Origin of the sequence: Delftia sp. K82 (assembly GCF_002193035.1) — a bacterium.
Classification (GTDB): domain Bacteria; phylum Pseudomonadota; class Gammaproteobacteria; order Burkholderiales; family Burkholderiaceae_C; genus Comamonas; species Comamonas acidovorans.
In genome coordinates, this window is record NZ_MYFL01000005.1 from 266,450 (window position 1) to 323,503 (window position 57,054).

Consider the following 57,054-nt stretch of genomic DNA (forward strand, 5'->3'; position numbering starts at 1 on the left):
CCTGTCCTTCGGCAGGCTTGCAACCCCGCAAGCGCCACGACGCAGGCGCGGGCATACGGGAAGGGGCGGGGGAGCGGGGGCGGGGAGAGAACTATCGGCGATTGTTCTGGTTTTCTGGATGATCCATCCCGGCTGCGCCGGTTTATCGCGGAGGGCTGGCTGCCTAAGCTGGGTGCTTCATCCAAGCACAAGGAGCGTTTCCATGGCAGACCATTCCATTCGCGGCAAGGTGGCGCTGATTGCAGGCGGCGGCAAGAATCTGGGCGGGCTGATTGCCCGTGATTTGGCGGGGCACGGCGCGCGGGCCGTGGTGGTGCACTACAACAGCGAGTCTTCACGGGCCGAGGCGCAGACCACGGTGGCCGCAGTGCGTGCGCTGGGCGCAGAGGCCGTGGCGCTGCAGGGCGATCTGACGCGTGCTGGCGCTGTGGAGCGGCTTTTTGCAGAGGCCGTGGACGCCGTGGGCCGGCCGGACATTGCCATCAACACGGTGGGCAAGGTGCTCAAGAAGCCGCTGATGGAGATCAGCGAGGCGGAGTACGACGAGATGGCCGCCGTCAACGGCAAGTCGGCGTTTTTCTTCCTCAAGGAGGCGGGGCGCCATGTCAACGACCACGGCAAGATCGTGACCCTGGTGACCTCGCTGCTGGGCGCGTTCACGCCGTTTTATTCCTCCTACGCGGGCACCAAGGCGCCGGTGGAGCATTTCACGCGGGCGGCGGCCAAGGAGTTCGGGGCGCGGGGCATTTCGGTCACGGCCGTGGGGCCGGGGCCCATGGACACGCCGTTCTTCTACGGCCAGGAAGGCGCGGACGCCGTGGCCTATCACAAGAGCGCGGCGGCGCTGTCGCCGTTCTCGCCTTCGGGGCTGACGCATATCGAAGACGTGGTGCCCTTCATCCGCCACCTGGTCAGCGACGGCTGGTGGATCACCGGGCAGACCATCCTGATCAACGGCGGCTACACCACCAAGTAGGCCAAGTGGAAGGACTGCTGCACGGACTATGCTGCGTCCCATGGACCGACTCGACCGATACCGGATCTTCATGCAGGTGGCCGAGATGGGCAGCTTCATCAAGGCCGCCCATGCGCTGGACCTGCCGCGCGCAACGGTCTCCGCCGCCGTGCAGCAGTTGGAGGAGCAGGTGGGCGCAAGGCTCCTGCACCGCACCACGCGCCAGGTGAGCCTGACGGCCGATGGCGCCCAGTTGCTGGAGCGCGTGCGCCCGCTGCTGTCAGAGGCCGAGGATGTGGAGCAGATGTTCCAGGCCCGCACCCGCCAGGCCACGGGCCGGCTGCATGTGGACGTGCCCAGCCGCATCGCGCGCCGCCTGCTGGCGCCTGCGCTGCCGGGGCTCATGCGCCGCCACCCGGGGCTGCAACTGGTGCTGGGTTCGTCAGACCGCGCCATCGACCTGGTGCAGGAAGGCGTGGACTGCGCCGTGCGCGTGGGCACGCTGCATGACAGCAGCCTGGTCGTGCGCCCGCAGGGCTGCATTGCCCTCATCAACTGCGCCAGCCCCGCCTACCTGCGCGAGCACGGCCTGCCCGAGCAGCCGCAGGACCTGCTGCACGGACACTGGAGCGTGGGCTATGCCTCGCCGCGCACGGGGCGGGAACTGCCCTGGGAATGGAGTGGGGCGAGCGATGTGGATGGGGTAGATGGGGTGGACGGGCCGCAGACCCTGGCCGTGCCCAGCCGCGTAGTGACCAACAATGCAGAAAGCTACATCGCCTGCTGCCGCGCCGGCCTGGGGCTGATCCAGATCCCGCGTTATGACGTGCAGCACCTGCTGGACACGGGCGAGCTGTTGGAAGTGCTGCCCGCCCACCGCGCAGCGCCCATGCCCGTGGCGCTGCTGTACCCGCACCGCCGCCAGCGCTCGCGCCGGCTGGCGGTTTTCATCGAGTGGTTCGAGGCGCTGATGCGGCCGAACCTGGAGCCGTAGGCGCAACCCCGGCCGCCCCAGTCACCGCAGCCGCTCCGGCCGCAGGGTGGGTCTGGGCCCCATCGTCGTCATGAATGGGCCGGTAGCCGGGCCCGAAGGACACATCGCCCAGCCGCCAGCCCTCTCGCCGGCGAAACGCTCCCCAGAACCGCTTGAGCGTATGCCACTGCATGGCCACCAGCCCGCGCTCGTTGTCGGCATCCACCTCGGGGTCGCTCACGCCCGTGGGGCGCACGGGCTCGTTGGTATAGAGCGCCGTGCCAAACAGCATGTCCCACCAGGGCAGCACCTGCCCAAAATTGCAGTTGTGGCGCGTGGGCCGCTCGGGGTCGCGCAGCATGTGGTGGTGGCGGTGGAACAGCGGGCCCACCAGCACTCGCTCACCCACGCGGCCCAGCCAGCCCAGGCGCAGCCGCACATTGGCGTGCGAGAAGTTCTGCACCAGCTCGCTCAGCAGCCCCAGCAGCGCAAACTCCGAAGGCTCCACCCCCATCGCCAGCCCCACCGTGGCCAGGATGAAGGACTGCAGCATGCCGTCCAGGTAATGGCTGCGGTCATTGCTCCAGCAGCTCATCTGCCGCTGGCTGTGGTGCATGCTGTGCATGGCCCACCACCAGGGAATCACGTGCTGGGCGCGGTGCATCCAGTAATACACTAGGTCGTAGACCACGTAATACACCAGGAACAGCGCCACCGGATGGTCCGCAAACCACGGCACCCAGTGCTTGAGCCCCGTGGCCTCCTCGGCCGCAGGCCCGCCGCCCAGCATGCTGGCAAACGGCATCAGCACCAGAAAACTGAACAGCGGAAACAGCCCCAGCAGCATCAGCAGCGTGTAGTTGCGGTCCACCGTGGTCAGCCGCCGGTCGCTCCAGCGCTCGGCCGGAAACAGACTCTCCAGCGGCCGCATCACCCCCGCGATCAGGAACAGCTGCAGCGCCGCAATCAGCACCGCCTCGGCAATCTCACGCGGATCGCCGGCCGCCTGGGCGATGTCCAGCCAGTGAACGGTGGGGATTACGGCGTGGGTGGCGAGCCAGGTGATGGCTGCCTGCCACAGCTCGGTCAGTGAAGTCATGTCTTGTGCCTGCAAGAAGGGCCGGGGGAGGGCTGGGGGTTGCGGGCGGGATTATGGGGTGGGGGTGTGGAGGGAGTGTGTGGGGGCGCAGAGGAGGCTGCAATCGACCTGTTGGTGCTGCTGATCTGCGACATGCGGCCAGCGGCTTTGCAGCGAAACAGTCCTTTGGTGTTTCCGATGCAACGGCCGCTGGCGCAAAGAAAGCAGAATCGAGGTATCGCGCTTCTCCGAGTACTGCTCGGCGCTGCCGATTGCCCCGGCAAGTAGCGGGAAGGTGGGCGATAGACCTTTGCTCAATTGAGGGTCGTGTCCTTGAGTCGACAGAACATGGGCTTCAAACGAAAATCTGTAGTTAGGCACTTGGCAGATAAGTGCGTCGAAGTTCGCCAAGAGAAGGGCGTCGTGCTACAAGACTAATTCAGGAATAAACTGAGTTGCGCGAAAATAATGTATGAAATCCAGAGTCGGACCAAACGGGATGCATCTCTTCGATCGAATGTCAGGTCTGAATGTCCTGTTAGACGAATTGCTAGCGGAAGAGGCGGTTTGGTCAATAGCGCCACGCCAAGTATCCATCGCACTTACAAATGTCTGCGACCTTCATTGCGTGTACTGCTACGCACCAAAACACAAGGCGTCGCTACGTACAGAGCAAGTGCTCGGCTGGTTGAAGGAACTCGACACTGAAGGATGCCTCGGCGTCGGTTTCGGCGGTGGCGAACCGACGCTGCATCCCAACTTCGTCGATATATGCAGGCGAGTTGCGCAAGAGACTCAGCTGGCAGTTACCTTCACGACGCATGGTCATCGCCTGACACCGCAAATGGTCGGGCGGCTCAGAGGCTCAGTCCATTTCGTACGTATCAGCGTCGACGGCGTTGAACGCACCTATGAAGAGAAGCGCGGGAAGCCGTTTGCGAGCCTGCTCAGAGCCACAGAATCGATCGCGACGCTCGCGCCCTTTGGGATCAACGTGGTAGTCAATGAGCAGACGGTCGTAGAACTTGATGCGGTGGCCGAGCTCGCGCAGACAGTCGGGGCCAGCGAATTGCTGCTGCTACCTCAGCAACAAACTAGTGTGGTCGCAGGTATGGACGGGGCAACCAATTTAGCTCTCCAAGACTGGGTCTCAAAATACAGAGGCGGCGTTCGTTTGGCGGTCAGTGAAGCGGGGGCATCGGGGCTTCCGACATGTGAACCGCTCCCCGACGAGCGAGGTCTTCAGGCCTACGCACACATCGACGCGTCCGGCTTGCTGCGCACAAGTTCTTACGCAACAGTCGGCGCGAAGATTGAAGCCGCGGGCGTCATCTCGGCGCTGAAGCGACTTAGAACTACCTTCGATATCAAACGGGAGATGCAACCATGAAGATCTGGAGCGGATACGGGTCCGAGCACTCGATGAACTTGGTTCTCATCGGGAAGTTCAAGAAGGCGCAGGACGCAGAGAAAGTTGAGAAGGACATTGAGAAGCTAAGCGAGCAGGCTTTAAAAGATGAGACTCATTCCTTTGTCTTCGACCCCGATCCGAAAGATCTGAGATTTTCGGAGGGCATGCTCTCGTTGTTGCGAGGTCTGAGACTGAACACCTTGGGTCCCGATGAGATCGGCCAGCTGGTATCTGACTATCGACTTGAGCGTGAAGATGATCGAATCATCGTCAAGACAGACGAAGCTGACGTATCCGCGTTCGTAAAGCTGTTCATCGAAACTGGGGCGAAGGTCGAAGTCTTCTCGGCGCACGATTACCCCGCCGATTCCGCCAACGCGAGCTGACGGAGAACACGCCGATGCCTGAAGTCAATTGGGACGTATTCCGCAGTTTGCCTGGCGCTGCGACTGAAAACTTCGAGAAGCTCTGCCGCGCTCTGGTGCGCCGTCACTACAGTCGCTTCGGTCGCTTCAAACAACGCGCGAACCAGCCTGGGGTGGAGTTCCACCTCGAACTGACCGAGTGTTGCGATCTTGGTGCGCCGCCACGCTGGGTTGGTTGGCAATGCAAGTGGTACGACGTGGAAAACGGAGAAGGCCTGGGAGCCGCGCGTCGCAAAACGATCATCGAAGGTATAGAAAAAACGCAAAAACATGTCAAAGGTGTGACCGACTGGAAGCTCTGGACACGCCACACGTTGACGGCGGACGACCAACGGTGGTTCTTCGCTCTGGAACAGGACTACTTCCCCGAATTCAAGTTGGACCTGCTGACCGCAGCCGACATCGAGGATCTTCTGGTTGGTCCGGCAGCGCTACTTCGGGAAACGTACTTCGGCGAGCTTGTTCTGACGCCTGAGCAATTCGCTGAACAGTACAAGCTCGCTGCGGCTCCGTTCAAGCGTCGATACCAGCCAGACGTCCATGTTCCCGTTGGTGCCGAGACGAGGGTGTTTGAGCATCTGGGCCGCCTCAGCGCGTGGGAATCACTGAAGAAGCTCTCAGGTGCCGTCAGGAAAACTTGCAAGGAAATTTCGTCGCTGACTGAGCACGTCAAAATAGAGATTAAGGTCGAAGTCGAAGCGCTCTTGGCGAAGGCCACCGGATTGGCGGACTTACTCGATGGCTTACATGCGGCGCTGGAAAAGGGGGACTTCGACGCCGTAGCGCAGTCGCTGGCTTTAAATCCGCCGCAGCCTGTTCGCTATAACAGGCTGCTCTCTAAGCTGCGTGGAGCGCGTTCCGAGGGGGCTCCGTTGGCGGCGAATCTGGTCGCCGACCTCCATACAGTTTCCTACACGTTGCTCGGACTGGAGAGGTCGACCAGCGTGCGGGCCGTCGCCGTGCTTGCGGCTGCCGGCGAAGGAAAGTCCGAGCTGGCCGTAAAGGTGACGCAGGCTGATGGAGACTTCCCCGGTGGTGTCTTACTGCTGGGGAAGAATCTTCATGCAGGGCAGACGCTTGACGATCTCGTGTCTACCTTCAAGATCGCCGGCAGGCCTGCGGAGAGCTTCGACCGGCTGGTTGAAGCCGTCGATGCTGCGGGCCAGCGAGCAGGCAAGCGCATCCCCATCGTCATTGACGGCCTGAATGAGTCGGAAGACCCGAGAAACTGGGCAGATGAGCTGGCTCGGGCGGATGAGCTGCTGAAGGATTTTCCCTATATCTTGCTGATTGTGACACTGCGCAATGAGTTCGCGCCTATATGCCTCCCCGAGGATTTTCCGAGGATTGAGCACAATGGATTCCAGGAAGATTTGCAAGCGGCCATCGACAAATACTTCCACTACTACAAGATCGACGCCACCGACGCGGACCTGCCCGTCGAGCTCCTACAGCATCCCTTGACGTTGAGGATCTTTTGCGAGGTGGCGAACGCTAGTCGCCGCCATATTGTTGGAGTAGAGGCACTGCCTACCTCGCTGGCAAGCCTGTTCGAAGAGCACTTCAAGAAAGTTGCCGCGCGAATTGCCGAACTGTCTCCGACGGTGCATCGCTTATATCAGCAGGAAGTGCAAGAGGCGCTGCTGACGATCGCGCGTCTGCTCTGGGAGGGCAATGCGAGAAGCGTGGAGTTTCGAGCTGTGCGTACCGCTATTGGAGATGTGGGCAACTGGTATGCCAGCGTTGTGCGTGCGCTGGAGTCCGAAGGCGTCCTAGTTCGGACGACTTTTGGAGAAGGACGCCAAGGTATCGCATTCGCCTACGACTTGATGGCCGGTCACATGATGGCGCGCCACCTTCTCTCACGACCGTCATTGGCGCAATGGCTACAAGGCGATGAGGGAAGTGCTCAGCTCAGATTCAGTCAAGCTGGATCGCACACCTTTGCTTATGACGTGTTCCAGGCTTTGGTAGATCTGTATCCACATCGCACGGGCAAGCGCCAGCTCTGGCAAGATCTGTCAGACGAGTTCCTTGTCCTGAATGCCCTTCTATTGACGGTGCAATCCGATCCAGGGCAGATCGGCCGTGAAACTGTGGAGAGGTTTGCGTGCGCAATGCAGAATTCGCAGTGGTTCGCACAGCGCGCGTTCAAGAAACTTCGGAGCACGAGGGCCGCGCGAGCGCATCCGTTTGATATGGATTTCCTTCACGGCGTGCTACTGGCGATGTCTAACACGCAACGCGACCTGTTCTGGACAGAGTGGATTCGCGAGAACTCAGAAAAGGCAGAAGACGATTTCAAGTTCCTGTCGGCCAGATGGACATCCGGAGCATTAGACGAGCGGGAGATTCAGAGGGCTCGCTGGGTCATGTGGATGCTCACGTCCACCTCTAGAAGCCTACGTGACTTGGCCACGAAGACCTTGTACGACTTCGCCGTCAAGAGACCTGCAGAATTTTTCGACCTGGCAATCGATGCAGTCGCCATTTCAGACCCCTATGTACCCGAGCGGATGTTTGCTACGGTCTATGGAGCGGCGCTGACGACCTGGTCCGATGTCAATGCCGTGGAGATGCGCGAGGCCCTGCTTAGAGTTGCGCGTGACATCTATGAAGCGATGTTCGCACCTGGCGCACCCCATCCCACTTGGCACGCTCTGTATCGACAGTACTGTTTAGGGACCATTGCCATTGCGCAGATGATTGATCCTAGATGCTTGTCAGGGGACGAGGCGGCCTATCTCCTCCCTCCATTCAGTCATGTTCCCGACCCGTTTTCGAACATGCCTAATTTCGGCACGGATACGATCGAACGGACGAGGCACGGGGCGATTCGAATGGACTTCGGAAACTACACGATAGGAAGGTTGATCCCCGGTCGATCGAACTACGACGACAGCAACATGGAGTATCAACACGTGCTGCCGGCAATCGTTTCGCGAATGCTGGTGCTTGGCTATGACTCCCAACAGTTCGAAGCCGTGGACCGGCAGATGGACTCTGGCCCTCGCATGGGCGGTGATAAGCACAAAGTGGATCGCTACGGTAAGAAGTATGGCTGGATCGCCTACTTCGAAATGTGGGGCGTCCGGCACGCGCGCGGCCTACTTGACGAGTGGCGCGGCGCACGACCCTCAGATGCAGACATTGACCCGACGTTTCCACTCCAGGCCTCAGCAGTTGAGCTGGCTCTTCCTGACTTGTTCAGCGGTCAGCCTACAGAGATTGGTGACTGGATCGTGGAAGGGCCTCAGCCAGACTACCGGGACATCCTCGCGATTGCTGAGGTTGATGGCTTGAGCGGGCCGTGGATTGTACTTGATGGATTTCTCGAACAGGTAGCGGTTGATGGCCGCCAAGTCTTTACTTTTCTCCGAGGTTTGCTTGTTGAGAGCGGAGAAGTTGATCTCCTGCGCATGCTGTTCTCCGACCTAGAGTACCCGGGTAATGACTTCATCCCTGACTCGCCAGAGGAGTACTACACCTACGCAGGTGAAATGCCTCTCTCCTTCGTGCCCGGTCTCCCTGTCGTTGGGGAACAAGAGGATGGCGGCTACGTGAAGAAGGTGTCTACCGATCGTAGGTCAGATGGCGGCGTCCCAGTCGATATCCCTGTGCAGAAGTACAGCTGGGAGAGCTACCACAGCATGGAGAACCAAAACAGTGGTGCTGTCCTGCCCTCGAAGCAGATCTGTGAAGCGCTGAATCTCCGGTACTGCGCGAACAAATGGGACTTGCATGATGCTTCAGGCGTGGCGTCTCTGTATCGCGAGGTTGGCGAGGATGACTCACAGATCAATGGCTGGTTCAGCTACTTGCGTCGTGACCTTCTCGACAACTACCTGACCCAGTCTGGCAAGACGCTTGTGTGGCTCATGTGGGGCGAGCGTGGCATTCACTATCGCTCGCCCGCAGCAAAAAACGGTCAATTGCACGATTGCTACGTGGGCCATCAGAATATTCACAAGCGTTTTCATGTCTATCAGACTGCTTTGGACATTAAATCATAGACCGAATAAGATGAAGCGCCGATGCGTCATAAGCAATTTGCTCAAAAACACTTGCATGCGGCAAGAAGCTGTTCAATCCGATAAAAATTGCCAGGCAGCATACGGCAGGGCTCCGTTAAAAGGCTGAGAAAAAAGTCTTCCTCTTCGTACGAGTAGCTATGTATCTATTGCTGATTTTTTAAATCAGAGGTGCTAATGAAATATAATTGATCGAATCTAGTGGCCAGCCGCCTTCGCTTGCGGTCGCTGAGTAGCCATGCCGCTGCATGCTGCAAAGCTGCCACGCGATATAGGGGCTCGCTCAACTAACATGTCTAACGCAAGTTTGGAAATCTTCGTTGCCGATTTTCCTAATTTCAAAATAATGGTCAACCAGTCTGCGCGAAGAGCTGCACTAGCTAATTAAATTCACATCAGCAAGTTCGATAAGAGATGGCGGCCACTACAACACCCAAGGAAGTGACGAAGTATATACGGGAACTCTGCACCCGCATCGGTGCAACCTCAGAACCCATGTTTCTTCCAGTCCACACCCGCAAAGACTCCATTCTCGGAGACTGCTTTAACGATGTGAATCGTCAGATTGCAGAGTTCGGAGGAGATGCTGTCCACGGCTGGCAGTTATGGGAATGGCCTGGAATAATGGTCGAGGCCGAGTTTCATGGTATATGGCGATCACCAAACGGTGAGCTTTTAGACATAAGTCTAAAGGGTGAAGGAGAAGAAACGGTCCTTTTCGTGCCGGATCCGTCTCGAAAGTTCAATGGGTCTCGTGTTGATAACGTGCGCCACGCAATAGGCAAGAACCCGAAGATTCGTACCTTCATACAGAATCAAAACCGATTTTTTAAGCTGTACAAGGCTATGCATGGGGACGTTGTGGGAGAAGTGATTCTGCGTAATGAACTGGCCGAGTTATGGGAACAGCAGCAGTTACTTGGGCGAGAACTGGCCATGAGTGCCGAAGCACGTGCAGCTTGGACCCGCTTTGTGGCAAGGCATCCATATCTACCGCGACCCGGATCTGTCTAAGCTCCATCGCTAAAGTAACGACGGACTACTATAGACGCAGTGACTGCGAACGCTGAATGCCAGCGTTGGCCGTTCGCCGCATCGAGTAGGACGACCGCAACTAGCCTAGAGTAGCCAGCCCAGCGGGTGTTGCAACTGGCGGCTTCCGGCAACTGTCGACTTTGAGCGCATGGCAGGGCGTTGGCGAAAATTCGACACTTTCAAGGCTGCTTACCCAAGAGCACTCTTTCAACCCAACCCGATCGATATGCCCGAGCAAAGTCAACCGCCGTTTCACCCCTGTCAGTCTTCGCGGATACGTCGGCCCCATGCGCGAGCAGCCAGCGGATGGCATCAAGCGGCTCATCCCCAGGAGCCCCTCCGCGCTGAATAGTCGAGTCGATTGAAAAATCGACGGCCATGTGAAGCGCAGTCCAACCGTCCGCATAGGCCCGCCTCACATCCGCCCCGTACTGCAGCAGCAAGTCCAGGGCCTTCAAGTCGTTTGCACAAGCCGCTGCCATCAGAGGTGACTGGCCTTCCTCATCCATTGCGTTGGCATCGACGCCAGCCTCAAGCAGCCGTCTCACTTCGGTGATTTGCCCATCGTCGATGGCTTTCATGAGCGCACTGATGTCATCCATGCCCAACCTCCGGTCTCGGCCGTTTTTTTGGAAGTCTCGAAGCTCAGCGAGTCTCGGCTGCTAGTCCGCAGTCCCACGCAGCAACTCTTCCTCAGCCCTCCCCATCACCTCAGCCGCACCACACCCCAGCCCCCGCGCAATCTTGAACACGATAGCCAGGGTGGGCATGTGCTCCCCACGCTCCACCTTGCCCATGTGAGAGCGCTCGATATCGGCGAGGTTGGCCAGTGATTCCTGGGAGATGTCGCGTTCGGTGCGAAGGGCGCGTACCGCCGCGCCGAAAGCCCGGGCAATGTCTGCATCGAACGAAGTTGCGCCGACTGGACGGCCGCGTTTGACAGGACGCTTTTGCATGGGCAAGAGCGTCAGTTTTGGCTGCAATTTAAACCACGTTATATTTAACTCTTTTGTTGATCTTGGGCTGCTGCTGCCTTGCATCCGGCACAGCTCGGTACGAGGCCGAGACGCAGGCTTCAATCATCAGAGGAGGCTTCGATGGATCAAGACATCCGCACCGTTTCTCAACCCAACCTCGACGACCTGGCCATCGACGCCGTCCTGCACCTGGGCACTGCCCTCGAAGTGCTGGAGCTGCACGCTCGCCACAAGGTCACGGCCATCAACTGCGTGTGCCGCGACCTGCTGCGCATCTACTACGCCAAGGCCGACCAAACGCAGTCGCTGGAGCCGCAGGACAAGGAACTGCTGGGCCTGCTGCACGACACGGCGGTGGACCTGGGCTATGCCATCGAGGTGGTGGACCATCTGAATGGCGATGAGGCCGACGACCCCATCCTCTATGCCGTGAGCTATCTGCTCAAGGCGGCCAAGCGGTTTGCGGATGAGGGCGTTGCTGTGGCGCTTGCCGTGAAGGGGTAGGGCGCAGGGCTGCCGCCTGCGTTGCAGGGGCCGGGCGTCAAGGGCAGGGTTTGAGGTGTACGGCCGTGGCCTGCTCGGTGAGCGGGTCTTTGGCCAGGGCCTGCAGCAGCGCGTCCAGCAGGCCGGGAAAGCGCGCATCCAGGTCTTCGCGGCGCAGGGAGAGCAGGTTTTCGCGGCCATCGGGGCGCTGCCAGATCACGCCGCTGTCGCGCAGCACGCGCCAGTGGTGGGTCATGGTGGATTTGGACTGTCCCTGCAAGAGCGAGCCGCAAGCGCGCTCATGGCCTGCGGCCAGCGCGCGCACCACGGCCAGGCGCAGGGGGTTGCCCAGGGCATTGAGCAGGTTTTCCAGGCGTATCTGTTCGCGGTCGGGGTGGTTGGCAAGCATGAATCGTCCTCAGGACTTGTGCAAACAGGTTGCAGCAACGCGCTGCGCCCTGTGGCAAAACGCTGGTTGCGTTCCTTCTTGCGCAAGTCGTAATCCTCTCGATGGGGCGCCACTGTGCCATGGAAGCAAAGCCGCACGTCGCTGATGCGGCGTGGCGCGGGCAGTTATCTGGCAGACACGCCCCTTGCGTGGTGAAAACATGAATCGTTCTGCAAGAAGTTGCGGAAGATAGTACGATTGTCTTCGTACATTCCAATTGTCATCAACCCTCATTCAACCCCCGCGAGAATCCGACCCTTCGAACCGGCAGATCACGCACTTACGCTTTCGTAGCACCCAGGAGTCCTTTCATGGCCCGCCATACCCCCATAGAACGCTATCGCAACATTGGTATCTCCGCGCACATCGATGCCGGCAAGACCACCACGACCGAGCGCATCCTGTTCTACACCGGGGTGAGCCACAAGCTGGGCGAGGTGCACGAAGGCGCCGCCATCATGGACTGGATGGAGCAGGAGCAGGAGCGCGGCATCACCATCACCTCGGCGGCCACGACCTGCTTCTGGAAGGGCATGGACGGCCGCTTTGACCAGCACCGCATCAACATCATCGACACCCCGGGCCACGTGGATTTCACCATCGAGGTGGAGCGTTCCATGCGTGTGCTCGACGGCGCCGTGATGGTCTATGACGCCGTGGGCGGCGTGCAGCCGCAGTCCGAGACGGTCTGGCGCCAGGCCAACAAGTACAAGGTGCCGCGCCTGGCCTTCGTCAACAAGATGGACCGCACGGGCGCGGATTTTCTGCGCGTGCGGCAGATGATGATCGACCGCCTCAAAGCCAACCCCGTGCCCATCGTGCTGCCCATTGGCGCGGAGCAGCAGTTCACCGGCGTGGTGGACCTGCTCAAGATGAAGGCCATCATCTGGGACGAGGCCACGCAGGGCATGAAGTTCGAGTACCAGGACATTCCCGCAGCCATGGTGGCAGACGCCAAAAAGTGGCGCGAGTCCATGGTGGAGGCGGCTGCCGAGGCCAGTGAAGACCTGATGAACCGCTACCTGGAAGAGGGCGACCTGCCCGAGTCCGACATCCTGCGCGGCCTGCGCCTGCGCACCATTGCGGGCGAGATCCAGCCCATGCTGTGCGGCTCGGCCTTCAAGAACAAGGGTGTGCAGCGCCTGCTGGACGCCGTGGTCGAGCTCATGCCTTCCCCGCTGGAAGTGCCGCCCGTGGAAGGCCATGCCGAAGACGGCTCCATCATCGTGCGCCATGCCGATGACAGCGAGAAATTCTCTGCCCTGGCCTTCAAGCTGATGACCGACCCCTTCGTGGGCCAGCTCACCTTTGTGCGCGTGTACTCGGGCGTGCTCAACAAGGGCGACAGCGTGCTCAACTCCGTCAAGGACAAGAAGGAGCGCATTGGCCGCATCGTGCAGATGCATGCCAACGAACGCCTGGAGGTCGATGAAATCCACGCCGGCGACATTGCCGCCTGCGTGGGCCTGAAGGACGTGACCACGGGCGAGACCCTGTGCGACCCGTCCGCGCCCATCGTGCTGGAGAAGATGGTCTTCCCCGAGCCCGTGATCGCCCAGGCGGTGGAGCCCAAGTCCAAGGCCGACCAGGAAAAGATGGGCATCGCCCTGTCGCGCCTGGCCGCCGAAGACCCGTCGTTTCGCGTGCGTACCGATGAGGAATCGGGCCAGACCATCATTGCCGGCATGGGCGAGCTGCACCTTGAAATCATCGTGGACCGCATGAAGCGCGAGTTCAACGTGGAAGCCAACGTGGGCAAGCCCCAGGTGGCCTACCGCGAGACCATCCGCAAGAAAGTCACCGATGTGGATGGCAAGTTCGTGCGCCAGTCCGGCGGCAAGGGCCAGTACGGCCATGTGGTCTTCACGGTGGAGCCGCAAGAACCCGGCAAGGGCTTCGAGTTCGTAGACGCCATCAAGGGCGGCGTGGTGCCGCGCGAGTACATCCCTGCGGTGGAAAAGGGCGTGGTAGAGGCCCTGACCAGCGGCGTGCTGGCCGGCTACCCCGTGGTGGACGTCAAGGTCACGCTGACCTTCGGTTCGTACCACGACGTGGACTCCAACGAAATGGCGTTCAAGATGGCGGCCATCTTCGGCTTCAAGGAAGCGGCGAGAAAGGCCAGCCCCGTCATCCTCGAACCCATGATGGCCGTGGAAGTCGAGACGCCTGAGGACTACGCCGGCACCGTCATGGGCGACCTGTCCTCGCGGCGCGGCATGGTGCAGGGCATGGACGACATGGCCGGCGGCGGCAAGTCCATCAAGGCCGAAGTGCCCCTGTCCGAAATGTTCGGCTACGCCACCTCCCTGCGCTCGCAAACGCAAGGCCGTGCCACCTACTCCATGGAGTTCAAGCACTACGCCGAAGCACCGCGCAACGTGGCCGAGGCCGTGATCAACGCACGCGCGAGGTAAAAGAGGCGGCAAACGTGCAGTGGGCAGCATGCTGCCCCTGACCGTGGCCCGCTCTCACCCCTCCCGTATGTCCACGCCTGCGTCGGGCCGCCTGCGGGGTTGCAGTCCTGCCGAAGGACAGGACTGCCTCGTCATCTGACTCGCCGTGATTGTCTGAACGTAGCGCGCAGCGCGAAGTGAGTTTCACGGCGAACCCCGCAGGCGGCCCGGCGCAGGTTGCCCGCAGCGAAGCGAAGGGACGTGGACATTCGGGTCGCCTTCTTTGATCTGACCTTTCTTGGCAAATCAAGAAAGGGCAGTCGGCCGCCGGGCCGAGACCCGGCCTCGAAAAACAACCCCCCGGCAGGGACAAAAACAAGCGCCCCGTCCCAAATCCAAAGGCCCAATGAAAAACAGCCCCTTGAAGGAGCTGTTTTAAAGAGAGACAGGAGAAGCCGAAATCAGGCCTCAGGCTGCTGCTCAGATTCAGCAGCCTCAGCCTCAGCAGCCGGAGCCGCCTCACCAGAATCCGCCAAAGCCTGCCGCACACCAGCCTTCTCACCAGCCGAAGCAAACTTGCTGTACTTGCCAACGATGCCGACCAGGGCGCCATAGATGCGCGGATTGCCCGCCAGACATTCCTTCTGCTCCAGGAAATCCGCCTCACCCGTGAAGTTGCCGACCAGGCCACCAGCCTCGGTCACCAGCAGGCTGCCGGCGGCCACGTCCCAGATCTGCAGGCCGCTTTCGAAGAAGCCATCGGCAAAGCCGGCTGCCACGTAGGCCAGGTCCAGCGCGGCGGCGCCGGGGCGGCGCACGCCTGCGGTTTCCTGCATCACGTCGCCCAGCATGTTCATGTACTGCTTGAAGTTGTCGCCACGGCGGAAGGGGAAGCCGGTGGAGATCAGGCTGTCCTTGAGCTGGATGCGCTTGGACACGCGGATGCGGCGGTCATTCAGGTAGGCGCCGCGGCCGCGCGTGGCGGTGAACAGGTCGTTGCGCGAGGGGTCGTACACCACGGCGTGCTCCACCTTGCCCTTGAAGGACAGGGCGATGCTCACGCAGTACACGGGGAAGCCGTGGATGAAGTTGGTGGTGCCGTCCAGCGGATCGATGATCCAGACGTAGTCGGAGTTCTTGGCGCCGAACTCGTTGCCCGATTCCTCGGCCAGGATGCCGTGGCCCGGGTAGGCGCCCAGCAAGGTTTCGATGATGGCCTGCTCGGCCGCCTTGTCCACCTCGGTCACAAAGTCGTTGACCTGCTTTTGTGCGACACGCACGGATTCCACGTCAAGAGCCGCGCGGTTGATGATGGCGCCGGCGGCGCGTGCGGCCTTGATGGCCACGTTGAGCATGGGATGCAGGTTGGTCGACATAGATTGTGAGGCGTTGGCGGAGCAGCGGCTGTGCAAGGAGAGGACGGTCCTCTCTGGCAAAAGCAGGCTGTTTGACGCGGGTAAGAACGGAAAAAGCCGCGTCCGGCGATGCGGGGCGGCGACAATAGCGCGCAATTTTACCCGCCTTGTCCGTTTTGTGCTGCGCAACCTGTCCCGTCTTGGGGGCTCTGCCGGCGCCGGCAGGCCAGCGACGCAATGAAAACCCGATTCGTACTCATAGAAACCAGCCACGCCGGCAATGTGGGCGCCGCCGCCCGCGCCCTGAAGACCATGGGCTTTGACGACCTGGTGCTGGTGCGCCCGCGCTGGCCCAACGTGCTGCGCAAGGAAGAGACCATCCAGCGGGCCAGCGGCGCGCTGGACGTATTGGGCAATGCGCGCGTGGTCGAGACGCTGGAGGAGGCGCTGGACGGCATCAGCCACCTGTGCGCCACGGCCATGACGCCGCGCGACTTCGGCCCGCCCACGCGCACGCCGCGCCAGCATTTCGAGCTGCTGCTCAGCGGGGCGCTGGATGTGCTGGCTGCGCCCGATGAGGCCGATGCGCCCGATGAAGCGGCGCCGCCCACCGATGCATCCGTGTCCGCACCGGCTCCCGCACCGCGCTGCAACCAGTCCGGCGTGGCCTTCCTGTTCGGCTGCGAGCGCTTCGGCATGAGCAACGACGATGTCTACCGCAGCGATGTGGCGCTGTCGATTCCGTCCAATCCCCAGTTCGGCTCGCTGAACCTGGGGGCGGCCATCCAGGTGGTGGCCTATGAGTGGCGCCAGGCGCTGGGCGGCTTTCCCGTGGTGGAGCACACGCCTGCGCCGCAGCGCGCCGACGCGGCCCAGGTGGCCGGCATGCTGGGCCATTGGGAGCAGGCGCTGGCGCATATCGGCTTTCTCGATCCGGCCGCGCCCAAGAAGCTGATGCCGCGCCTCAACCAGCTTTTCAACCGCTCGCAACTGACCGCCGAGGAAATCCACATCCTGCGCGGTGTTGCGAAGGCCATGCTGCAGAGCACCCCACCGAAACGCTAGACTGAGCGGTCTTGTCAACAATAACCAGCCCCTAGATGCTTGACCGCCTGCGCTCCGATATCCAGTGCATCCTCGACCGCGACCCTGCGGCACGCAGCACCTGGGAGGTCATCACCTGTTATCCGGGTCTGCATGCGATCTGGTTGCAGCGCCCGGCGCACTGGTGCTGGAACCATGGCCTCAAGTGGCTGGGGCGCTTCATCTCGCACATCGGCCGCTGGCTCACGGGCATCGAGATCCACCCCGGCGCCGTCATCGGCGAACGCGTCTTCATAGACCACGGCATGGGCGTCGTCATCGGCGAGACGGCCGTGGTCGGCGACGGCTGCACCATCTACCACGGCGTGACCCTGGGCGGCACCTCGCTGTACAAGGGCGCCAAGCGCCATCCCACGCTGGGCCGCGATGTGGTGGTCAGCGCAGGTGCCAAGGTGCTGGGCGGCTTCGAGGTGGGCGACGGTGCCAAGATCGGCAGCAATGCCGTGGTCATCAAGCCCGTGCCCGCAGGCGCTACGGCCGTGGGCATTCCGGCACGCATCATCGCCAGCAAGAACGGCCACAGCGCCGATGTGACCGAGCACGACCTGGCATCGGCCAAGGCCGAGTCCATCAAGGTCCCGGCCTCTGCCGCGCCCCAGCCGTTCACGGCCTACGGCATCACCCAGGAAATGGACCCCGTGGCCCAGGCCATGCGCGGCCTGAGCGATGGCGCGGCCGCGCACGAGCAGCAGATTGCGCTGCTGTGGGAGGCCATTGCCAAGCTCTCGGCCGGCAGCAAGGTGGGCGACTGCGTGCCCTGCGAGTCCGAGCGCCCGCAGGCCTTCCAGAAGGACAAGATCGACCAGATCATGGGCAAGTAGGCCTGCACAAGATCACCAAAGATCCCCAAGATCCCCCAAGAAGACCGGAGACTCCGACCAGCATGAACGTTGAACAGGCCTTGCATGCGCGCCGCTCCGTGCGCGCCTTCCTGCCCCAGTCGCCCGATGCGGCGCTGGTGCGCTCCCTGATGGAACAGTCGGCACAAGCGGCCTCGGGCGGCAACCTGCAGCCTTGGCGCGTGCTGGCGCTGACGGGCGAGCCGCTGCAGCAACTGCTGACCGCCGTTGCCGAAGCCGAGCCCCAGGACGCCCAGCCCGGCCTGTCCTACCCGCCCAACCTCTGGGAGCCCTACCGCAGCCGGCGCTTTGCCAATGGCGAGGAGCTGTACCAGTCGCTGGGCATTCCGCGCGATGACAAGCCCGCGCGGCTGGAGCAGCTGGCGCGCAACGGCCAGTTCTTCGGCGCGCCCGTGGGCCTGATCGTGGCGGTGGACGAGCGCATGGGCCTGCCGCAATGGGTGGACCTGGGCATCTACCTGCAGTCCTTCATGCTGCTGGCCTGCGCCAATGGCCTGGCCACCTGCGCCCAGGGCTTCTGGCGCCGCTACAACGATGCCGTGACCCAGGCGCTGGCGCTGCCCGAGGGCTACCACGTGGCCTTCGGCATTGCGCTGGGCTACGAGGACAAGGAAGCACCCATCAACGGCTGGCGCGCCACGCGCGCACCGGTGGCCGAATGGGCGCAGATGCGCGGCTTCGACTGAGCAGGGCTTTCAAGGCCCCTGGGCAAACCCGCAGGGCAAGGGCGCCTTGCCATCCCCTATACTGCGCTCTGCTCCGGGGTGTGCTGATGCACTGAGATGCCAACCGGTCCATGCGCTGCATGGGCCAGGCGGCGAACCCGACGAACTTGATCCGGTTGATACCGGCGGAAGAAGAGCGGGACCCTGAAGCGGGGCCGAAGTCAGAGGATGGAAATCCGCCACGGCGGATACACGCAGGGCCGCAACGGCCTGGCAGGCCACCATCCGAAGCACATCGACCCTTGCCAACCAAGGCTGCTCGTGCGCCTTGGCGTGCGTGGCAACCAGGGGCCAAGGCCATACGGCCCTGGCAGGCCCACACTGGCATAGCCCGGTGCGCGGCCTTTGGCACAGCCCAAGGAGTGTCCGGTTCCCGGAGCGTTGTTGATCGACGCTTTGAACGCAAGGAACCCGACATGAACGCTCCCGATTCCATCTTCACCCCCGCAGCCGGCGAAGCTCCAGACGCACAGCGTTTTTCCGACCTGCTGGCGCAGTCGCGCAAGCCGTTCCCGGCCTCCACCAAGAGCTATCTGCAAGGCAGCCTGCACAGCGGCCTCAACGTGCCCGTGCGCGATATCCAGCTGACCAATGGCGAGCAGGTCAGCGTCTATGACACCTCGGGCCCCTACACTGACCCGGCCGTGGCCATCGACGTGCGCAGCGGCCTGCCAGGCGTGCGCAATGCCTGGATCGAGTCGCGCGGCGACAGCGAGTACTACGCCGGCCGCCTGCGCCAGGCCCTGGACGACGGCGGCAAGCGCGGCGAGGAAGACGAGCGCGTGGCCCGCCTGCGGGCCGAGGCCGCATCGCTGCAGCGCCAACCGCGCCGCGCCAAGAGCGGCGGAAACGTCACACAGATGCACTACGCGCGCAAGGGCATCATCACGCCCGAGATGGAATACGTGGCCCTGCGCGAGAACGGCCGCCGCGAATGGATGGCCGAGTACCAGCAGGACGCCGCGCGCGAGGCGCGCCTGGCCGGCAACGGCCTGGGCGCCGCCATCCCCAAGATCATCACGCCCGAGTTCGTGCGCGACGAAGTGGCGCGCGGCCGCGCCATCATCCCGGCCAACATCAACCACCCCGAGATCGAGCCCATGGCCATCGGGCGCAACTTCAAGGTCAAGATCAACGCCAACATCGGCAACTCGGCCGTCACCTCCAGCATCGAGGAAGAGGTCGAGAAGCTGGTCTGGGCCATCCGCTGGGGCGCGGACAACGTGATGGACCTGTCCACCGGCAAGAACATCCACACCACGCGCGACTGGATCATCCGCAACTCGCCCGTGCCCATCGGCACCGTGCCCATCTACCAGGCGCTGGAGAAAGTGGGCGGCATCGCCGAGGACCTGACCTGGCCCATCTTCCGCGACACCCTGATCGAGCAGGCCGAGCAGGGCGTGGACTACTTCACCATCCACGCCGGCGTGCGCCTGGCCTACATCCACCTCACGGCCCAGCGCCGCACGGGCATCGTCTCGCGCGGGGGCTCCATCATGGCCAAGTGGTGCATGGCCCACCACCGCGAGAGCTTCCTGTACGAGCACTTCGAGGACATCTGCGACATCATGAAGCAGTACGACGTCAGCTTCTCGCTGGGCGACGGCCTGCGCCCCGGCAGCGCCTCGGACGCCAATGACGAGGCCCAGTTCGCCGAACTCAAGACCCTGGGCGAGCTGACCCAGCTGGCCTGGAAGCACGACGTGCAGACCATGATCGAAGGCCCCGGCCATGTGCCCATGCACATGATCCAGGCCAACATGACCGAGCAGCTCAAGCACTGCCACGAGGCGCCGTTCTACACCCTGGGCCCGCTGACCATCGACATCGCCCCCGGCTACGACCACATCGCCAGCGCCATCGGCGCGGCCATGATCGGCTGGTTCGGCACCGCCATGCTGTGCTACGTCACGCCCAAGGAACACCTGGGCCTGCCCGACCGCGACGACGTCAAGCAGGGCATCATCGCGTACAAGATCGCGGCCCACGCGGCCGACGTCGCCAAGGGCCACCCCGGCGCCCGCGCCCGCGACGACGCGCTGAGCCAGGCCCGCTTCGACTTCCGCTGGCAGGACCAGTTCAACCTGGGCCTGGACCCCGACACCGCCCAGGCCTACCACGACGAAACCCTGCCCAAGGACAGCGCCAAGGTGGCGCACTTCTGCTCCATGTGCGGCCCCAAGTTCTGCTCCATGAAGATCACCCAGGAAGTGCGCGAATTCGCCGCTGCCAAGGGCGTTGCCGAGCAGGAAGGCATTGCCGCCGGAATGCAGGCCAAGGCCGAGGAATTCAACCGTGCGGGCGGGGAGTTCTATATCCCCATCGTGGCGGCCAGCAGCGATACGACGGCGCGTTGATCGCGCGGCATTGAGCCGGTCCGGGCTGCGTGCAATGCGCGGCCCGGTGGCCGCCGTGGATGGCGCGGCGGCCTTTCCTTGGGAAAACACCTAGCGGTCCGTGATGGCTGAGGATCAGTCCGTCGCCGAATCGTTTATCTCCAGCCACCTTCTCCCACCGAGAATTCCATGGCCAGCCGTTACCGGCGTTGCCCCGCAGGCTTCGCAGGCACAAGAACAAGAACGCGCTGACTGCACGGCCGCAGTTTTCACGCGTGGCCGGCAAGGATTTCAGTACGCCCTGGCCCTCGTGGCGAGGGCTTTCGCCAACTGGCAATCGGGAGGAGGAGACGACATGGCTAGAAGAACCATTCAATGGCTGGGCACGGCGCTTGCATTGGGCACGGCCCTGGCGGCCCAGGCCCAGAGTTCGGTCACGCTCTATGGGCGTGTGGTCGCGGGGGTGGACTACCAGAGCAATGTGTACGACCCGGCCACGGGGGGCTCTGGCAATCTGTGGCGGGCGGTGGGCAACCAGTGGGGCACGAGCATGCTGGGTTTCAAGGGGGAGGAGGACCTGGGCGGCGGGCTGCATGCGCTGTTCACGCTGGAGTCGGGCTTCAGCATCGACGATGCCAGGTTCAACGGCGCAGGTTTCTTCAACCGCCGCACCTTCGTGGGCCTGCGCAGCGGCTGGGGCACGCTGAAGCTGGGCAAGGACCTGTCGATCTCGGATGCGCACTGGGCGCTGGACCCCACGGGCCAGCAGTTCATCGGCTCGGCCACGCTGGTGCGGGGGCGCAACTGGGGCGGGCATGACAACATGATCTCGTACGAAACGCCCAGCTGGGGCGGCCTGCGCGTGCTGGCGCTGACCGGTCTGGGCGAGCAGCCGCAGGGCGCATCGCGGCTGCGCAAGGATGCGCTGTCCGTGTCCTATACCGCGCCCACGTTCGAGTTGCGCGCCATCTACGATGTGGCCCGCGATGCCAATGGCCGCTTCAGCGATCTCTACACCACCTCCCGCAACCTGACGCTGGGCGGCACGGTGACGCTGTCCGCGCTCAAGCTGTTCGCGGGCTATGAGCAGCTGTCCGCGCCCGACAGCGCGGCTGGCGTGCCCAACAAGGCGCGGCAGTACTGGATGGGCGCGCGCTACAAGGTGTCAGGCCCGCTGACGCTGATCGGGGCGGGCTACCGCACCACGGTCAACAACGGCGGCGGCAGCGCCAACCTGTTCATGGCAGGCGCCGACTACGCGCTGTCCAGGCGCACGCTGCTGTACGCCAGCGTGGGCAATGTGCGCAATGGCGGCAATGCGAACTTCTCGGTGGAGACCACCAACAACAACCCGGCGCCGGGCGGCAGCCAGACCGGCTTCTACGTGGGCATGGCGCATTCGTTCTGACTCTGGCGGACCCTGGGTGGTGGCTTCAGGAAGCCGGCCACCCTCCGCCTAGGGCCTTGTGCAGCGTGAGCTGGTTCTGCAGGCGTGCCAGGTGCAGCGCGGACAGGGCCAGCTGCGCTGCGCGGCGGCGCTCCTGGGCGTCCAGCCAAGTGCGCAGCGGCACCTGGCCGGCGCGGTAGCGCGCCTCGTACAGCCGCGTGATTTCCACGGATTCCTGCGTGGCGCGCTGCTGAGCCTCTTCCTGGCGGGCCAGTTCGGTGCGGGCGGACAGGGATTTTTCCGTTTCGGCCAACGCGGCGTACAGCGTTTTGCGGAAGTTGACCACCGCCTCTTCGTACTGGCTGCGTGCAATGGCGGTGTTCAGCCGCATCTCGCGCACATTGAGAAAAGGCAGGGCCAGGTTGGCGCCCAGGGCCGCCACGGGGTTGGCCAGCACATCGAGCAGGGTGCTGCTGGAGGTGCCCAGGCTGCCGGTGAGCGATAGCCGGGGGTAGTAGCTGGCGGCCGTGGCATCGCTGCCGGCCAGGGCGCCGCGCAGCCGCAGTTCGGCGGCGCGCAGGTCGGGGCGGCGTCCCAGCAGGTCGGCGGGCAGGCCTGGCTGCACGGTGGGCAGGTCGGCCACGGGCAGCGCCAGGGGCTCGCCACCGGGCGGCTCGGCGCCCTGCAGCAATTCGGCCAATGCCTGGCGCAGTTCGGCGCGGGCCTGGGTGTATTGGCTCAGCAGGGCCTGCTGCTCGGCCAGGGCCTGCCGGGCCTCGCGCAGCTCCAGGCCGGACACTGCGCCGCTGCGGTACTGGGCCTGCACCAGGTCGATCGTGCGGCGCACGTACTCCAGGCTTTGGCGTGACATGTCCAGGCGCTCGTTGGCCAGCGCCAGTTGCCAGTACAGGCTGGCCGTGGTGGTGGTCAGCGACAGCGCCACGGCATCCTTGTCCTGCACGCTGGCCTGTGCTTCGAAGACGGCGGCATCGCGCTGCGCGCCCAGCCGGTCGAACAGGTCCAGCTCCCAGGCCACGCCCAGTGTGGCGCTGGCGTTCTCCAGGGTGCTGCGCTGGCTGCCCGACAGCGGGCGGCTGGCGCCCGTGCCTGCGCTGCCGCTGGGCTGGGGCAGCAGCGCATGGCCTGCCAGTTGCGCCTGCAGCGCGGCACGCCGCACGCGGATGCCGGCCGTGGCCATGTCAGGGTTGCGCGCCAGCGCCAGGTCAATCCAGGCATCGAGCCGCGGATCGCCGAAGCCGCGCCACCAGGCATCGGGCATGGACGTGGCTGCCGGGGACGATGCCTGCGCATGTTCGAACTGCGCGGGCAGCGCCACCTGGGGCGCTTCGTAGGGGGTGCGCGTGATGGCGCCGCAGCCGGAAAGGGCCACGGCGCATGCCAGCGCGCTGGTCTTGAGCATATGCATGTCAATCTCTGGAGAGGGCCTGGACGGGGTCCAGGCGCGCCGCGCTGCGCGCGGGCAGGAAGCCGAAGGTGATGCCTATGAGCGAGGAGCAGGCGACGGCCAGCACGATGGAGGCGGCCGAGAACGACAGCTGGAAGCTGGAGCCCGACAGGCTCACTGCCAGGCCCAGGCCCAGCGCCAGAGAGACACCCAGGATGCCGCCCACGATGCAGACCAGCACGGCCTCGATCAGGAACTGCTGAAGGATGTCCGACTGGCGCGCGCCGATGGCCATGCGCACGCCGATCTCGCGCGTGCGCTCGGTCACCGACACCAGCATGATGTTCATCACGCCGATGCCGCCCACCAGCAGCGCGATCATGGCGATGGCAGAGACCAGCAGCGTCAGCGTGGTGCTGGTGCGCGTGATGGCCTGGCGGATCTGGTCGGAGTTCCAGACGAAGAAGTCCTTGGTGCCGTGGCGTTCCGTGAGCAGGCTGGTGGCCGCCTTCAGTGCGATCTCGGCCGGCACCTCGTCCTTGATGCGCAGAGTGATGCTGTCCAGGTGGTACTTGCCGACCAGGCGCGTGGCGGCCGCTGTGTAGGGCACGAAGAAGGTGGGCGTGGAGCCGCCGAAGCTGTTTTGCGCGGGGCGCAGCACGCCCACGATCTCCACGGGCATCTCGCCCAGCATCACCACCTCGCCCAGCGGGCTGGGGTTGCCGGGGAAGAGCGCGGTGGCGGTCTTCTGGTCGATGACCGCGACCTGGGCGTGCAGGTCCACGTCGCGCTGGTCGAAGAACCGCCCTGACGCCAGGCGCAGGCCCTTCACCCGGAAGTGCTCGAAGCCCACGCCCGTCACCTGGGCCATGGCCGCGTTCTCGCGGTACAGCGCCGTGACGCTGACCGACACATTGGGCGTGGCGCTGTCCACGTAGGGCTGCTCGGCCAGGGCCTGGGCATCGGCGGCAACCAGGGTCTCGATGGCGGCGGCGCGCGTGTCGCCGAAGTCCTTGCCGGGGAAGATGTCCAGCGTGTTCGTGCCCAGCTCGCTGATCTGGTTCATCACCTGCTGCTGCGCACCGCGCCCCAGCGCCACCACCGAGACCACGGCAGAGATGCCGATGATGATGCCCAGCATGGTCAGGAAGGTGCGCAGGCGGTGCGCGTTCATGGCCCGCAGCGCCATGCGCAGCGCTTCGCCGAAGCGGTCGCCGAACATGCGCCAGGAGGCGGCGCGCGGGGCGGCTGTGGCCTCCAGCGGGGGCTTGCTTTCATGCGGGGCGCTGCGCCGGTCCGCGATGATGGCGCCGTCGCTGATCTCGATCACGCGCGAGGCGTGGGCCGCCACGGCCATGTCGTGCGTGACCAGGATGATGGTGTGGCCGTCGGCATGCAGCTCCTGCAGGATGCGCATGACCTGCTCGCCGCTGGCCTTGTCCAGCGCGCCCGTGGGCTCGTCGGCCAGGATGACGGCGCCGCCGTTCATCAGCGCGCGGGCGATGGACACGCGCTGCTGCTGCCCGCCCGACAGCTGGCCCGGCCGGTGCTGCATGCGGTCGGCCAGGCCCAGGCGTTCGAGCAGGGCGGCCGAGCGCGCATGGCGGTCCGTGGGCGCCGTGCCGGCGTAGACCGATGGCAGTTCCACATTGCCCTGGGCCGTGAGGTCGGCCAGCAGGTGATAGCGCTGGAAGATGAAGCCGAAATGCTCGCGCCGCAGCGCGGCCAGCGCATCGGGGCCCAGCTCGCCGGTCTCGCGGCCGGCGATGCGGTAGCTGCCCGAGGTCGGATGGTCCAGGCAGCCGAGGATGTTCATCAGCGTGGACTTGCCCGAGCCCGAGGCGCCGACGATGGCCACCATCTCGCCGGCCTCGATGGTCAGGTCGATGTCCTTGAGCACGGCGACCGTGGTGTCACCGGCGGGGAACTCCCTGCGCAGTCCCCGCATTTGCAGCAATGGCTGGTCCATGCTCACATTCCCATGGGGTCGGCGGCGGGGGCGTTGCTCGGGCCCGCCTCGCCGATCACCACCTGCTCGCCTGCCTCCAGGCCCGACAGCACCTGGGCCTGGGCATTGGTGCGCAGGCCGATGCGCACCTTGCGCTCGGCGACCTTGCCTTCGCCGTCGCGCACGCGCACGGTGTAGCTGTCGTCCTCTGCCCGGCTGCCCAGTGCGGCGGCCGGCACCAGCACGGCCTTGTCGGCCTGGGCCACGCGCACGGTGACCTGGGCGGTCATGGAGGGGCGCAGCTTGCCGTCCGGGTTGGGTACGTCGAACTGGGCGTTGTAGTAGATGGCCTTGGCGGCGGGCGTGGCCGCAGCGGGCGAGGCGCCGCCGCCCGCGTCATTGACGATGGAGGTCGGTGCGGGCTCGATGCGCTCTATCTTCGCCATGTGTTTTTGGCGGTTGCTGCCCAGCGTGGTGAACCATGCGGTCTGGCCGAGCTGGATCTTGTCCACGTCGGCCTCGGCAATCTCGGCACGCACGGTCATCACGTCGAGCTTGGCCAGCATGACGATGGTGGGCGTGGTCTGGAAGGAGTTCAGGGTCTGGCCCTGCTTGGTGACCACGGCCACGATCACGCCGTCCATGGGCGCGACGATGCGGGTGTAGCCCAGGTTGATGCGCTCGGTCTCCACCTGGGTGCGTGCCTGCTCGATCTGGGCCTGCAGGGCGCCGACCTCGGCCTGTGCCGTGTCCAGCGCCGCCTTGGCGGCCTCATGGTCGGCGCGCGAGGTGGCGTCGGCCTGCAGCAGTTCCTGCTGGCGCTGGAAGGTGAGCTGGGCCTGGACGAGGGCCGCGCGCCGCGCGGCCAGCTGGGCCTGCAAGGCGGTGACGGACGCCTCTGCATTGCGCAGCTTGATGCGCTGCGGCTGGGCATCGACTTCGGCGATCAGGTCGCCGGCCTTGACCTGCTGGCCCAGTTCCACATGCAGGCGCTTGACCTGTCCGGAGACCTGGGCGCCCACGGCAACCAGCTCCTTGGCATGCAGCCGGCCTACGGCCAGCACGGTCTGCTCCAGGTTGCCCACGGTGACGGCGGCCGTCGCGTACCGGGTGGCGGGCTTGGCGCTGGCCTTCCACAGTGCGCCCCCGGCGATGATGCAGGCACCCACCACGGCGCCAATGGTCCACTTGCGATTGAACTTCATTCTTCCCCTGCCGCGCGGTCGGCCGCAGGGGAAGAAGTTCCTGCCCGGCGCCGCGCCCAATGCTCGAACTTACCAGTCTGGCGCGGTTCGATGTCCCGGCATTGACCAAGGCATGGAGATTCAGTGGAGAAAAGCGAGGGGAGGGAGCAGCCGGGCTGCCCCCCGGCTCACCGCAAGTTCAGCGCCAGTTCAGCGCCAATATTGGCACTTGCTCTCGGCCTTGGTGGTCCAGACCTGCTCGGCAGGCAGCTTCTTGACCAGCTTGTAGTAGTCCCAGGTGCCCTTGGATTCGGCGGGGGATTTCACTTCCATCAGGTACATGTCGTGCACGTAGCGGCCGTCCTCGCGCAGGTAGCCACTGCCGAAGAAGTCGTCCATCTTCATGCCGCGCCAGGTGGCCATGACCTTGTCGGCGTCCAGCGTGCCGGCCTTCTCCACCGCCTTGAGCCAGTTCATGGTGGCCGAGTAGTCGGCCGCCTGGATCTCGCTGGGGCGGCGCTGGGTCTTGGCCATGAAGGCATCGGCGAACTTGCGCGAGGCATCGTTCATGTCCCAGTACCAGCTGGTGGTGAACTGCATGCCCTGGGTGTTCTTCAGGCCCAGGCTGTGCACGTCGGTGAAGAACACCAGCAGGCCGGCCAGCTTCATGTCCTTGGTCACGCCGAACTCGCGCGCGGCCTTGATGGAGTTGATGGTGTCGCCACCCGCATTGGCCAGGCCCAGGATCTGGGCCTTGGAGTTCTGCGCCTGCAGCATGAAGCTGGAGAAGTCGCTGGCGTTCAGCGGCGTCTTGACCGAGCCCAGCACCTTGCCGCCGCGCGCCTCGATTATCTTGGTGGTGTCCGCCTCCAGCGCATGGCCGAAGGCATAGTCGGCCGTCACGAAGTACCAGCTCTTGCCGCCGGCCTCCACCACGGCCGCGCCCGTGCCCTTGGCCAGGGCCACGGTGTCGAAGGCGTAGTGCACGGTGTAGGGGCTGCACTGCTCGTTGGTCAGCGCCGAGCTGCCCGCGCCGTTGTCGATGAAGACACGCTTTTTCTCCTGCGCCACCTTGGCCATGGACAGGGCCGTGGCCGAGTTCGTGCCGCCAAACACCAGGCTGATGCCCTGCGTGTCAATCCACTCGCGCGCCTTGCTGGCGGCAATGTCGGCCTTGTTCTGGTGGTCGGCCGTCAGCAGCTCGATGGGCTTGCCCAGCAGCTTGCCGCCGTAGTCGTCGATGGCCATCTGTATCGCCACGGCGCCGTTCTTGCCCTCGACATCGGCATAGAGACTGGACATGTCGGTGATGAAGCCGATCCGAACCTTGTCCTGCTGCGCCAGGGCCGGCGTTGCCAGTGCGGCGGCGCACAGTGCCAGGGCCAGCGGTGTCATCAGCGATGTCTTGGGGCGTTGCTGCATGAAGTCTCCTTGCTTTGGATGGAAAAAGCCCGCTGCTGTTGCGCAGGGGCCGGGGTGATTCCATGCTGGCAGGGACAAGGGCCTGCCGCATTGGGGCAAGCACGGGCTTGGTGGCCCCGGTGCGACAGTCAGGCCGTGCGGCCGCAAAAAAGGCAGCCCTGAGGCTGCCTTGTTGGATGCACCTGAGGGGCCTCCTGGCCCTGGACCTCAGTCAGCAGTGCGCGGCGCGCGCACGGCATTCTTGGGCCGGAACGCCTTGCACACGCTGTCATCCGTTTCCAGATAGGGCCCGCCGATCAGGTCCACGCAATAGGGCACGGCCGCAAAGATGCCGTTGACCGTTTGCGTGCCATCAGGGTTTTGCAGGCCTTGCAGAGTCTCGGCAATGGCCTTGGGCTGGCCTGGCAGGTTGATGATCAGGCTCTTGCCACGGATCACCGCCACCTGGCGCGACAGAATCGCCGTGGGCACAAAGGCCAGGCTGATCTGGCGCATCTGCTCGCCAAAGCCCGGCATTTCCTTGTCGGCCACGGCCAGGGTGGCTTCGGGCGTGACATCGCGCAGAGCGGGGCCGGTGCCGCCCGTGGTCAGCACCAGGGAGCAGCCTGCATCGACCAGTTCGATCAGCGTGGCGCTGATGCCGGCCTGCTCGTCGGGGATCAGGCGCGGCTCGAACGTGATGGGGTTCCTGAGCGCGCGGGTGAGCCAGTCCTGCAGGGCCGGCAGGCCCTTGTCCTCATAGACGCCGCTGCTGGCACGGTCGCTGATCGAGACGATGCCGATGCGCACAGCGTCATGGACGGGTTCACTCATCGTCAGCTTCCTCGCCAGCGCCGTCACCGTCCTCGGCAGCCTCGCGGCCCGTGCCGCCCAACTGCTGGCGAACCAGCTGGAACAGGTCGCGGTAGGCGCGGCCCTTGCGCTGGGCCAGGCCGGTGGATTCCTGCACATTGGCCTCATGGGCGCCCGGCATGTCCTTGCGGGCCTGGCGGATCAGGGCGCGCAGCTGCTGGGTGTCGGTGTCGGGGAAATGGTCCAGCCAGATGGACAGGGCCGATTCCTCGGCAATCAGGCGGTCGCGCCATTGCTCGGCGGCGTGCAGGGCCATCTTCTCGGCGGCTGAGCCGTTGTGCTGCTCGTCCAGCGCGGCGCGCACGGCGGCGATCTCGGTCTCGTCCAGCTTGCGCATGAGCTTGCCGACGAATTGCATCTGGCGGCGCTTGCCTTCGAAATTGGTGATGCGCTTGGCCTCGGCCAGGGCATCGGCCAGCTGGTCGGGCAATTGCAGGCGCTTGAACAGGTCGGAGCGCAGCGTCAGCAAATCCTTGCCGAGGTCCTGCAAGGCGTCGGACTCGCGCTTGAGATCCGTCTTGCTGGAGTCGGGGGTGCCTTTGAGTTCGGCCTTGAGCTGCAGGTCGAGTTCGCTGCCTTCGGCAACGAAGTGACCTTTGACGTAGTAGCCTTTTTTGGGTTTGCGTGACATGGGGTAGGGGACAAATGCAGTGGCGGCGCGGAGAGCGCTGCAGTGGCGGCTATCATAGCCGCCGCTATGAAAAAACCCCGTCCCCGCTCGGCAAGCACCGCCAAACCGCAGGCTGATTCCGGCTTCAGCTACAGCCAACCGTTTTTTGAAGACTTGGTGGACCGTGCCCTGGTCCACGCCAAGAAGCTCGGCGCCACCAACGCCGGGGCCGAGGCTTCCGAGGGCTGCGGCCTGAGCGTGAGCGTGCGCAAGGGGGCTTTGGAGACCGTGGAGCGCAACCGCGACAAGTCGCTGGGCGTGACCGTCTACCTGGGCAACCGCCGTGGCAACGCCAGCACCTCCGACTTCTCGGATGCCGCCATCCAGCAGACCGTGCAGGCCGCCTACGACATCGCACGCTTCACGGCCGAAGATCCCATGGCCGGCCTGCCCGATGCGGCCGACATCGCCCAGCCCGGCACCCACCGCGACCTGCAGCTGTTCCACCCCTGGGACCTCACCAGCGAGGCTGCGGCCGAACTGGCGCTGCAATGCGAGGAAGCCGCGCTGCGCACGCACAAGCGCATCACCAACAGCGAAGGCGCGGGCGTCTCGGCCCAGCAAAGCCATTTCTTCAGCGCCCACACCAATGGTTTCCGTGGCGGCTACGCCAGCTCGCGCCACAGCCTGTCGGTGGCGCCCATCGCCTCGCTGCCCGGGCGCAATGGCGAGATGCAGCGCGACGCCTGGTACAGCTCCATGCGCAACGCGGCCGACCTGGCCTCGCCCGAAGCCGTGGGCCGCTACGCCGCCCAGCGCGCCCTGAGCCGCCTGGGCAGCCGCAAGATCCCGACCACCGAATGCCCGGTGCTGTTCGAGTCCACGCTGGCCGCAGGCCTGCTGGGCAGCTTCGTGCAGGCCGTCAGCGGCGGCGCGCTGTACCGCCGCAGCACCTTCCTGCTCGACTCGCTGGGCAAGCCCGTCTTCCCCAAGCACATCGACATCACGGAAGACCCCTTCATCCTCGGCGGCAAGGGCAGCTCGCCCTTCGACGAGGAAGGCGTGCGCGTGCAGGCCCGCAAGGTGGTGGATGCCGGCCGCGTCGAGGGCTACTTCCTGTCCAGCTACTCGGCCCGCAAGCTGGGCATGAAGACCACCGGCAATGCTGGCGGATCGCACAACCTGGTCATGACCTCGCGCCGCACCAAGGCCGGCGACGACCTGCCCGCCATGCTCAAGAAGCTGGGCACGGGCCTGTTCGTGATCGAACTCATGGGCCAGGGCGTGAACTACGTGACCGGCGACTACTCGCGCGGTGTCAGCGGCTTCTGGGTGGAGAACGGCGAAATCGCCTTCCCCGTGCATGAGATCACCATCGCCGGCAACCTCAAGGACATGCTCAAGGGCATCGAGGCCGTGGGCGCAGATGCCTACAATTACGGCGCCAAGACCGTGGGCTCGATCCTGATCAACCGCATGAAGGTGGCGGGCAGCTGAGCGCTGGTTCAGCTCAAAAATAAAGCGGCTTTTTGAAGCCGCTTTTTTGTGGATCTACACCACTCGCTGCCTCTGCACGCCCAGCCCCTCGATCCCCAGCTCCATCACATCGCCAGACTTCAGATAGCGCGGCGGCTTCATGCCCATCCCGACTCCCGGGGGCGTGCCTGTGATGATGAGGTCGCCGGGCTCCAGCGTCATCACGCGGCTGCAGTGGCTGATGAGTTCGGCGCAGCCAAAGATCATGGTGCGCGTGCTGCCGCTCTGGCGGCGCTCCCCGTTCACATCCAGCCATAGCTGCAGGGCCTGCGGATCGGGCACTTCGTCGCGCGTGACCAGCCAGGGGCCGATGGGGCCGAAGCGGTCGAAGCCCTTGCCCTTGCTCCATTGGCCACCGCTGCGGTCGATCTGGTATTCGCGCTCGGACACATCGTTGGCAAGGCAGTAGCCGGCCACATGCTCCAGCGCATCGGCCACGGACACATTGCGCGCGCGCTCGCCGATGACGATGCCCAGTTCCACCTCCCAGTCCATGCGCGTGCTGCCCTCGGGCAGGGGGATGTCGTCGTCGGGGCCGCAGGCGCAGCTGGGCCATTTGGCGAAGAGGATGGGCTCCTTGGGAATGGGCATGCCGGCTTCCTCGGCATGGTCGCGGTAGTTCAGGCCGATGGCGACGAACTTGGACATGCCGCTCCACGGCATGCCGATGCGCACCGGGCCTTGCACCAGGGGCAGCCTGGCGGGGTCGATGGCGGCCAGGGCCCGCAGCGCCTCGCGGCCCAGCAGGCGGGGCGTGTAGTCGTCCAACAGGGCGGACAGGTCGCGGATCTGGCCTTCGGCATCCAGCAGGCCGGGCTTTTCCTGGCCCTCGGGGCCGAATCTCAGCAGTTTCATGGAGTCTCCTCTGCAGTTCCTGGAGTGGGGCGCTCTGCCGTATGCAGGTGCTGTTGAGCAGCTGCGGGTGCGCAGATGCCGGCGCCCATTGTGAGGAATGTCTCGCACAGTCTGGGAATGACGGGGCCTCGTCGGTGCGCGGGATATCCATGCGCCCACTGCCTCCGATCACGACCGCTGGCAGCCCGATGCCTGCATGTCGGCAAGGCTCTGTCCTACTGGATGTGCAGGGTTTGGGAAGGCGATTCAGTTGATTCAAATTGTCAAATTTGTTCCTGAATGTGTTTCTTCCGTGCCAGCAGTCTGGCCGGTTTGCTTAGGTGGTTCGAGGGAGAGCGACGTGGGTTTTCTGAGGCGTATGAAGTTGGGAACCATGCTGGGCATGGGTTTTTTCGCGGTGATCGTGGTTTGCGTATGCGTGGCGGCCTTCGGCTGGATGAAGTTGCATGACCAGGGCGAGCAGCTGCGCGTGCTGGCCGAGGACCGCATGGGCAATCTGGCCCGGCTGCAATCGCTCAAGGACAACGCCAATGTGTCGGCGCGGGTGGTGCGCAATCTGGCGCTGATCACCGATCCGGCGCAGATGGCCGAGGAGAGCCGCCGGCTGGATGAGGTGGTTGCCAGGAACGGCCTGGTCATGAAGGAGTTGGACCAGCGCCTGCAGACCGAGCAGGCGCGCCGGCTCTTTGCCGACATACGGCAGGCGCGCCAGCCTTTCGTGGAGACCATGCGCCAGGCCGGGGACCTGGGCCTGGCCAACCAGGGCGATGCCGCCAGGGATCTGATCATGGGGCGCCTGCGCTCCTTGCAGACGACCTATTTCGATGCGGTCGAGGCACTGGTCGATTACCAGAAGGCACAGACGCAGGCCACGGTGGACGGCTCCCTGCGCCGCGTGGCCGAAGACGGCGTGGCCATGCTGGTGCTGACGCTGCTGGCCGCCGCGCTGGGCGGTCTGGTGGCCTGGATGATCACCAGGACGGTCAAGCAGCAATTGGGCGGAGAGCCCTCCTATGCCGCCGGGGTGGCGCGCCAGATCGCGCAGGGCGATTTGTCCGTGCGGGTGCAATTGGCGCCCGGAGACACCTCCAGCCTGCTGCGCGCCATGGAGGATATGAGGGCCGGCTTGGCGCGCGTGGTCGCCGATGTGCGGCAAAGCAGCGAATCCATTGCGACCGGCGCCAGCCAGATTGCCTCGGGCAATGCGGACCTGAGCCAGCGCACGGAAGAGCAGGCCAGCAATCTGGAGCAGACCGCCGCCTCCATGGAGGAGATGAACGCCACCGTCAAGCTCAATGCCGATACGGTGCGTACCGCCACCCAGCTGGCCGCATCGTCGAGCCAGGCCGCCACCGGCGGCGGCAAGATCGTGGACCGCGTTGTAGCCACCATGGAGCAGATCACCGCGAGTTCCCGGAAGATCGAGGACATCATCGGCGTGATCGACTCCATTGCCTTCCAGACCAACATCCTGGCGCTCAATGCCGCCGTGGAGGCAGCGCGGGCGGGCGAGCAGGGGCGCGGCTTTGCCGTGGTGGCATCCGAAGTGCGCAGCCTGGCCCAGCGCAGCGCGGGGGCAGCCAAGGAGATCAAGGCCCTGATAGGCGAGAGCGTATCCAAGGTGGACGAGGGCTCGGGCCTGGTGAGCGAGACGGGTTCCGCAATGAAGGACATCGTCCAGCAGGCGCAGCGCGTTGCCGACCTGATCGGCGAAATAGGCGCGGCCACGGCCGAGCAGGCCGACGGTGTGGCGCAGGTGGGCGACGCCGTCGTACAGCTCGACCAGGTCACGCAGCAGAATGCGGCCCTGGTCGAGGAATCGGCGGCGGCTGCCGCAAGCTTGAACGCGCAGGCTGCCAGGCTGGTCGATCTGGTCAGCCTGTTCAAGCTGGACGGGCTGTCCTCACCTGCCGATCAGGCTCCTGTCGCGAAGCCCGCCGTGGCCTCCGGCATGCGTGGTCTGCCTTCAGGTGCCGACAGCTTGCCTCGCCAGTCCGGGGCGCAGGCCGCCATGCGGGGCGACAGCAGATCCACATCCACGGCAATGCGGGTGCCTGGCCCCCGCACTGCAGCCGAGCGCGCTGGTGAGAACTGGGAAGTGTTCTGACCCTGTGTTCATCGGGCCGCGTTGTAGTACCAGTGCAGCGGCTCGCAGTCCATGTCGGGACGGCCAGCCGCTGCATAGGCCTGCAGGCAACTCACATGGTTTTCAATGCGCGTCTTTTCCTCTTCGGACAATGTTCCCAATACCATGTTGGCCGAAAGCGCAGAACGGTAGAGCTTGAGCGCGTAGTTCATGTCCAGTGGAAGCTTTTCTTGAATATCGCCCTCTCGCTTTCTGACCATGGCGAGCATTTGCAGTTTGACGTCCACATATCTATACAAGGCTTCGGGGGAAGGATAGAGTCGCATACTCGTTCCAAAGGATTTGGCGGCGGGAGACCATGCTTTACGTTGAAAGTCTTTCATGCCGTGCTGGTAGAAGTTCTGCGCCGCGGTTTGGTCTGCATGCCGATTTGTTTGAAGCCAGTTGCGTACAAAGTCAGCATCGCCCACCTCTTCCGATGCCAGGAGATCTTCTGGACTTTTTTCTTGTGCATAGCATCCAGCGAGAAGCAGGGCGCTAGCGAACCACGGAAACCATGCCAACAGTTTTGCCATCACCACTCCTGCAGAGAATTAGATATTGATAAAGTGAATTCCATTGCGCCGGATCCACGGTGATGCATCCGGCACTTTCGTGCCCTGGGTGCAGGTATCTATCGTTGCGAAAAGGAGTTGCACTTCCATTGTTGAGGAAAAACCAATTTTTGGCATAGGGTGTTTTATGTAAATATGCAGACCCTATTGAGTGTGGGAAATCTGGGATTTGAACAGGGTGCGTTCCTGTTTTAATAGGATTTTCGTCGTCTGTAAAAGCTCGGACACGACCCCCTGGATAGATCAGGGTCTTGCGGCTCAAAATGAATTGAATGATTGCAGCAGGCCGATATGCGGGAGCCTGTTTTCGGAGGTATCCCTGTTTCACAGAAAACCTGTTGCCACTTTCGACGCCCTCCTTGACGATGAAATGGTCGCGCCCATTCGAGCTGGATTCCATCTCGGTGGCAATATGCTCCGGCAGCGCAACAATAGCGCCCGAAGGCTCGCGCCTGACATTGAGCCAGCCATCCATTCCTGCACTGGTATATCTTCTTTCCGCCATTGCCCCTCCCAGGATTTGAAGCGTCCGCAGACATCGTTGTGAGATGCCGATTGTGTGCGGATTGCCATTCAGTTGGAGGAGGAAATGAAGGGGGAGGAAAATTTTCAGAATGATCCTAGGATATATGAGTCACGGTGATTTGAGGGTGGAATGCCGTGGTGCCCATGGCCCGCCACTCCATGGGTCGAGAGTGGCGGGTTTCAATGTCTCATGCAGCCGGCTGGGGCGGTGTCTGCTGCGCCGGCTGCCCCGCAGGATTTGCCGGCATGTTGCGCACATGCAGGTCCAGCTGCGGGAAGGCCACGGCAATGCCAGCGTCCTTGAGCCGGTCGTTGACGCGGCGGTTGAGGTCGTGGCGCACGGGCAGGCGGTCTTCGACCTTGCCCACGTAGGCGCGCAGCTCGAACCGCTGGCCGTTGCCTTCCAGCGCCATGAACCAGCAGTTGGGCTCGGGGTCGCGCAGCACCTGGGGGTGTTCCCTGGCAATGGCCAGCAGCATGTCGCGCACTCGCTCGGGGTCATTGCCGTGGGCCACGGGCACGTCGATCACCAGGCGGGTCACGTCGTCGCTCAAGGTCCAGTTCGTCACCTGGCCGGTGATGAAGGTCTTGTTGGGGATGACGATTTCCTTGTTGTCGAAGTCCAGCACCGTGGTGGCCCGCGTGCGGATGCGCGTGACGGTGCCGGTGAGGGTGTCGATGGTGATGACATCGCCCACGCGGAAGGGGCGCTCCACCAGCAGGATCAGGCCGGAAACGAAGTTGGCGAAGATCTCCTGCAGGCCGAAGCCCAGGCCCACGGTGAGCGCCGCCACCATCCACTGCAGCTGGCCCCAGCGCAGGCCCAGCAGCGTGAAGGCGCTGACCGTGCCCGCGATGGTGATGGCGTAGCGCGCCAGCGTGGCCAGGGTGTAGCGCGCGGAGCTGCTGATGCGGTTGGAGGCCGACAGCGTCACTTCCAGCAGGCCCGGCAGGTTGCGTGCAAAGCTGAAGGTGAGCAGCAGGATCATCACGCCCAGCAGCGCGTCCATCAGGCTCACGGGGGCGGCATGCGCAATGCCGTCGGCGCCGGTGTTGGTGGTGTACCAGAGCACCACGCCTTCCGAGCGCAGCAGCGCAGGCAGCACGGGCAGCCAGGCGTAGACCAGGGTCAGCACGACCAGCACCTGCTGCAGCAGGCCCAGCAGCCGGTGCGCCTGGGCGCCCACGGTGACCAGTGCCATCTGGGTGGCTTCGTCGGTGGGTGCCTTGCCGGTGTCCACGCCCGAGCCGCTCTGGGCCAGCCTGGCGGCTTCGCGCAGCCGGTTCAGCGCCAGGCGCCGTTCGCCCAGCAGCAGCCAGCGCCGCAGCAGGTTGACCACGACCTCGACCGCGCCCAGGAACACGAAGCTGGCCATCAGGGCCTGGATGAATTCGGTGGCCGTGTAGACATAGCCGAGCACGATGCCCACGGCCAGCGCGCTGAGCATGAGCATCAGCACCACGCTGACGATCTGGCCCCAGTGGATGCCGGGCCGCTTTTGCTGCATGACACGGCGAAAGTACAGCCAGGCCATCCAGGCCAGGCCCAGCGACAGCATGAGGATGGAGATGCGGCCCCAGGTGCTGATGGCGTGGTTGTCATGGCTGTAGAAGGCCAGGCCGCCCAGCAGTTCGGCGGGCACGATCAGCCAGGCGGCGCGGCGCACCATCTGGCGCAGCATCTGCACGCGAGCGGCCGGCCAGCCGAAGTGGGCCAGTGCCAGCCCGCCTGGGCAGAACAGGGCGTTGAGCAAGGTGGCCACGAAGATGAAATCGCTGAGCTGGACCAGGGTGGCGCCCAGCGGCTCCAGCGCCGTGCCCACGGTTTCGGGGCCTTGCAGCAGGCTGCCCAGCGCCGCGGCCGCAAAGCTCCAGGGCAGGGTGTAGAGCAGGCTCCAGCCCAGCGCGAGCAGGCTCAGCCCGAAGTTGTCGCGCATGAAGTCGCCCACGCGCACGGCGATGGACTGCAGCTGGCGCAGCGCGTAGCGGCGCAGGCCCAGCAGCAGGGCCACTATCAGGCCGACGGCGCCAAAGGCCCAGGGATCGTTCCAGATGCTGGCGGCCAGGGCGCGCGCGGTCTTCCAGGGGGAGCTGCTGCCTTCGATGTCCTGCTCCAGCGCCTGCCACTCGCTGAGCCAGGTGCGGTCCATAGGCCGGTGGCTGGGGAACCACAGCAGTTCCTTGTCCAGCACCTGGCGCAGTTCGTTGCCACTGCGCAGGGCGGCGCGCAGGGCTTCATCGGTCTGCTCCAGCACGGCAATGCGGCGCAGCAAAACGGGCTGCAATTGATCGGTGAGCGCCACCTGCCGGGCCAGCAGGGCGGTCTGCTGTGCCGAGGTGGAGGCATTGATGGCCGTGGTGGCGCTGGCGGCAGGTTCAGGTGCCGCCACGCCGCCTGCATCCGCAGCGTCGGCCGGGGCCTGTGCCGCCGTGTCCGCGCCGGGGTTCTGGCGCCATTTGCTGGAGTTGAACAGCATCAGCCGCAGCTCGGCCAGCTGGCGCTGCACGGCGCGGTGCCTGGACTGCAAGGTGTTGCCGGAGGACAGCTCCACGCGCTGCTGCCACAGCCACTGGCCCACGGCCGCGCTGCCACCGCCCAGCCGCAGGCGTGCCTGGGTGTCGCGCAGCGTGGCGCTCAATTGGTCGCGGACATATTCGTCATTGGCCAGGGTCTTGCGCTCCTGCGCCAGTTCATTGGAGTTCTTGAGGATCTGCGCGGCCAGCGCCGCATTGCGCTGGGCCAGGTCGCGTATGGCGGGATCGGCGGCGGAAGCGTGCTGGGCGGCCAGCTCCATCTCCTGCACCTGCTGCTCCAGTTGCTGGCGGCTGCGCTCGGCAATGCGCTGGGTCAGCCAGGCGGCGCGCGGCATGCGCTCCAGCAGCTCGCGGCGCTGGGCCTGCAACTGGGCGGCCAGCAGGCGCTGGCGGGCTTCGATGGTGGACTGCTCTTCCTGGCGCAGCGCCAGCTCCAGCAGGGCGCGGCGGTGCTCTGCGCTGCGCCGTGCCTGGCGGGCCTGGGTGAGGTCGGGGGCTTCGCCGGGCTCGGCGGTCACGGGCTCGGCGTTTTCCTGCGCGCGTTGCTGGAGGATGGACAGATCGATCCGCCCCGGGCCGGGCTGCGAAACCAGGTTGGCCTGGTCGGCCGCGGATTTTTCGATGCCCACCTTGAGTGCGGCGATGGCATCGCGCTCATCGGCCAGCAGGCGTTCCAGCACTTCCTGGCTGGCGTTGGCGGGAACGCGTTCCTTCCAGCGATCGAACAGGCTGCCCAGTTGCTCGTCGCTCAGCGGCGCGGGCAGGGTAGGCACGGGCGTGCGTGCCCTGGCGCGCAGGCGGTCCAGTTCCTGCGCCAGTGCATCGGCTTCCTTTGTGGCCGATGCGGCGGCATCCAGTTGGGCCTGAATGGCGTTGCTTCGTTCCTTGTCGGACGCGGAGCCACCGCCCAGCGTGCCCTGCAAGGCACCCAAAGGGCCTGCTGCCGGTGCGGCCTTGGCCAGGCCCGGTGCCAGCAGGGCGAGCAGCAGGCCGAGCACCAGGCACATGGCCCACAGCAGGTGCATCGGCGTCACGGCAGCCAGTTTGCGCGATGGGCGACCGGCGGCAAGTAGGGGGTTGTCGGCAGGAGACATCGGTTCTGAATTCGGGCCTGTGCCGCTGTGTGAGTGCGGACTATCATTTGTCAAAAGTGGGAGCGTCAGGCGCTGTATTCACGGGCCTTGCTGAAGGCCCGGCTGGCTGAAGCCCCTGTCCCGGCGCCGCAAAAAGCGGGGTAGTCCAGGAACCTGACATTGTGACCTCGCGCGCAATGCAGACATGTGGGACGTATGAGCTATTCAAAGCCGATGCAAGGTGCTACAACAGTTCCACACGGTAGCGAATGCCTTGCAACTTCGCGGCACTGTTCGCCCTCGGGTGCCGCCGGGAGAGGTCGTATGGATGTCATCAGCAACTCGGCTGCACGTTACGTTCGCCTTCGCGAAGAAGAGATGTCGCTGGACGAATTTCTCGCCCTGTGCCAGCGCGATCCCATGGCATACGAAGGTGCTGCCCAGCGCATGCTGGCAGCCATCGGCGAACCTGAAATGGTGGACACGCGCAATGATCCACGCCAGTCGCGGCTGTTTGCCAACAAGGTCATCCGGCGCTATCCGGCCTTTGCCGAGTTCTACGGCATGGAAGACTCCATCGAGCAGGTGGTGAGCTTCTTCCGCCATGCGGCCCAGGGCCTGGAAGAGCGCAAGCAGATCCTCTATCTGCTGGGTCCCGTGGGCGGTGGCAAGAGCTCCATCGCCGAGCGCCTCAAATACCTGATGCAGAAGGTGCCGTTCTACGCCCTCAAGGGCTCGCCCGTGAACGAGTCGCCGCTGGGCCTGTTCGATCCGGTGGAGGACGGGCCGCTGCTGGAGGAGCAGTTCGGCATTCCCCGGCGCTGCCTCAACCATGTGCTGTCGCCCTGGGCCGTCAAGCGCCTGGAGGAGCTGGGCGGCGACATCCGCCAGTTCCGCGTGGTCAAGCGCTATCCCAGCATCTCCAGGCAGGTGGGCATTGCCAAGACCGAGCCCGGCGACGAGAACAACCAGGACATCTCCAGCCTGGTGGGCAAGGTGGACATCCGCAAGCTGGAGAACTTCGCGCAGGACGACACCGACGCCTACAGCTACTCGGGCGGCCTGTGCCTGGCCAACCAGGGCCTGCTGGAGTTCGTGGAAATGTTCAAGGCGCCCATCAAGGTGCTGCACCCGCTGCTGACGGCCACGCAGGAGAGCAACTACAAGGGAACGGAAGGCTTTGGCGCCATTCCCTTCGACGGCATGGTGCTGGCCCACAGCAACGAGAGCGAGTGGAAGGCCTTTCGCAACAACCGCAACAACGAGGCCTTCCTGGACCGCGTCTACATCGTCAAGGTGCCGTACTGCCTGCGTGTTTCCGAGGAGGTGCGCATCTACGAGAAGCTGATCCGCGAGTCGTCCCTGGCCAGCGCCGTGTGCGCGCCCGGCACGCTCAAGATGATGGCCCAGTTCGCCGTGCTCACGCGGCTGAAGGAGCCCGAGAACTCCAGCATCTTCAGCAAGATGCAGGTGTATGACGGCGAGAGCCTCAAGGACACGGACCCGCGCGCCAAGAGCTTCCAGGAGTACCGCGACTATGCGGGCGTGGACGAGGGCATGTCGGGCATCTCCACGCGCTTCGCGTTCAAGATCCTGTCCAAGGTCTTCAACTACGACAGCACCGAGGTGGCGGCCAACCCGGTGCACCTGATGTATGTGCTGGAGCAGCAGATCGAGCGCGAGCAGTTCCCGGCCGAGCTGGAGACCAAGTACACCAGCTACATCAAGGAGTACCTGTCGCCGCACTATGCCGAGTTCATCGGCAAGGAAATCCAGACTGCCTATCTGGAGAGCTACAGCGAGTACGGCCAGAACATCTTCGACCGCTACGTCACCTATGCCGACTACTGGATACAGGACAGCGAGTACCGCGACAACGATACCGGCGAGGCCTTCGACCGCAACGCGCTCAATGCCGAGATGGAGAAGGTCGAGAAGCCCGCGGGCATTGCCAATGCCAAGGACTTCCGCAACGAGATCGTCAACTTCGTGCTGCGCGCGCGGGCCAACAACCAGGGCAAGAACCCCAGCTGGACCAGCTACGAGAAGCTGCGCGTGGTGATAGAGAAGAAGATGTTCTCCAATACCGAGGAGCTGCTGCCCGTGATCAGCTTCAACGCCAAGGCCAGTGCCGAGGACGCGCGCAAGCACGAGGACTTCGTCACCCGCATGGAGGCCAAGGGCTATACGTCCAAGCAGGTGCGCCTGCTGTGCGAGTGGTACCTGCGCGTTCGCAAGAGCAACTGACGGGTGGGTGCGCCGCCCTTCGGCGCGCCCGGGCTGGGGGGAACAGATGGCATTGCAAATCATCGATCGCAGGCTGGCCGGCAAGAACAAGTCGGTGGGCAACCGCGAGCGCTTCGTGCGCCGCTACAAGGCGCAGATCGCCGAGGCGGTGCGCCGCGCGGTGGACAAGCGCGGCATCCGCCACATGGAGGAGTCCGAGAGCGTCTCCATCCCGCGCAAGGACATCCGCGAGCCCGTGTTCCACCACGGGCAGGGCGGCGTCCATGACACGGTGCACCCGGGCAACACCGAGCATGTGCGCGGCGACCGCATTGCCCGGCCGCAGGGCGGCGCAGGCGGCGGCGGCTCCCAGGCCAGCGACAGCGGCGAGGGCGAGGACGACTTCACCTTCACCCTGACCAAGGAAGAGTTCATGGAACTGTTCTTTGAAGACCTGGCCCTGCCGCGCCTGCTGCGCACCCACATCGGCAACACCATGCAGTACAAGACGCGCCGCGCCGGCTACAGCCACGACGGCACGCCGCACAACCTGGCCCTGCTGCGCACCATGCGCGGCGCCCTGGGCCGTCGCATTGCGCTGACCAAGGCGCCGCACCGCGAACTCAAGGCACTGGAAGAGCAGCTGCAAGCGCTGCTGGCGCAGGACGATGGCACCAGCGAGGCGGCGGCCGAGCTGCAGCAGCGCATCGATGCGCTGAAGCTGCGCATGGGCACGGTGGCCTTTCTCGACCCCATCGACCTGCGGTTTCGCAACCGCACGCGCGTGCCTGCTCCCATCAGCCAGGCCGTGATGTTCTGCGTGATGGATGTGTCCGGCTCCATGGACCAGGACCGCAAGGACCTGGCCAAGCGCTTCTTCATCCTGCTGTACCTGTTCCTGACACGGCACTACGAGAAGATCGACATCGTCTTCATCCGCCACCACACGCAGGCGGCCGAGGTCAGCGAGGACGAGTTCTTCCACTCCCAGGAAAGCGGCGGCACGGTGGTCAGCAGTGCGCTGGTGCTGCTGGACCAGATCATCCGCGCGCGCTATCCGTCCGGGGACTGGAACATCTACGTGGCCCAGGCCAGCGATGGCGACAACTTCGGCGACGACGGCTCCAACTGCCGCAACCTGCTGGTCGAGAAAATCCTGCCGCTGGTGCGCTACTTCGCCTATGTGCAGGTGGTGCAGGAAGAGCAGAGCCTGTGGCAGGAGTACAGCCAGGTGCTGCCGCTGTTCTCGCACTTCGCCATGCGCAAGGTGTCGGACGCCAGCGAGATCTATCCCGTGTTCCGCGACCTGTTCAAGAAAGAGGGGGTATCGGTATGAACCTCTCTCACTATCCCGTGCTGGCGCCCCGCCATGCCACGCCGCAGTGGAAATCCCATCTGGCCAGCGACCGGGCCCAGCGCATCGTGCCCTCCGCTCCGCTGCCGGCGGGGGCGCGGCCAGCCGAGCCTCTGCCCGATCCCAGCGACTGGACCTTCGAGCTCATCGAACGCTATCACGCAGCGATTGCGGCCACGGCAGAGCGCTACGGCCTGGACACCTATCCCAACCAGCTGGAAGTGATCTCGGCCGAGCAGATGATGGACGCCTACGCCAGCGTGGGCATGCCCGTGGGTTACCGCCACTGGAGCTATGGCAAGGAGTACATGGCGACGGAGCGGCGCTACCGGCGCGGCCACATGGGTCTGGCCTACGAGATCGTCATCAACTCCAACCCCTGCATCAGCTATCTGATGGAGGAGAACACCACCGCCATGCAGGCCCTGGTGATCGCCCATGCGGCGTACGGCCACAACAGCTTCTTCAAGAACAACTACCTGTTCGGCATGTGGACGGATGCGGGCAGCATCATCGACTACCTGGTCTATGCGCGCGACTTCATCTCCCAGTGCGAGGAGCGCCACGGCCTGACGACGGTGGAGCAATGGCTGGACTCCTGCCACGCCCTGTCCAACCTGGGCGTGGACCGCTACCGCCGCCCCTCCAAGAAAAGCCTGGCGCGCGAGCGGGCCGAGCGCGAGCAGCGCGAGGCCTATGCCCAGCAGCAGGTCAACGAGCTGTGGCGCACCCTGCCGGCCCGCCCGGGCAAGGACAGCGCGGCGCAGCACAGCGAGCGCTTTCCCAAGGAGCCCGAGGAAAACCTGCTGTACTTCATCGAGAAGAACGCCCCGCTGCTGGAGCCCTGGCAGCGCGAGATCGTGCGCATCGTGCGCAAGATCGCCCAGTACTTCTACCCGCAGCGCCAGACCCAGGTGATGAACGAGGGCTGGGCCACGTTCTGGCACTACACCCTGCTCAACACCCTGTACGACGAAGGCTGGCTGACCGACGGCGTGATGATCGAATGGCTGTCCTCCCACACCAACGTGATCTACCAGCCCCCGGCCGGCCACCGCGCCTACAGCGGCATCAATCCCTATGCGCTGGGCTTTGCCATGTACCGCGACATCCGCCGCATCTGCCAGGACCCGACCGAGGAAGACCGCCGCTGGTTCCCCGACCTGGCCGGCACGCCCTGGCTGCCGGCGCTGCACCACGCCATGCAGAACTTCAAGGACGAGAGCTTTGTCGGCCAGTACCTGAGCCCGCAGCTGATGCGCGACATGCGGCTGTTCTCCATCCATGACGATGCCAGCGAACGCGAGCTGCTGGTCAGCGCCATCCACGACGACGACGGCTACCGCACCCTGCGCCAGACCCTGTCGCAGCAGTACGACCTGGGTGCGCGCGAGCCCAATATCCAGGTCTGGAACGTGAACCTGCGCGGCGACCGCTGCCTGACACTGCGCCACACGCGCTACCAGGGCCGGCCCCTGTCCGACGATGCGCTGGAAGTGCTCAAGCATGCAGCGCGCCTGTGGGGCTTTGGCGTGCAGCTGGAAAGCGTCAACGGCGATGGCGACGCGCCCGTGCTGCTGCACTCCGTGCCCGCTCCACCGGCCTGATCAAGCAAGACGCTAGCGCAGCGTGCCCACGTACTTGCGGTTTTCCGCGCGCTGGCGCATCAGCTCGCCGGCGCGCTGCATGAGCGGCGAGCGCTCGGCGTTCCCGGCCAGCGCGGCATTCCAGGCGGCTTCGAAGCGGTGGGTCCAGTCCACCAGTTCGGGCGTGCTGCGCGTCCCTTCCTGCTCCCGGGCGAAGCGGATGATTTCGGCGGCGTATTCGGCATTGGCCGCCAGCCATTCGGTATCGGTCACGCGGCCGCAGCTTCTGCGCAGCAGCACATGCAGGTGCGCGGCAATGGCCAGGAGTTCGCTTTCGGGCATGTAGTGGGCACTCCTTCGGTTTGACGATCATCGGGCGCCGGGCCGCTTTGCGGCTCGGCCGTTCATCCACTCAGGCGCTCGCGGTGCAGCGCCAGGTCCAGGCCCTGCAGTTCGCTTTCCTCATCCACGCGCAGCCCGATCAGCATGTCCAGCAGCCACAGCAGCACGGCCGTGGCCACCAGCGTGAACAAGGACACGGCCAGCACGCTCACGGCCTGGGTGAGCACGCTGCCCTGCACGCCGCCGATCTGCGGACTGGCAAACACGCCGGTCAGCAGCGAGCCCACGATGCCGCCCACGCCATGCACGCCAAACACATCCAGCGAATCGTCCGCACCCAGCAGCCGCTTGAGGCCCGTGGCGCCCCAGTAGCAGGCGACACCGGCGATCAGGCCGATGCACAGCGCCGACAGCGGCGTCACGAAGCCGGCCGCCGGCGTGATCGCCACCAGGCCGCCGACCAGCCCCGAGCACAGGCCCAGCAGCGTGGCCTTGCCGCGCACCACATACTCGGCCAGCGACCAGGCCAGGGCGCCCGCGCTCGCGGCAATGTGGGTGACGGCCAGCGCCAGTGCCGCCCGGCTGTCCCCGGCCAGCGATGAGCCGGCGTTGAAGCCGAACCAGCCCATCCACAGCAGGGCCGCGCCCATCATGGTCAATGCCAGGTTGTAGGGCTCGAAGGGCTCGTGCCCGTAGCCGCGGCGCGGCCGCAGGAACCAGGCGCAGACCAGGCCGGCCACGCCCGCGTTCACATGCACCACGGTGCCTCCGGCAAAGTCCAGCGCGCCCATGCGCGCCAGCCAGCCGCCGGGCTCCCACACCCAGTGCGCCACCGGCGCATACACCAGCAGGCTCCACAGGCCCACAAAGATCAGCATGGCACCGAAGCGCATGCGCTCCACCCAGGCGCCCACCAGCAAGGCGGCGGTGATCACGGCAAAGGCCAGCTGGAACATGGCATAGGCTGCTTCGGGCACATGCGGCGCCAGGTGGCTCACGGCCACCAGGCCCTTGGCGGCGTTGAAATCCAGCCCCGCGAACCAGGCGCGCGAATCACCGCCTATCCACGCATTGCCGGGCGTGAAGGCCAGCGAGTAGCCGAGTGCAAACCACAGAATGCTCACCAGGCAGGCAATCGCCACCACGCTGGCCATGGTGTTGAGCACGTTCTTGCGGCGGACCATCCCCGCATAGAACAGCGCAATGCCGGGCAGCGTCATCAGCAGCACCAGCACCGTGGCCGTCATCAGCCAGACCGTGTCCACGGCGCTGATGGATTCCACCGCCACCAGCGACGGCCGCGTGATCGCCTGCTCGGCCGCCTGCGCCGTCTGCGCCGCACCCAGGACCGCGACCCATCCTCCCGCCACCAATGTTCTCAATGCCCGTGCGCACCTGTGCATGCAATGACTCCCTTGTTTGTTGTGGTCATGGGGCCGTCTGCCGTTGCCGCCATGGCTGCATTGGCCGGCCTGCAGCGGCCTTGCACAAGTCGTGCCAGCGCACACGGGGCCCTTGGGGCCCGCGCGATGCGGCCGGAACACCAAAACGGGAAAACAGCGAGTCAAAACAGGGCAGCCGGGGGGGGGCGGTGCACCATCGCCGTGCGGTGGTGCAGCTCTTAAACTGCCTGCATGAATCGAAGAAATCTGATGTGCGCCGCGCTGCTCGCCTGTCTGTCACAGGCGGCGCTGGCGGCTGCCGAACTGCAGGACAAGCCCGAATGGGACCGCTTCTTTGCCGATGCCAAGGTCGATGGCAGCATCGTCGTGGTCGATGCCAGAGGCCAGGCCGAAGCCATCTACGTCCACAACCGTGACCGCGCGGCGCGGCGCTACTCGCCCGCTTCCACCTTCAAGATCCCGCACAGCCTGTTCGCGCTGGATGCCGGGCTGCTGCGGGATGAATTCCAGCGCATTCCCTGGGATGGCGTGAAGCGCCAATTGCCGGCCTGGAATGCCGATCAGGACCTGCGCTCTGCCATGCGCAACTCCACCGTCTGGGTGTACGAAGGCTTTGCCAGGGAGCTTGGCAGCGCGCGTGAGGCTGCCTACATGCGCAAGATTGATTACGGCAATGCGCTGGCCACGGGCGAGGCGCCGTTCTGGGTGGAGGGCGACCTGGCCATCTCGGCACTGGAGCAGGTGGCCTTCCTGCAGCGGCTGTACCGCAATCGGCTGCCCTTGCCGGTGGAGCGCCAGCGGCTGGTGAAGGACGTGATGATCAACGAGGCGGGCCCGGACTGGATACTGCGCGCCAAAACCGGCTGGACGGGCCGTATCGGCTGGTGGGTGGGCTGGGTGGAATGGCCGGCCGGCCCCGTGTTCTTCGCCATGAACATGGACACGCCCCACCGGCTGGCCGACCTGCCCAAGCGCCAGGACATCACGCGCGACATCCTGCGCTCCATCAACGCGTTGCCCAAGGCGCCGTAGCGCGCGGGACAAGGGCCATGCGCCAGCCCGTCAGCCCGTCAGCCCGTCAGCCCGTCAGCCCGTCAGCCCATCAGGCCTGGAGGCCGCTTGTCGGCCTTGCGCTCCACCGGATTGGCGGTGAGCCAGTTGGACGGGTACTGGCGCATGAACTCGCGCGCCTTTTCCACGCGCGCGTTGAGCCAGGCGTCGTAGGCGCCTTCGTTGAGAATCGCCGGCATGCGCTTTTCCGCGCCGGGCTGCTGGTAGCGGTGCAGCAGCGCATGGCTGTTGGCGTTGACCGTGAGCAGGGCGTAGCTCAGCAACACCTCGCCGTCCGGGCCCGTCCACTGCGCCCACACGCCGGCCACGCCCATGGGCTTGCCGTCGATGCGCGAGATGCGCGTGGGCAGGGCCTTGCCGTTGCGGTAGTCATCCTCGAAAAAGGCGGCCATGGGCACGATGCAGCGCTGGCCATTGAGCCAGGCATCGCGGAAGGCCTGGGCCGTGGACACCGTTTCGGAACGCGCATTCACCAGCTTGAGCGCGCGCAGCCGGCCGTCGGAGGCCGACTTCACCCAGTGCGGCACCAGGCCCCATTGGGCGGCAACCAGCTCGCGTGCGGGAGTGGTGGGTGCTGCAGGCGGTGTGTCGGGAGCTGCAGGTTCTGCCTGTTCAGCGGCTGCCTCTGCAGCCACGGCGACGCTGCGGATGAAAAAGCCGGACTTGCGCGGCGTCATGTTGCGCTCGCTGGCCGCGGGCGCTTCCACGTCGAAGGCGTCGCGGTAGGCGTCGGCTTGCGACAGGGATTCGTAGTGGGTACTCATGCGCGGATGGTACCTGCGTGTCTCGGGGGTATCGGCAAGGCGAGAGACTATTCCCTGCGCATTGCGAGCCCGGCGCCGCTGCCGGGTCGATACACTGCCGCGGATTCCATGGCCTCTGGAAAGGAAGCGTGAATGCGGATATGGGTACTGGGCCTTACAGGCCTGTTGAGCGGCTGCGCAATCTCTGCAGGCATGTGCGATGCCCTGGGTCCCGGCACAACCGCGTCGCTGGTCCTGCCCCAAGGCGCCTCGGTCGAGCAGGCCTTTGCCTGCCTTGACGAAGCCATGGCCGGCAACGAGGGCGCCTACCACCTTGGCAACGGCCATGCCATCCGCGACACTCGGGCGGGCGTGCTGCAGACGGCCGACTACGGCGCGCCCAACGTGGCGGGCTTTCGGCTGAGGGCCGAGGTTTCCAGGAGCAAGCCAGCCACTCTGGATCTGTCACTGCGCGGTGCTGGCGCCTATTGCGCCGACCTGGGCGTGGACAGGGAAATGGCCCGCCTTGTCGATGGCGCCGGTCGCTGCCTGCGGCGCTGATGCGCCTTCCGCGTCGGCTCCATCGGGACGAGCCCGCAGTCAGACGGTAATGGTCCCGGTCAGGTAACGCGCGCAGTGGCCAGCCACCTCGACGCTGGCATCGGTCACTTCGCAAAACAGCGTGCCCGTGCGGCGCGAGGCCTGGTGGCCGACCAGGCGACTCTTGCCCAGCCTGCCTGCCCAGTAAGGTGCAAGCGCCGCATGGATGGAGCCGGTGACGGGATCTTCCTCGCCGCCATTGGCGGGCCAGAAGTAGCGGCTGACGAAGTCATACGAGGCGCCCGCATCCGCAGGCGCCGTCACCACCACATCCAGCGGGCCCAGCGATTTGAGGCGTTCCAGATCCGGCTTGACGGCCAGCACATCGGCCTCGGCGGCGTAGACCGCCACGTAGGCCTGCTGGTTCACAAGATAGGCCGTGGGTGCGGGCGTCAGGCCTTCGCGCAGCGCGGCCGGCACCTCGTCCAGCGGCTTGGCATCGCGGCGCGGGAAGGTCATGACGATGCGTCCGCCATCCTCCTGCGTGGCGGTGACCTTGCCCACGGCAGCGGCCCAGAACCTGATGCTGCGCAGCGCGGGATCGGCCTCGAACAGCACGAAGGCGCTTGCCAGCGTGGCGTGGCCGCAGAACGCGATCTCCGTGAGCGGGGAGAACCAGCGGATCTCGAAGGCGTCGCGCTCGGCACTCCAGACCAGGAATGAGGTTTCCGAGAGATTGTTCTCTGCGGCAATGGCCTGCAGCGTGGAATCGGCAATCCATGCATCCAGGGGAATGACGGCGGCCTGATTGCCCTTGAATCGTTCCGATGTGAATGCGTCGATGACGTGGATGGGGAGTTGCATTTGCAAAAAGCCTTTGGGTCGGATTCGTGTGCAGCCCGTCATTGTTGTCTCGGTCTCCAATGGCTGCGCGCGGATTCTACGGTCCCGCAGGGCAATGGCCGGGAATGGGCCAGGCATTGCGGCTGATGCACTGGGTACCGTCTTTTCTGGAAAACCCTGGTGCAGTTTGCAAGTGCTTGTGAAAAATAGAATGAAGATTCGTTCTACTATCGGTTCCCATGCAAGACGAGGCCTGGACCTTCTTTCCGCACGCGGGTTCGCGCCATGTGCAGACGTTGCGCGTGGCGCTCAGGCTGTTTGTGGAGCGGGGCTTCTTCAATACCTCGATACAGGACCTGTGCGCCGAGGCCGGCGTGTCCATCGGTTTCTTCTACAACCACTTTGCCGACAAGGAAGGCATTGCGCGCGAGCTGTACCGGCATTTGCTGGCGCGCATGAATGTGCTGCTCGACGATATCGAGGAGCGGCACGCGGGCAGCGCCCAGCGCTGCCGCGAGGTGCTGCGCATGCTGTTCGGGCTGGCCGAGGCCGAGCCCGAGGCCATGGGCTTCGTGGTCAATGCGCGCCACCGCGAGTTTCTGCCCGACGAGCAGGCCATCTGCTCGGCCTCGGCCTTCGTGCGCATGCGCGGCTTCGTGTTCGCCGGCATGACCGATGGCGAGATCCGCCAGATGGAGCCCATGGTGGCGGCCAGCCTGATGTACGGCAGCGCGATCCGCATGATCTGCCTGCGGCTGGACGGCATCATCGACACGCCCATAGAGCCCCTGTTCGACGCGCTCTGGGACGGGGTGTGGCGATCGCTCAAGCCTGACTGAGCGGCGCATTTTCCGGCGCTGGCGCCGTGCGGCGGCAGCGGTTGTTCCACTGAGGCGAAAGCACAAGGAGTAGCAGGGATGGCGCATCACATCTTGATCATCGGAGGGGGCATTGGCGGCACCATGACCGCCAACCACCTGGTCAGCAAGCTGTATCCGGAGGTGGTCACGGGCAAGGTGCGCATCACCATGCTGTCGAACTCGCCCTGGCATTACTACAAGCCGGCCTTCATGTACGTGGCCTTCAATGCCTTCTTCCGCGACGAGTTGCGGCGCAGGCAGCGCGGCCTGCTGCGGCCCGAGATCGACTTCCAGGTGGAAGAGGTGGAACGCTTCGACTTTGCGCTGCAGGCCGTGCACTGCAAGAGCGGCAAGCGCTTCGGCTACGACCATCTGGTGATTTCCACGGGCTGCGTGCCCTCGCCCGAGCGCATCGAAGGGCTGGCCGAGGCCGGCGACCACTTCTACCAGCACGCGCCCGCGCGGCAGCTGGCCGACAAGCTGGCGCGCATAGAAAGGGGCCGCATCTTCGTCACCGTCACCTTTCCCAAGACGCCCAATGTGCCGCACCAGTGCGGCATCGCGCCCATAGAGACCACGCTGATGCTGGACGACCTGCTGCGCCGGCGCGGCGTGCGCGACAAGGTGGAGATCGTCTACACCTATCCCACGGTCTCGCAGCTGCTGCGCAACTGCCTGTTCCTGCAGAAGGACACCTGCGAGATCCTGCCCACGGTGTTCGAGCAGCGCGGCATTCGCCACCAGCGCGGCTTCACGCTGGCGCGCGTGGACCCCGAGGCCAAGGTGGCCCACTCGGAAGAGGGCCAGGCCGAGGACTTCGACATCCTCATGGCCACGCCGCCCATACGCGCCGTGCAGGCCGTGCGCGACTGCGGCCTGTCGCAGGCGCAGGATGGCGAAGGCTGGCTGCCCACCGACCACGAGACCATGCAGGTGCTGGGCCAGAGCCATGTCTATGTGCTGGGCGATACGGTGGACCTGCCGGTGAGCAAGGCCGGCGGCGCCTGCCACAACCAGTCGCCCGTGGTAGTGAACAACATCGCCTCGCAGATCCGCTTCGGCCGCACCAGCGATGCCTACGACGGGCGCGTGGTGGCCATCGCCCAGATGGGCCTGGACGGCGGCATGCCGCTTTGGTACGACTACCAGGTCGACGTCAAGCCCACGCCGCCGACCAAGGTCGGCTCGATGATGCGCAAGGGCTTCAACCGCGGCATGTACTGGGCCGTGGCCCGCGCCCTGGTCTGAGGCCAGGGCCTTTGCATTGTCATTCCAAGCACGAAGACAAGGAGCACCGAGATGAACATCGCTTCCGACATTCCCGTGGCGCAGCCCGCCGCTGGCGGCCTGCTGCAGGACGACGCCGCGCTGCAGGGGCTGGCCGAACTGATGGGCAAGCTGGAGCCGCTGCTGGCGGGCCGGCGCCTGAACCGCGTGGTCGATCTGCTGTCGGCCACGGCGGACCTGGTGGACATGGCAGACGACTACATGGTCGAGAAGGTCGCCAAGGCCTTCGAGGATGGCCTGGGCGGGGCCTGGGCCGCGGGCAATGCCGCACGCATGGCGGCGGCCCAGGTGCAGGCCATGGAGGAAACGCCCACCCTGATCGGCCTGATGCGCATGGCACGCGAGCCCGATGTGCGGCGCGGCCTGGCCTTCATGCTGGCCATGGCCGGCGCGCTGGGGCGCCAGCATGCCCACGACCCCATCGACTACGCGGCGGACTGAAACGCAGGGCCGAGCCACGGCCGCCCGGCAGCGCACGGGCTGCGGTGGTACAAACGCCGGGGGCGGATGTGATCCGCCCCTTTTCTTTTTGCCCATTGCCCGCCATGCCTTCTTCCTGTTCCTTGCCGGTGCTGCCGGCCGCTGTCCCTGACCATTGCAGGCCCCGCTGCACCGAGGGCAGGGCATGACCGCGCAGCACCTGAGCCGTGGCGACTGGGCGCGTGCGCTGCTGGTCATCCTGATCTGGGGCACCAACTTCGTGGCCATGAAGTTCGGTCTGCTGACGCTGTCGCCCATGCTGCTGAGCGCGCTGCGCTTTGTGGTGGCGTCGCTGCCCTTTTTGCTGTTCGTGCGCCCGCCCAAGTCGGTGGGCTGGCGTTATCTGGCCGCCTATGGGCTGGTGCAGGGCGTGGGTCAGTTCGGCATGCTGTTCCTGGGCCTGAAGCTGGGCATGCCGGCCGGCATGGCCTCGGTGGTGCTGCAGACGCAGGCCTTCGTCACGCTGCTGCTGGCCGCCTTCCTGCTGGGCGAGCCCGCGCGCCTGTGGCATTGGCTGGGCCTGGTGGTGTCGCTGGGCGGGCTGGTTGCCATTGGCAGCGCCCATGGCGAGGGCGACAACGCCATGACGCTGGCCGGCTTTTTGCTGACCGTGGGCGCAGCCTGCATGTGGGCCGTGTCCAACATGATCACGCGCTATGCGGCGCGCAGCGGCCCCTACGAGCCCTTCCCCTTCATCGTCTGGAGCAGCATCTTTCCCATTGCGCCGCTGATGGCCCTGGCCGTCTGGACCGATGGCGCGGATACGGTCGTGCAGCAACTGGCGGGGATCGACCTGACCGCCGTGGCCTCCATCCTGTACCTGGCGCTGCTGGCCACGCTGCTGGGCTACGGCCTGTGGACGCGCCTGCTGCAGCGCTATGCGGCCGGCACGGTGGCGCCGCTGTCTCTGATGGTGCCCGTGGTGGGCCTGGTCTCGGCCATGCTGCTGCTGGGCGAGCGGCCTACCTTCATGCAGTGGATGGGCACGCTGGCCGTGCTGGCGGGCATGGTGATCAACCAGTTCGGCGGGCGCTGGCTGGCGGGGCGGGCGCGATAGGGGAAAAGGCGCCAGGGAGATGGTCGGGGCCGGTGGCAGCAGGCCGGCTTTGCATTTCTTTAAATGACTCGGGTAATAAAAATCATTATCATTCCCGCTCTTTGACAGGCGGCGTGCTTCAGGCGCGCGGCCAACGCCCGGCGCCGCACAGACCTTGAACTGTTGTGGCGCCTTTGTCCGTCCGGGCCTGCGATGCGGCCGCGGCGTCCATGACGGGCAACGATCCGCAAGAAAGGTCATCCCCATGCAAGCCTCGACCCCGGGAGGGTCCTCTCCATCCTTGCTGCGCTACCGCGTGGCCGTGGCCTCGCGCGCCTTGGCGGCGATCGGCGGCGGCTATCTGCTGTCGGCCGCCTGCGCCGCCACGGGCGCGCGCGCCATGGTCTGGCTGGGCGTGGAACGGGCCGATGCGGCGCTGGGCTCGACGCTGCTGGCCTTCATCATCTACGCCGTGGCGGCCATGTGGGCCTTTGGCTGCGCCAGCGCCTGGCGCGCCTGGGCCGTGATCGGCCTGCCGGGCGCGGGCCTGGGACTTCTGGCCTGGATGCTGTCGAACGGAGCCGCCGCATGAGGGCAGACGGCAAACCCGAGGGACTGCGCCAGTCCATGTCCTGGCTGCACACCTGGAGCGGCCTGCTGCTGGGCTGGCTGCTCTACGCGGTGTTCTTCACGGGCACCCTGAGCTATTTCCGCGACGAGATCAACGACTGGATGCGGCCCGAGCTGCACGGCTCGGTGCAGGACGCCGACACCGCGCAGCGCGCACTGGACGCCATGCAGCGCATCGCGCCGGAAGCCACGACCTGGACGCTGGGCCTGCCCGGACCGCGCCAGGTGGCGGTGGCCGCATCCTGGCGCGAGCCCGGCGCCGCCACGGGCCGCGCAGGCACCAAGCGCGCCGAGATCGACGCCGCCACGGGCGAGAAGCTGGAGCCGCGCGAGACACGCGCCGGCAACTTCTTCTACCGCTTCCACTTCGAGCTGCACGCCATGCCGCGCATCTGGGGCCGCTGGATCGTGGGCTTCGCCACCATGCTGATGTTCGTGGCCATCATCACGGGCGTGATCACGCACAAGAAGATCTTCACGGACTTCTTCACCTTCCGCCCGCGCAAGGGCCAGCGCTCCTGGCTGGACGCGCACAACGCCACGGCCGTGCTGGCATTGCCGTTTCACATCGTCATCACCTTCAGCGGCCTGGTGCTGCTGATGTTCATGCTCATGCCCTGGGGCATACAGGCGGCCTACAACGGCGACACCAATGCCTACTTCGCCGATGTGCGCGGTGCACGCGGGCAGGCGGCCAACCAGGGCCCGGGCGCGCGCGGTGGCAAACAAGAGCGCCAGGCTGCCGCGCTGGCCGATATCGCGCCCATGATGGCCGAGGGCGCGCGCCGCTGGCCCGAGCACGGCGTGGGCAGCATCACGGTCAACGCGCCCGGCACCTCGCGCGCGGTGGTCGAACTGCGCGAAGGCGGCGGCATGAGCCTCATCAACCGCGGCCAGTCCGCGACGCTGCGCTTCGACGGCGTGACCGGCCAGTTGCAGGCCAGCCCCGAGGCGCCCGCCATCTCCTGGGTGCGCGCCACCAGCAACGTGATCACCGGCGTGCACCTGGGCCGCTTTGCCGAGCCGGCCATGCGCTGGCTGCTGCTGCTCAGCGGCGTGGTCGGCACCTTCATGGCCGCGTCGGGCATGGTGCTGTGGGTGGTCAAGCGCATGCCCGAGCGCCGCAAGCTGGGCCGTACGCCCTTCGGTCACCGTCTGGTGGAGGTGCTCAACGTGGGCTCCATCGCGGGCCTGTCGGTGGCCGTGGCCGGCTTCTTCTGGCTCAACCGCCTGCTGCCCGTGCCCATGCAGGCACGCAGTGATTGGGAGATCAACGGCTTCTTCATCATCTGGCTGCTGTGCCTGCTGCATCCGCTGCTGGTCTCGCACCGCAATGCCTGGCTGCAGCAGATGGCGCTGGCCGCCGTGCTGTATGCGCTGCTGCCCCTGCTCAACCTGCTGACGGGCGGCGCATCGCTGGTGCAGACCCTGGCCAACGGGCAGTGGAGCATCGCCAGCTTCGAGCTGCTGATGCTGGGCCTGGCCGCCATCCACGGCGTGGTGGCCTGGTGGCTGCTGCGCGGCAAGCCGGCAGCGGCTGCATTGCCTACAGCCGCCCGCACGCAAGCCCGCGCCGCCAGCCATGCCCCCACGCTGGAGCGCGCGTCATGATGATTCTTGCCGCCTTTTTTCTGGCCTTTGCAGGCTTTGCCGTCGTCGCCGCTTCCATGGACCGGCACCAGGACCAGCTGGGCACCGAAGGCCTGGCACCCGCGCGCCTGAAGGCCTGGCGGCTGGCCGGCTACGCGCTGCTGGCCCTATCGCTGGCGCCCTGCCTGCTGCGCTGGAATGCCTCGGTGGCCGTGGCCGCCTGGCTGGGCCTGCTGACCTTTGCGGCCCTGGCCCTGGGCCTGCTGCTGACCTATGCGCCGCAGTTCGCGCGGCGTGTGGCGGCCGCTGCAGCGGCGGCGGGGCTGCTGGCCTGGCTGGTGGCTGGCTGATTCAATAGGCGGCAGCTGCCTGCTGTGCAGGCGTGGCCACCGGCGAATCATCGAACTGCCCCCGCAGCCTGCGCGCCGCATTCGCAAACAGCAGCACATCCACGCCCACGGCCACGAAGCTGCAGCCCAGGTCCAGGTAGCGGCGGGCCAGGGCGGGGTCTGAGGTCAGGGTGCCGGCCGCCTTGCCGCTGGCGATGATGGTCTTCATGGCGGCTTCGATGGCGGCCTGCACTTCGGGGTGGCCGGGGTTGCCGCGGTGGCCCATGGAGGCGGCCAGGTCGGCGGGGCCGATGAAGACGCCGTGCACGCCGTCCACCGCGCAGATGGCTTCAAGGTTGTGAAGCGCGGCCACGGTCTCGGCCTGTACCAGCAGGCAGACCTCGTCGTCGGCCACTTGCAGGTAGTCGGCGCGTGCGCTCCACTGCGATGCGCGGCCCACGGCGCTGCCCACGCCGCGCACGCCCAGCGGCGGGTAGCGCGTGGCGGCCACCACGGCGCGCGCCTGTTCGGCCGTGTCCACCATGGGCACGAGCAAGGTGGTGGCGCCTATGTCCAGCATCTGCTTGATCAGGGCCGTGCTGCCCTCGACCACGCGCACCACGGCCTGGGCCGGGTGCGGGGCCACGGCCTGCAGCGCGGCCAGGGTGCTGCGCACGTCGTTGGGCGCGTGCTCGCCGTCGATCAGCAGCCAGTCATAGCCGCAGGTGGCGGCGGCCTCGGCCAGGTAGGGGTCGGCCATGGACAGCCACAGGCCGATGCGGGGCTGGCCTGCGGCCAGGGCGGTCTTGAAGGGGTTATTGGCTGGCATGGTGTCCGGTGGTTTCGTTGAGGGAAAGATTCAGTCCAGCAGGCCCTGGCAGACGTACTTGGTGTGCAGGTAGTCGTCCAGGCCGTGGGTAGAGCCCTCGCGGCCGTAGCCCGACTCCTTGACGCCGCCGAAGGGCGCTGCCTCGGCGGCCAGCGCGCCTTCGTTGATGCCGACGATGCCGGTCTCCAATGCATCGGCCATGCGCCAGATGCGGCGCGCGTCGTTGCTGTAGAAGTAGGCGGCCAGGCCGAAGGGCGTGTCGTTGGCGGCGGCGATGACCTCGTCCTCGCTGTCGAAGACCGTGAGCGGTGCCACGGGGCCGAAGGTTTCCTCGCAGGCGCAGGCCATGGAGGCATCGGCGCCCGTGAGCACGGTGGGTGCGTAGTAGTTGGCGCCCAGGGCATCCAGGCGCCTGCCGCCCGTGAGCACCCTGGCGCCGCGCGCCACGGCGTCCTGCACATGGCGCTCGATCTTTTCCACGGCGCGCGCGTTGATCATGGGGCCGATCTGCGAGGCCGGGTCGCTGGCCGGGCCCACGTGCAGCGCGGCCACGCGCGCGGCCAGCTTCTGTGCAAACACGTCGTGCACGCTGCGGTGCACGAAGACGCGGTTGGGGCACACGCAGGTCTGGCCGCCATTGCGAAACTTGGCGGCCATGAAGCCGTCGACGGCGGCATCGATGTCGGCGTCCCCGAAGACGATGAAGGGCGCATTGCCGCCCAGCTCCAGCGAGAGCTTCTTGAGCGTGTCGGCGCTGCGTCGCGCCAGGTGCTTGCCCACGGGCGTGGAGCCCGTGAAGGTGATCTTGCGCACGCGCGCATCGTCAAGCCAGACATCCACCACCTCGGGCGTCTTCTCGCGCGAGGCCGTGACGATGTTGAGTACGCCGGCCGGCACGCCCGCCTCCTGGGCCAGCAGCACCAGGGCCAGCGAGGTCAGCGGCGTGTCTTCCGCGGGCTTGCAGACCACGGTGCAGCCGGCGGCCAGTGCGGGCGCGATCTTGCGGGCGATCATGGCGGCAGGAAAGTTCCAGGGCGTGATGGCGGCCACCACGCCCACGGGCTCGCGCAGCGCAAACATGCGCCGGCCCGGCACGGGCGCGGGAATGATCTCGCCGTTCATGCGCGTGGCCTCTTCGGCGAACCATTCGATGTAGCTGGCCGCATAGGCGACCTCGCCCTTGCCCTCGACCAGGGGCTTGCCCTGCTCGCGGCTGATGAGGCGGCCCAGGTCGTCCTGGTGGGCCAGCACCAGGTCGTTCCAGCGCTTGATGATGGCGGC

General features: G+C 65.3%; 48 protein-coding genes and 1 riboswitch (1 of these 49 running past the window's edge). Of the genes, 27 read left to right on the plus strand and 21 right to left on the minus strand.

The genetic code is table 11. The features are described 5' to 3' along the window. The first annotated feature begins 202 nt into the window (after window positions 1–202). Complete coding sequence (locus KDK82_RS28075; RefSeq protein WP_088166799.1) at window positions 203–976, plus strand: SDR family oxidoreductase; 774 nt, start codon at window positions 203–205, stop codon at window positions 974–976. A 40-nt stretch (window positions 977–1,016) separates the two neighbouring features. Beyond that, entirely contained in the window at window positions 1,017–1,949 is a 933-nt protein-coding gene (locus KDK82_RS28080; protein WP_088166887.1) for a LysR family transcriptional regulator, read from the plus strand. Here the strand turns inward: KDK82_RS28080 and KDK82_RS28085 are convergent. Next, window positions 1,903–3,027, minus strand: a complete 1,125-nt coding sequence (locus KDK82_RS28085) for a sterol desaturase family protein (RefSeq protein WP_088166800.1) — start codon at window positions 3,025–3,027, stop codon at window positions 1,903–1,905. The genes KDK82_RS28080 and KDK82_RS28085 overlap by 47 nt on opposite strands. Window positions 3,028–3,478: 451 nt before the next feature. On the opposite strand from KDK82_RS28085, the gene KDK82_RS28090 reads away from it, so the two are divergent. The 4 genes from KDK82_RS28090 (at window position 3,479) to KDK82_RS32315 (ending at window position 9,887) form a co-directional block, all read left to right on the plus strand. Beyond that, the gene (locus KDK82_RS28090) at window positions 3,479–4,396 is read left to right on the plus strand and encodes a radical SAM protein (protein ID WP_088166801.1); all 918 of its coding nucleotides are present in this window, start codon (window positions 3,479–3,481) and stop codon (window positions 4,394–4,396) included. Further along, window positions 4,393–4,803 (plus strand): DUF6375 family protein, encoded by a 411-nt coding sequence (locus tag KDK82_RS28095; RefSeq protein ID WP_088166802.1) that lies wholly within the window; start codon window positions 4,393–4,395, stop codon window positions 4,801–4,803. Before KDK82_RS28090 ends, KDK82_RS28095 begins: the two co-directional genes overlap by 4 nt. 14 nt (window positions 4,804–4,817) lie before the next feature. After that, the gene (locus KDK82_RS28100; RefSeq protein ID WP_088166803.1) at window positions 4,818–8,855 is read left to right on the plus strand and encodes a DUF948 domain-containing protein; all 4,038 of its coding nucleotides are present in this window, start codon (window positions 4,818–4,820) and stop codon (window positions 8,853–8,855) included. A 513-nt stretch (window positions 8,856–9,368) separates the two neighbouring features. Next, a complete protein-coding gene (locus tag KDK82_RS32315; protein ID WP_143343525.1) occupies window positions 9,369–9,887 on the plus strand; it encodes a zinc chelation protein SecC in 519 nt (172 codons plus the stop codon). A 200-nt stretch (window positions 9,888–10,087) separates the two neighbouring features. On the opposite strand, the gene KDK82_RS28105 is transcribed toward KDK82_RS32315, so the two are convergent. Both KDK82_RS28105 and KDK82_RS28110 read right to left on the minus strand, forming a co-directional pair. Continuing rightward, window positions 10,088–10,510 (minus strand): ankyrin repeat domain-containing protein, encoded by a 423-nt coding sequence (locus KDK82_RS28105; protein WP_088166804.1) that lies wholly within the window; start codon window positions 10,508–10,510, stop codon window positions 10,088–10,090. Between the two features lie 60 nt (window positions 10,511–10,570). Next, window positions 10,571–10,864, minus strand: a complete 294-nt coding sequence (locus KDK82_RS28110) for a helix-turn-helix domain-containing protein (RefSeq protein WP_088166805.1) — start codon at window positions 10,862–10,864, stop codon at window positions 10,571–10,573. A gap of 141 nt (window positions 10,865–11,005) precedes the next feature. Between KDK82_RS28110 and KDK82_RS28115 the strand changes: the two genes are divergently transcribed. Continuing rightward, window positions 11,006–11,389, plus strand: coding sequence for a hypothetical protein (locus KDK82_RS28115; RefSeq protein WP_088166806.1), 384 nt, complete (start codon window positions 11,006–11,008; stop codon window positions 11,387–11,389). Between the two features lie 37 nt (window positions 11,390–11,426). Here the strand turns inward: KDK82_RS28115 and KDK82_RS28120 are convergent, their stop codons facing one another. Next, window positions 11,427–11,777 (minus strand): helix-turn-helix transcriptional regulator, encoded by a 351-nt coding sequence (locus KDK82_RS28120; protein WP_088166807.1) that lies wholly within the window; start codon window positions 11,775–11,777, stop codon window positions 11,427–11,429. Window positions 11,778–12,127: 350 nt separating this feature from the next. Here KDK82_RS28120 and fusA point away from each other — a divergent pair, with 350 nt between their 5' ends. Beyond that, a complete protein-coding gene (gene fusA, locus KDK82_RS28125; protein ID WP_088166808.1) occupies window positions 12,128–14,230 on the plus strand; it encodes an elongation factor G in 2,103 nt (700 codons plus the stop codon). Window positions 14,231–14,670: 440 nt separating this feature from the next. On the opposite strand, the gene KDK82_RS28130 is transcribed toward fusA, so the two are convergent. Next, on the minus strand, window positions 14,671–15,585 hold the full coding sequence (locus KDK82_RS28130; RefSeq protein ID WP_016453855.1) for an inositol monophosphatase family protein: 915 nt from the start codon (window positions 15,583–15,585) through the stop codon (window positions 14,671–14,673). 216 nt (window positions 15,586–15,801) lie between these two features. Here KDK82_RS28130 and KDK82_RS28135 point away from each other — a divergent pair, with 216 nt between their 5' ends. The 5 genes from KDK82_RS28135 (at window position 15,802) to KDK82_RS28155 (ending at window position 22,000) form a co-directional block, all read left to right on the plus strand. Next, complete coding sequence (locus KDK82_RS28135) at window positions 15,802–16,629, plus strand: RNA methyltransferase (RefSeq protein WP_088166809.1); 828 nt, start codon at window positions 15,802–15,804, stop codon at window positions 16,627–16,629. Window positions 16,630–16,664: 35 nt separating this feature from the next. Continuing rightward, window positions 16,665–17,489: a serine O-acetyltransferase gene (gene cysE, locus KDK82_RS28140; protein WP_013803521.1), complete on the plus strand. Its 825-nt coding sequence runs from the start codon at window positions 16,665–16,667 to the stop codon at window positions 17,487–17,489. Between the two features lie 62 nt (window positions 17,490–17,551). After that, window positions 17,552–18,214 (plus strand): nitroreductase, encoded by a 663-nt coding sequence (locus tag KDK82_RS28145; RefSeq protein WP_013803520.1) that lies wholly within the window; start codon window positions 17,552–17,554, stop codon window positions 18,212–18,214. A gap of 64 nt (window positions 18,215–18,278) precedes the next feature. Further along, a riboswitch (TPP riboswitch) is annotated at window positions 18,279–18,404 on the plus strand. Window positions 18,405–18,669: 265 nt separating this feature from the next. Further along, window positions 18,670–20,613 (plus strand): phosphomethylpyrimidine synthase ThiC, encoded by a 1,944-nt coding sequence (gene thiC / locus KDK82_RS28150; protein ID WP_012204233.1) that lies wholly within the window; start codon window positions 18,670–18,672, stop codon window positions 20,611–20,613. Window positions 20,614–20,947: 334 nt separating this feature from the next. Further along, entirely contained in the window at window positions 20,948–22,000 is a 1,053-nt protein-coding gene (locus tag KDK82_RS28155; RefSeq protein WP_088166810.1) for a porin, read from the plus strand. Between the two features lie 25 nt (window positions 22,001–22,025). Here KDK82_RS28155 and KDK82_RS28160 read toward each other — a convergent pair whose 3' ends face one another. The 6 genes from KDK82_RS28160 to yjgA form a co-directional block, all read right to left on the minus strand. Beyond that, entirely contained in the window at window positions 22,026–23,405 is a 1,380-nt protein-coding gene (locus KDK82_RS28160; protein ID WP_088166811.1) for an efflux transporter outer membrane subunit, read from the minus strand. A gap of 1 nt (window position 23,406) precedes the next feature. Next, window positions 23,407–25,353, minus strand: a complete 1,947-nt coding sequence (locus KDK82_RS28165; RefSeq protein ID WP_088166812.1) for a MacB family efflux pump subunit — start codon at window positions 25,351–25,353, stop codon at window positions 23,407–23,409. Between the two features lie 2 nt (window positions 25,354–25,355). Further along, window positions 25,356–26,537: an efflux RND transporter periplasmic adaptor subunit gene (locus KDK82_RS28170; protein WP_088166813.1), complete on the minus strand. Its 1,182-nt coding sequence runs from the start codon at window positions 26,535–26,537 to the stop codon at window positions 25,356–25,358. 189 nt (window positions 26,538–26,726) lie between these two features. Further along, window positions 26,727–27,938 (minus strand): ABC transporter substrate-binding protein, encoded by a 1,212-nt coding sequence (locus tag KDK82_RS28175; RefSeq protein WP_012204238.1) that lies wholly within the window; start codon window positions 27,936–27,938, stop codon window positions 26,727–26,729. Between the two features lie 207 nt (window positions 27,939–28,145). Further along, entirely contained in the window at window positions 28,146–28,751 is a 606-nt protein-coding gene (gene mog / locus KDK82_RS28180) for a molybdopterin adenylyltransferase (RefSeq protein WP_013803515.1), read from the minus strand. Then, complete coding sequence (gene yjgA, locus KDK82_RS28185) at window positions 28,744–29,421, minus strand: ribosome biogenesis factor YjgA (protein ID WP_034391380.1); 678 nt, start codon at window positions 29,419–29,421, stop codon at window positions 28,744–28,746. Before yjgA ends, mog begins: the two co-directional genes overlap by 8 nt. Before the next feature lie 66 nt (window positions 29,422–29,487). Between yjgA and pmbA the strand changes: the two genes are divergently transcribed. Next, window positions 29,488–30,897 carry a metalloprotease PmbA gene (pmbA, locus tag KDK82_RS28190; protein ID WP_012204243.1) on the plus strand — a complete coding sequence of 470 codons (1,410 nt, stop codon included), beginning with the start codon at window positions 29,488–29,490 and terminating at the stop codon, window positions 30,895–30,897. A gap of 54 nt (window positions 30,898–30,951) precedes the next feature. Here pmbA and KDK82_RS28195 read toward each other — a convergent pair whose 3' ends face one another. Then, window positions 30,952–31,791, minus strand: coding sequence for a fumarylacetoacetate hydrolase family protein (locus KDK82_RS28195; RefSeq protein ID WP_088166814.1), 840 nt, complete (start codon window positions 31,789–31,791; stop codon window positions 30,952–30,954). Between the two features lie 358 nt (window positions 31,792–32,149). Between KDK82_RS28195 and KDK82_RS28200 the strand changes: the two genes are divergently transcribed. Further along, a complete protein-coding gene (locus tag KDK82_RS28200; protein ID WP_088166815.1) occupies window positions 32,150–33,898 on the plus strand; it encodes a methyl-accepting chemotaxis protein in 1,749 nt (582 codons plus the stop codon). Window positions 33,899–33,906: 8 nt separating this feature from the next. Here KDK82_RS28200 and KDK82_RS32320 read toward each other — a convergent pair whose 3' ends face one another. The 3 genes from KDK82_RS32320 to KDK82_RS28210 all read right to left on the minus strand — a co-directional run bounded on the left by KDK82_RS32320 (window position 33,907) and on the right by KDK82_RS28210 (window position 38,576). Continuing rightward, window positions 33,907–34,452, minus strand: a complete 546-nt coding sequence (locus tag KDK82_RS32320) for a hypothetical protein (protein ID WP_016453827.1) — start codon at window positions 34,450–34,452, stop codon at window positions 33,907–33,909. Next, entirely contained in the window at window positions 34,415–34,966 is a 552-nt protein-coding gene (locus KDK82_RS32325) for a hypothetical protein (protein WP_143343526.1), read from the minus strand. Before KDK82_RS32325 ends, KDK82_RS32320 begins: the two co-directional genes overlap by 38 nt. Window positions 34,967–35,204: 238 nt before the next feature. Continuing rightward, complete coding sequence (locus KDK82_RS28210) at window positions 35,205–38,576, minus strand: mechanosensitive ion channel domain-containing protein (RefSeq protein ID WP_088166816.1); 3,372 nt, start codon at window positions 38,574–38,576, stop codon at window positions 35,205–35,207. Between the two features lie 372 nt (window positions 38,577–38,948). Between KDK82_RS28210 and KDK82_RS28215 the strand changes: the two genes are divergently transcribed. The 3 genes from KDK82_RS28215 to KDK82_RS28225 are packed head-to-tail and all read left to right on the plus strand — an operon-like array spanning window position 38,949 to window position 43,811. Next, the gene (locus KDK82_RS28215; protein WP_012204247.1) at window positions 38,949–40,871 is read left to right on the plus strand and encodes a PrkA family serine protein kinase; all 1,923 of its coding nucleotides are present in this window, start codon (window positions 38,949–38,951) and stop codon (window positions 40,869–40,871) included. Window positions 40,872–40,917: 46 nt separating this feature from the next. After that, window positions 40,918–42,186, plus strand: coding sequence for a YeaH/YhbH family protein (locus KDK82_RS28220; RefSeq protein WP_012204248.1), 1,269 nt, complete (start codon window positions 40,918–40,920; stop codon window positions 42,184–42,186). Further along, the gene (locus KDK82_RS28225) at window positions 42,183–43,811 is read left to right on the plus strand and encodes a SpoVR family protein (protein ID WP_012204249.1); all 1,629 of its coding nucleotides are present in this window, start codon (window positions 42,183–42,185) and stop codon (window positions 43,809–43,811) included. The genes KDK82_RS28220 and KDK82_RS28225 overlap by 4 nt, the downstream gene beginning before the upstream one ends. 12 nt (window positions 43,812–43,823) lie before the next feature. Here KDK82_RS28225 and KDK82_RS28230 read toward each other — a convergent pair whose 3' ends face one another. After that, the gene (locus tag KDK82_RS28230; protein ID WP_088166817.1) at window positions 43,824–44,132 is read right to left on the minus strand and encodes a hypothetical protein; all 309 of its coding nucleotides are present in this window, start codon (window positions 44,130–44,132) and stop codon (window positions 43,824–43,826) included. Between the two features lie 62 nt (window positions 44,133–44,194). Beyond that, window positions 44,195–45,535 (minus strand): ammonium transporter, encoded by a 1,341-nt coding sequence (locus KDK82_RS28235; RefSeq protein ID WP_088166818.1) that lies wholly within the window; start codon window positions 45,533–45,535, stop codon window positions 44,195–44,197. Between the two features lie 231 nt (window positions 45,536–45,766). Here KDK82_RS28235 and blaOXA point away from each other — a divergent pair, with 231 nt between their 5' ends. Then, the gene (blaOXA, locus tag KDK82_RS28240) at window positions 45,767–46,567 is read left to right on the plus strand and encodes a class D beta-lactamase (RefSeq protein WP_256974567.1); all 801 of its coding nucleotides are present in this window, start codon (window positions 45,767–45,769) and stop codon (window positions 46,565–46,567) included. Between the two features lie 62 nt (window positions 46,568–46,629). On the opposite strand, the gene KDK82_RS28245 is transcribed toward blaOXA, so the two are convergent. Then, a complete protein-coding gene (locus KDK82_RS28245; RefSeq protein WP_013803506.1) occupies window positions 46,630–47,370 on the minus strand; it encodes an SOS response-associated peptidase in 741 nt (246 codons plus the stop codon). Between the two features lie 132 nt (window positions 47,371–47,502). Between KDK82_RS28245 and KDK82_RS28250 the strand changes: the two genes are divergently transcribed. Next, window positions 47,503–47,910 carry a hypothetical protein gene (locus KDK82_RS28250; protein WP_088166820.1) on the plus strand — a complete coding sequence of 136 codons (408 nt, stop codon included), beginning with the start codon at window positions 47,503–47,505 and terminating at the stop codon, window positions 47,908–47,910. 39 nt (window positions 47,911–47,949) lie between these two features. On the opposite strand, the gene KDK82_RS28255 is transcribed toward KDK82_RS28250, so the two are convergent. Beyond that, complete coding sequence (locus KDK82_RS28255) at window positions 47,950–48,753, minus strand: PhzF family phenazine biosynthesis protein (RefSeq protein ID WP_088166821.1); 804 nt, start codon at window positions 48,751–48,753, stop codon at window positions 47,950–47,952. A 218-nt stretch (window positions 48,754–48,971) separates the two neighbouring features. Between KDK82_RS28255 and KDK82_RS28260 the strand changes: the two genes are divergently transcribed. From KDK82_RS28260 to KDK82_RS28290, 7 genes are all read left to right on the plus strand, one after another. Continuing rightward, the gene (locus tag KDK82_RS28260) at window positions 48,972–49,571 is read left to right on the plus strand and encodes a TetR/AcrR family transcriptional regulator (protein ID WP_012204257.1); all 600 of its coding nucleotides are present in this window, start codon (window positions 48,972–48,974) and stop codon (window positions 49,569–49,571) included. A gap of 78 nt (window positions 49,572–49,649) precedes the next feature. Beyond that, window positions 49,650–50,840: an FAD/NAD(P)-binding oxidoreductase gene (locus KDK82_RS28265; protein WP_088166822.1), complete on the plus strand. Its 1,191-nt coding sequence runs from the start codon at window positions 49,650–49,652 to the stop codon at window positions 50,838–50,840. 51 nt (window positions 50,841–50,891) lie between these two features. After that, entirely contained in the window at window positions 50,892–51,320 is a 429-nt protein-coding gene (locus KDK82_RS28270) for a DUF1641 domain-containing protein (RefSeq protein ID WP_088166823.1), read from the plus strand. 184 nt (window positions 51,321–51,504) lie between these two features. After that, a complete protein-coding gene (locus KDK82_RS28275; protein ID WP_013803501.1) occupies window positions 51,505–52,416 on the plus strand; it encodes an O-acetylserine/cysteine exporter in 912 nt (303 codons plus the stop codon). Between the two features lie 244 nt (window positions 52,417–52,660). Beyond that, window positions 52,661–52,987, plus strand: a complete 327-nt coding sequence (locus KDK82_RS28280) for a DUF3649 domain-containing protein (protein WP_012204261.1) — start codon at window positions 52,661–52,663, stop codon at window positions 52,985–52,987. Next, entirely contained in the window at window positions 52,984–54,636 is a 1,653-nt protein-coding gene (locus tag KDK82_RS28285) for a PepSY domain-containing protein (protein WP_088166824.1), read from the plus strand. Before KDK82_RS28280 ends, KDK82_RS28285 begins: the two co-directional genes overlap by 4 nt. Then, the gene (locus tag KDK82_RS28290; protein WP_088166825.1) at window positions 54,633–54,965 is read left to right on the plus strand and encodes a DUF3325 family protein; all 333 of its coding nucleotides are present in this window, start codon (window positions 54,633–54,635) and stop codon (window positions 54,963–54,965) included. Before KDK82_RS28285 ends, KDK82_RS28290 begins: the two co-directional genes overlap by 4 nt. 1 nt (window position 54,966) lies before the next feature. Here the strand turns inward: KDK82_RS28290 and hpaI are convergent, their stop codons facing one another. Next, on the minus strand, window positions 54,967–55,773 hold the full coding sequence (gene hpaI, locus KDK82_RS28295; RefSeq protein ID WP_088166826.1) for a 4-hydroxy-2-oxoheptanedioate aldolase: 807 nt from the start codon (window positions 55,771–55,773) through the stop codon (window positions 54,967–54,969). Between the two features lie 30 nt (window positions 55,774–55,803). Then, a protein-coding gene (locus tag KDK82_RS28300) for an NAD-dependent succinate-semialdehyde dehydrogenase (RefSeq protein ID WP_088166827.1) crosses the window boundary here: on the minus strand, window positions 55,804–57,054 show its 3' portion. 237 nt of this gene lie beyond the right edge of the window; only the last 1,251 of its 1,488 coding nucleotides appear in the window; the start codon falls outside the window, past its right edge — the gene reads right to left on this strand; the stop codon is at window positions 55,804–55,806.

Coding starts and splice junctions, on each gene's coding strand:
- KDK82_RS28145 (WP_013803520.1), top strand. CDS start 17,552: ATGAACGTTGAACAGGCCTTGCATGCGCGCCGCTCCGTGCGCGCCTTC.
- KDK82_RS28285 (WP_088166824.1), top strand. CDS start 52,984: ATGAGGGCAGACGGCAAACCCGAGGGACTGCGCCAGTCCATGTCCTGG.
- KDK82_RS28170 (WP_088166813.1), bottom strand. CDS start 26,537: ATGAAGTTCAATCGCAAGTGGACCATTGGCGCCGTGGTGGGTGCCTGC.
- cysE (WP_013803521.1), top strand. CDS start 16,665: ATGCTTGACCGCCTGCGCTCCGATATCCAGTGCATCCTCGACCGCGAC.
- KDK82_RS32320 (WP_016453827.1), bottom strand. CDS start 34,452: ATGGCAAAACTGTTGGCATGGTTTCCGTGGTTCGCTAGCGCCCTGCTT.
- KDK82_RS28115 (WP_088166806.1), top strand. CDS start 11,006: ATGGATCAAGACATCCGCACCGTTTCTCAACCCAACCTCGACGACCTG.
- KDK82_RS28095 (WP_088166802.1), top strand. CDS start 4,393: ATGAAGATCTGGAGCGGATACGGGTCCGAGCACTCGATGAACTTGGTT.
- KDK82_RS28105 (WP_088166804.1), bottom strand. CDS start 10,510: ATGGATGACATCAGTGCGCTCATGAAAGCCATCGACGATGGGCAAATC.
- KDK82_RS28160 (WP_088166811.1), bottom strand. CDS start 23,405: ATGCATATGCTCAAGACCAGCGCGCTGGCATGCGCCGTGGCCCTTTCC.
- KDK82_RS28280 (WP_012204261.1), top strand. CDS start 52,661: ATGCAAGCCTCGACCCCGGGAGGGTCCTCTCCATCCTTGCTGCGCTAC.
- KDK82_RS28200 (WP_088166815.1), top strand. CDS start 32,150: ATGAAGTTGGGAACCATGCTGGGCATGGGTTTTTTCGCGGTGATCGTG.
- yjgA (WP_034391380.1), bottom strand. CDS start 29,421: ATGTCACGCAAACCCAAAAAAGGCTACTACGTCAAAGGTCACTTCGTT.
- KDK82_RS28275 (WP_013803501.1), top strand. CDS start 51,505: ATGACCGCGCAGCACCTGAGCCGTGGCGACTGGGCGCGTGCGCTGCTG.
- KDK82_RS28165 (WP_088166812.1), bottom strand. CDS start 25,353: ATGGACCAGCCATTGCTGCAAATGCGGGGACTGCGCAGGGAGTTCCCC.
- blaOXA (WP_256974567.1), top strand. CDS start 45,767: ATGAATCGAAGAAATCTGATGTGCGCCGCGCTGCTCGCCTGTCTGTCA.
- KDK82_RS28075 (WP_088166799.1), top strand. CDS start 203: ATGGCAGACCATTCCATTCGCGGCAAGGTGGCGCTGATTGCAGGCGGC.
- KDK82_RS32315 (WP_143343525.1), top strand. CDS start 9,369: ATGTTTCTTCCAGTCCACACCCGCAAAGACTCCATTCTCGGAGACTGC.
- KDK82_RS28120 (WP_088166807.1), bottom strand. CDS start 11,777: ATGCTTGCCAACCACCCCGACCGCGAACAGATACGCCTGGAAAACCTG.
- KDK82_RS28270 (WP_088166823.1), top strand. CDS start 50,892: ATGAACATCGCTTCCGACATTCCCGTGGCGCAGCCCGCCGCTGGCGGC.
- KDK82_RS28245 (WP_013803506.1), bottom strand. CDS start 47,370: ATGAGTACCCACTACGAATCCCTGTCGCAAGCCGACGCCTACCGCGAC.
- KDK82_RS28135 (WP_088166809.1), top strand. CDS start 15,802: ATGAAAACCCGATTCGTACTCATAGAAACCAGCCACGCCGGCAATGTG.
- mog (WP_013803515.1), bottom strand. CDS start 28,751: ATGAGTGAACCCGTCCATGACGCTGTGCGCATCGGCATCGTCTCGATC.
- KDK82_RS28225 (WP_012204249.1), top strand. CDS start 42,183: ATGAACCTCTCTCACTATCCCGTGCTGGCGCCCCGCCATGCCACGCCG.
- KDK82_RS28255 (WP_088166821.1), bottom strand. CDS start 48,753: ATGCAACTCCCCATCCACGTCATCGACGCATTCACATCGGAACGATTC.
- KDK82_RS32325 (WP_143343526.1), bottom strand. CDS start 34,966: ATGGATGGCTGGCTCAATGTCAGGCGCGAGCCTTCGGGCGCTATTGTT.
- KDK82_RS28100 (WP_088166803.1), top strand. CDS start 4,818: ATGCCTGAAGTCAATTGGGACGTATTCCGCAGTTTGCCTGGCGCTGCG.
- thiC (WP_012204233.1), top strand. CDS start 18,670: ATGAACGCTCCCGATTCCATCTTCACCCCCGCAGCCGGCGAAGCTCCA.
- KDK82_RS28215 (WP_012204247.1), top strand. CDS start 38,949: ATGGATGTCATCAGCAACTCGGCTGCACGTTACGTTCGCCTTCGCGAA.
- fusA (WP_088166808.1), top strand. CDS start 12,128: ATGGCCCGCCATACCCCCATAGAACGCTATCGCAACATTGGTATCTCC.
- KDK82_RS28195 (WP_088166814.1), bottom strand. CDS start 31,791: ATGAAACTGCTGAGATTCGGCCCCGAGGGCCAGGAAAAGCCCGGCCTG.
- KDK82_RS28290 (WP_088166825.1), top strand. CDS start 54,633: ATGATGATTCTTGCCGCCTTTTTTCTGGCCTTTGCAGGCTTTGCCGTC.
- KDK82_RS28220 (WP_012204248.1), top strand. CDS start 40,918: ATGGCATTGCAAATCATCGATCGCAGGCTGGCCGGCAAGAACAAGTCG.
- KDK82_RS28110 (WP_088166805.1), bottom strand. CDS start 10,864: ATGCAAAAGCGTCCTGTCAAACGCGGCCGTCCAGTCGGCGCAACTTCG.
- KDK82_RS28210 (WP_088166816.1), bottom strand. CDS start 38,576: ATGCACCTGCTGTGGGCCATGTGCCTGGTGCTCGGCCTGCTGCTCGCC.
- KDK82_RS28080 (WP_088166887.1), top strand. CDS start 1,017: ATGGACCGACTCGACCGATACCGGATCTTCATGCAGGTGGCCGAGATG.
- KDK82_RS28130 (WP_016453855.1), bottom strand. CDS start 15,585: ATGTCGACCAACCTGCATCCCATGCTCAACGTGGCCATCAAGGCCGCA.
- KDK82_RS28260 (WP_012204257.1), top strand. CDS start 48,972: ATGCAAGACGAGGCCTGGACCTTCTTTCCGCACGCGGGTTCGCGCCAT.
- KDK82_RS28235 (WP_088166818.1), bottom strand. CDS start 45,535: ATGCACAGGTGCGCACGGGCATTGAGAACATTGGTGGCGGGAGGATGG.
- hpaI (WP_088166826.1), bottom strand. CDS start 55,773: ATGCCAGCCAATAACCCCTTCAAGACCGCCCTGGCCGCAGGCCAGCCC.
- KDK82_RS28175 (WP_012204238.1), bottom strand. CDS start 27,938: ATGCAGCAACGCCCCAAGACATCGCTGATGACACCGCTGGCCCTGGCA.
- pmbA (WP_012204243.1), top strand. CDS start 29,488: ATGAAAAAACCCCGTCCCCGCTCGGCAAGCACCGCCAAACCGCAGGCT.
- KDK82_RS28155 (WP_088166810.1), top strand. CDS start 20,948: ATGGCTAGAAGAACCATTCAATGGCTGGGCACGGCGCTTGCATTGGGC.
- KDK82_RS28090 (WP_088166801.1), top strand. CDS start 3,479: ATGAAATCCAGAGTCGGACCAAACGGGATGCATCTCTTCGATCGAATG.
- KDK82_RS28265 (WP_088166822.1), top strand. CDS start 49,650: ATGGCGCATCACATCTTGATCATCGGAGGGGGCATTGGCGGCACCATG.
- KDK82_RS28085 (WP_088166800.1), bottom strand. CDS start 3,027: ATGACTTCACTGACCGAGCTGTGGCAGGCAGCCATCACCTGGCTCGCC.
- KDK82_RS28230 (WP_088166817.1), bottom strand. CDS start 44,132: ATGCCCGAAAGCGAACTCCTGGCCATTGCCGCGCACCTGCATGTGCTG.
- KDK82_RS28250 (WP_088166820.1), top strand. CDS start 47,503: ATGCGGATATGGGTACTGGGCCTTACAGGCCTGTTGAGCGGCTGCGCA.